The 56,529-nt window shown below is 68.2% G+C and carries 52 protein-coding genes, 1 tRNA gene and 2 pseudogenes (1 of these 55 only partly in view); 34 read left to right on the forward strand and 21 right to left on the reverse strand.

The genetic code is table 11. The annotated features are described in order from the left end of the window. The coding region (locus tag ABZ412_RS22590) for a S1 family peptidase (RefSeq protein WP_357283224.1) at nt 1-821 on the forward strand (821 nt) is incomplete at its 5' end. Between the two features lie 204 nt (nt 822-1,025). On the opposite strand, the gene ABZ412_RS22595 is transcribed toward ABZ412_RS22590, so the two are convergent. Further along, nucleotides 1,026-1,172 carry a hypothetical protein gene (locus tag ABZ412_RS22595; RefSeq protein WP_357283226.1) on the reverse strand — a complete coding sequence of 49 codons (147 nt, stop codon included), beginning with the start codon at nt 1,170-1,172 and terminating at the stop codon, nt 1,026-1,028. Nucleotides 1,173-1,748: 576 nt separating this feature from the next. Between ABZ412_RS22595 and ABZ412_RS22600 the strand changes: the two genes are divergently transcribed. The 3 genes from ABZ412_RS22600 to ABZ412_RS22610 all read left to right on the forward strand — a co-directional run bounded on the left by ABZ412_RS22600 (nt 1,749) and on the right by ABZ412_RS22610 (nt 3,932). Further along, on the forward strand, nt 1,749-2,588 hold the full coding sequence (locus ABZ412_RS22600; protein ID WP_357283228.1) for a MerR family transcriptional regulator: 840 nt from the start codon (nt 1,749-1,751) through the stop codon (nt 2,586-2,588). 2 nt (nt 2,589-2,590) lie between these two features. Continuing rightward, nucleotides 2,591-3,001 carry a hypothetical protein gene (locus tag ABZ412_RS22605; RefSeq protein ID WP_357283230.1) on the forward strand — a complete coding sequence of 137 codons (411 nt, stop codon included), beginning with the start codon at nt 2,591-2,593 and terminating at the stop codon, nt 2,999-3,001. A gap of 520 nt (nt 3,002-3,521) precedes the next feature. Next, complete coding sequence (locus ABZ412_RS22610; protein ID WP_357283231.1) at nt 3,522-3,932, forward strand: DUF4189 domain-containing protein; 411 nt, start codon at nt 3,522-3,524, stop codon at nt 3,930-3,932. Between the two features lie 264 nt (nt 3,933-4,196). Here ABZ412_RS22610 and ABZ412_RS22615 read toward each other — a convergent pair whose 3' ends face one another. From ABZ412_RS22615 to ABZ412_RS22625, 3 genes are all read right to left on the reverse strand, one after another. Next, nucleotides 4,197-4,412 (reverse strand): peptidase inhibitor family I36 protein, encoded by a 216-nt coding sequence (locus tag ABZ412_RS22615; RefSeq protein ID WP_357283681.1) that lies wholly within the window; start codon nt 4,410-4,412, stop codon nt 4,197-4,199. A 484-nt stretch (nt 4,413-4,896) separates the two neighbouring features. Further along, the gene (locus ABZ412_RS22620; protein WP_357283233.1) at nt 4,897-5,136 is read right to left on the reverse strand and encodes a hypothetical protein; all 240 of its coding nucleotides are present in this window, start codon (nt 5,134-5,136) and stop codon (nt 4,897-4,899) included. 820 nt (nt 5,137-5,956) lie between these two features. Then, nucleotides 5,957-7,474 carry a glycoside hydrolase family 43 protein gene (locus ABZ412_RS22625; protein WP_357283235.1) on the reverse strand — a complete coding sequence of 506 codons (1,518 nt, stop codon included), beginning with the start codon at nt 7,472-7,474 and terminating at the stop codon, nt 5,957-5,959. 341 nt (nt 7,475-7,815) lie between these two features. Between ABZ412_RS22625 and ABZ412_RS22630 the strand changes: the two genes are divergently transcribed. After that, nucleotides 7,816-8,112, forward strand: coding sequence for a hypothetical protein (locus tag ABZ412_RS22630; RefSeq protein ID WP_357283236.1), 297 nt, complete (start codon nt 7,816-7,818; stop codon nt 8,110-8,112). 179 nt (nt 8,113-8,291) lie between these two features. Here the strand turns inward: ABZ412_RS22630 and ABZ412_RS22635 are convergent, their stop codons facing one another. Further along, complete coding sequence (locus tag ABZ412_RS22635; RefSeq protein WP_357283238.1) at nt 8,292-8,666, reverse strand: cupin domain-containing protein; 375 nt, start codon at nt 8,664-8,666, stop codon at nt 8,292-8,294. A 74-nt stretch (nt 8,667-8,740) separates the two neighbouring features. Between ABZ412_RS22635 and ABZ412_RS22640 the strand changes: the two genes are divergently transcribed. After that, complete coding sequence (locus ABZ412_RS22640) at nt 8,741-9,187, forward strand: MarR family transcriptional regulator (protein WP_357283240.1); 447 nt, start codon at nt 8,741-8,743, stop codon at nt 9,185-9,187. Between the two features lie 138 nt (nt 9,188-9,325). On the opposite strand, the gene ABZ412_RS22645 is transcribed toward ABZ412_RS22640, so the two are convergent. From ABZ412_RS22645 to ABZ412_RS22660, 4 genes are all read right to left on the reverse strand, one after another. Next, nucleotides 9,326-12,598 (reverse strand): protein kinase, encoded by a 3,273-nt coding sequence (locus tag ABZ412_RS22645; RefSeq protein ID WP_357283242.1) that lies wholly within the window; start codon nt 12,596-12,598, stop codon nt 9,326-9,328. 250 nt (nt 12,599-12,848) lie between these two features. Beyond that, nucleotides 12,849-13,487: a hypothetical protein gene (locus tag ABZ412_RS22650; protein WP_357283243.1), complete on the reverse strand. Its 639-nt coding sequence runs from the start codon at nt 13,485-13,487 to the stop codon at nt 12,849-12,851. A gap of 99 nt (nt 13,488-13,586) precedes the next feature. Continuing rightward, a complete protein-coding gene (locus tag ABZ412_RS22655) occupies nt 13,587-13,769 on the reverse strand; it encodes a hypothetical protein (RefSeq protein WP_357283245.1) in 183 nt (60 codons plus the stop codon). 723 nt (nt 13,770-14,492) lie between these two features. Beyond that, entirely contained in the window at nt 14,493-14,900 is a 408-nt protein-coding gene (locus ABZ412_RS22660) for an SgcJ/EcaC family oxidoreductase (RefSeq protein ID WP_357283247.1), read from the reverse strand. A 198-nt stretch (nt 14,901-15,098) separates the two neighbouring features. Here ABZ412_RS22660 and ABZ412_RS22665 point away from each other — a divergent pair, with 198 nt between their 5' ends. Further along, nucleotides 15,099-15,860, forward strand: a complete 762-nt coding sequence (locus ABZ412_RS22665) for a dienelactone hydrolase family protein (protein WP_357283249.1) — start codon at nt 15,099-15,101, stop codon at nt 15,858-15,860. 69 nt (nt 15,861-15,929) lie between these two features. Here ABZ412_RS22665 and ABZ412_RS22670 read toward each other — a convergent pair whose 3' ends face one another. Next, nucleotides 15,930-16,169, reverse strand: a complete 240-nt coding sequence (locus tag ABZ412_RS22670) for a hypothetical protein (RefSeq protein ID WP_357283251.1) — start codon at nt 16,167-16,169, stop codon at nt 15,930-15,932. Between the two features lie 849 nt (nt 16,170-17,018). Between ABZ412_RS22670 and ABZ412_RS22675 the strand changes: the two genes are divergently transcribed. From ABZ412_RS22675 to ABZ412_RS22685, 3 genes are all read left to right on the forward strand, one after another. Further along, complete coding sequence (locus ABZ412_RS22675; protein WP_357283252.1) at nt 17,019-17,531, forward strand: nucleoside deaminase; 513 nt, start codon at nt 17,019-17,021, stop codon at nt 17,529-17,531. A 305-nt stretch (nt 17,532-17,836) separates the two neighbouring features. Then, nucleotides 17,837-18,520: a GNAT family protein gene (locus ABZ412_RS22680; RefSeq protein ID WP_357283254.1), complete on the forward strand. Its 684-nt coding sequence runs from the start codon at nt 17,837-17,839 to the stop codon at nt 18,518-18,520. Nucleotides 18,521-18,713: 193 nt separating this feature from the next. Beyond that, a complete protein-coding gene (locus ABZ412_RS22685; RefSeq protein ID WP_357283256.1) occupies nt 18,714-19,259 on the forward strand; it encodes a hypothetical protein in 546 nt (181 codons plus the stop codon). On the opposite strand, the gene ABZ412_RS22690 is transcribed toward ABZ412_RS22685, so the two are convergent. Continuing rightward, nucleotides 19,256-19,732, reverse strand: a complete 477-nt coding sequence (locus ABZ412_RS22690) for a hypothetical protein (protein WP_357283257.1) — start codon at nt 19,730-19,732, stop codon at nt 19,256-19,258. The genes ABZ412_RS22685 and ABZ412_RS22690 overlap by 4 nt on opposite strands. Nucleotides 19,733-19,881: 149 nt before the next feature. Here ABZ412_RS22690 and ABZ412_RS22695 point away from each other — a divergent pair, with 149 nt between their 5' ends. The 4 genes from ABZ412_RS22695 (at nt 19,882) to ABZ412_RS22710 (ending at nt 26,834) form a co-directional block, all read left to right on the forward strand. After that, a complete protein-coding gene (locus tag ABZ412_RS22695; RefSeq protein WP_357283259.1) occupies nt 19,882-23,748 on the forward strand; it encodes a BTAD domain-containing putative transcriptional regulator in 3,867 nt (1,288 codons plus the stop codon). 65 nt (nt 23,749-23,813) lie between these two features. Next, on the forward strand, nt 23,814-24,434 hold the full coding sequence (locus ABZ412_RS22700; protein ID WP_357283260.1) for a CHAP domain-containing protein: 621 nt from the start codon (nt 23,814-23,816) through the stop codon (nt 24,432-24,434). 155 nt (nt 24,435-24,589) lie between these two features. Beyond that, on the forward strand, nt 24,590-25,822 hold the full coding sequence (locus tag ABZ412_RS22705; RefSeq protein WP_357283262.1) for a hypothetical protein: 1,233 nt from the start codon (nt 24,590-24,592) through the stop codon (nt 25,820-25,822). Nucleotides 25,823-26,183: 361 nt separating this feature from the next. Beyond that, on the forward strand, nt 26,184-26,834 hold the full coding sequence (locus ABZ412_RS22710) for a DUF1906 domain-containing protein (protein ID WP_357283683.1): 651 nt from the start codon (nt 26,184-26,186) through the stop codon (nt 26,832-26,834). Between the two features lie 133 nt (nt 26,835-26,967). Here the strand turns inward: ABZ412_RS22710 and ABZ412_RS22715 are convergent, their stop codons facing one another. Both ABZ412_RS22715 and ABZ412_RS22720 read right to left on the reverse strand, forming a co-directional pair. Further along, a complete protein-coding gene (locus ABZ412_RS22715; RefSeq protein ID WP_357283263.1) occupies nt 26,968-27,333 on the reverse strand; it encodes a hypothetical protein in 366 nt (121 codons plus the stop codon). Nucleotides 27,334-27,439: 106 nt separating this feature from the next. Then, entirely contained in the window at nt 27,440-28,222 is a 783-nt protein-coding gene (locus tag ABZ412_RS22720; protein WP_357283265.1) for a hypothetical protein, read from the reverse strand. A gap of 265 nt (nt 28,223-28,487) precedes the next feature. On the opposite strand from ABZ412_RS22720, the pseudogene ABZ412_RS22725 reads away from it, so the two are divergent. Both ABZ412_RS22725 and ABZ412_RS22730 read left to right on the forward strand, forming a co-directional pair. Beyond that, nucleotides 28,488-29,699, forward strand: a pseudogene (locus ABZ412_RS22725) (mannosyltransferase); the annotation flags it as partial. Between the two features lie 145 nt (nt 29,700-29,844). After that, nucleotides 29,845-31,065 carry a mannosyltransferase gene (locus ABZ412_RS22730; RefSeq protein ID WP_357283266.1) on the forward strand — a complete coding sequence of 407 codons (1,221 nt, stop codon included), beginning with the start codon at nt 29,845-29,847 and terminating at the stop codon, nt 31,063-31,065. Here ABZ412_RS22730 and ABZ412_RS22735 read toward each other — a convergent pair. Continuing rightward, nucleotides 31,007-31,300 carry a 4a-hydroxytetrahydrobiopterin dehydratase gene (locus ABZ412_RS22735; protein WP_357283268.1) on the reverse strand — a complete coding sequence of 98 codons (294 nt, stop codon included), beginning with the start codon at nt 31,298-31,300 and terminating at the stop codon, nt 31,007-31,009. The two genes, ABZ412_RS22730 and ABZ412_RS22735, sit on opposite strands and share 59 nt — an antisense overlap. 21 nt (nt 31,301-31,321) lie before the next feature. Continuing rightward, a complete protein-coding gene (locus ABZ412_RS22740; RefSeq protein ID WP_357091493.1) occupies nt 31,322-31,498 on the reverse strand; it encodes a hypothetical protein in 177 nt (58 codons plus the stop codon). 168 nt (nt 31,499-31,666) lie between these two features. Here ABZ412_RS22740 and typA point away from each other — a divergent pair, with 168 nt between their 5' ends. From typA to ABZ412_RS22770, 6 genes are all read left to right on the forward strand, one after another. Next, nucleotides 31,667-33,562, forward strand: coding sequence for a translational GTPase TypA (typA, locus tag ABZ412_RS22745; RefSeq protein WP_357283269.1), 1,896 nt, complete (start codon nt 31,667-31,669; stop codon nt 33,560-33,562). A 261-nt stretch (nt 33,563-33,823) separates the two neighbouring features. Beyond that, nucleotides 33,824-35,584 carry an ABC transporter family substrate-binding protein gene (locus ABZ412_RS22750; protein WP_357283685.1) on the forward strand — a complete coding sequence of 587 codons (1,761 nt, stop codon included), beginning with the start codon at nt 33,824-33,826 and terminating at the stop codon, nt 35,582-35,584. A 2-nt stretch (nt 35,585-35,586) separates the two neighbouring features. Then, a complete protein-coding gene (gene mshB, locus ABZ412_RS22755; RefSeq protein ID WP_357283688.1) occupies nt 35,587-36,471 on the forward strand; it encodes an N-acetyl-1-D-myo-inositol-2-amino-2-deoxy-alpha-D-glucopyranoside deacetylase in 885 nt (294 codons plus the stop codon). Between the two features lie 12 nt (nt 36,472-36,483). Continuing rightward, the gene (locus ABZ412_RS22760; RefSeq protein WP_167333469.1) at nt 36,484-36,642 is read left to right on the forward strand and encodes a hypothetical protein; all 159 of its coding nucleotides are present in this window, start codon (nt 36,484-36,486) and stop codon (nt 36,640-36,642) included. After that, on the forward strand, nt 36,639-37,136 hold the full coding sequence (locus ABZ412_RS22765; RefSeq protein WP_357283271.1) for a hypothetical protein: 498 nt from the start codon (nt 36,639-36,641) through the stop codon (nt 37,134-37,136). The genes ABZ412_RS22760 and ABZ412_RS22765 overlap by 4 nt, the downstream gene beginning before the upstream one ends. Nucleotides 37,137-37,219: 83 nt before the next feature. After that, nucleotides 37,220-38,506, forward strand: a complete 1,287-nt coding sequence (locus tag ABZ412_RS22770) for an FAD-binding oxidoreductase (RefSeq protein ID WP_357283272.1) — start codon at nt 37,220-37,222, stop codon at nt 38,504-38,506. Nucleotides 38,507-38,512: 6 nt separating this feature from the next. On the opposite strand, the gene ABZ412_RS22775 is transcribed toward ABZ412_RS22770, so the two are convergent. From ABZ412_RS22775 to ABZ412_RS22785, 3 genes are all read right to left on the reverse strand, one after another. Further along, nucleotides 38,513-40,174 (reverse strand): PH domain-containing protein, encoded by a 1,662-nt coding sequence (locus ABZ412_RS22775; protein WP_357283274.1) that lies wholly within the window; start codon nt 40,172-40,174, stop codon nt 38,513-38,515. Continuing rightward, nucleotides 40,171-40,677, reverse strand: a complete 507-nt coding sequence (locus tag ABZ412_RS22780; RefSeq protein WP_357283276.1) for a PH domain-containing protein — start codon at nt 40,675-40,677, stop codon at nt 40,171-40,173. Before ABZ412_RS22780 ends, ABZ412_RS22775 begins: the two co-directional genes overlap by 4 nt. 95 nt (nt 40,678-40,772) lie before the next feature. After that, nucleotides 40,773-42,266: a hypothetical protein gene (locus ABZ412_RS22785; RefSeq protein ID WP_357283278.1), complete on the reverse strand. Its 1,494-nt coding sequence runs from the start codon at nt 42,264-42,266 to the stop codon at nt 40,773-40,775. Between the two features lie 174 nt (nt 42,267-42,440). Between ABZ412_RS22785 and cofG the strand changes: the two are divergent. The 7 genes and pseudogenes from cofG to ABZ412_RS22820 all read left to right on the forward strand — a co-directional run. After that, nucleotides 42,441-43,751: pseudogene (gene cofG, locus ABZ412_RS22790) on the forward strand (7,8-didemethyl-8-hydroxy-5-deazariboflavin synthase CofG); the annotation flags it as partial. Between the two features lie 148 nt (nt 43,752-43,899). Then, the gene (gene fdxA / locus ABZ412_RS22795; protein WP_040812194.1) at nt 43,900-44,223 is read left to right on the forward strand and encodes a ferredoxin; all 324 of its coding nucleotides are present in this window, start codon (nt 43,900-43,902) and stop codon (nt 44,221-44,223) included. Nucleotides 44,224-44,232: 9 nt separating this feature from the next. After that, complete coding sequence (dapC, locus tag ABZ412_RS22800) at nt 44,233-45,339, forward strand: succinyldiaminopimelate transaminase (protein ID WP_357283279.1); 1,107 nt, start codon at nt 44,233-44,235, stop codon at nt 45,337-45,339. A 70-nt stretch (nt 45,340-45,409) separates the two neighbouring features. Then, nucleotides 45,410-45,483, forward strand: a tRNA-Asp gene (locus ABZ412_RS22805). Nucleotides 45,484-45,836: 353 nt separating this feature from the next. Beyond that, complete coding sequence (locus ABZ412_RS22810) at nt 45,837-47,324, forward strand: GMC oxidoreductase (protein WP_357283281.1); 1,488 nt, start codon at nt 45,837-45,839, stop codon at nt 47,322-47,324. Between the two features lie 232 nt (nt 47,325-47,556). Then, nucleotides 47,557-49,191: an L-glutamate gamma-semialdehyde dehydrogenase gene (gene pruA, locus ABZ412_RS22815; RefSeq protein WP_357283282.1), complete on the forward strand. Its 1,635-nt coding sequence runs from the start codon at nt 47,557-47,559 to the stop codon at nt 49,189-49,191. After that, a complete protein-coding gene (locus ABZ412_RS22820) occupies nt 49,191-50,150 on the forward strand; it encodes a proline dehydrogenase family protein (protein ID WP_357283284.1) in 960 nt (319 codons plus the stop codon). The genes pruA and ABZ412_RS22820 overlap by 1 nt, the downstream gene beginning before the upstream one ends. 21 nt (nt 50,151-50,171) lie before the next feature. Here ABZ412_RS22820 and ABZ412_RS22825 read toward each other — a convergent pair whose 3' ends face one another. Then, a complete protein-coding gene (locus tag ABZ412_RS22825) occupies nt 50,172-51,035 on the reverse strand; it encodes an oxygenase MpaB family protein (protein WP_357283286.1) in 864 nt (287 codons plus the stop codon). A 148-nt stretch (nt 51,036-51,183) separates the two neighbouring features. Between ABZ412_RS22825 and ABZ412_RS22830 the strand changes: the two genes are divergently transcribed. After that, nucleotides 51,184-51,816: a TetR/AcrR family transcriptional regulator gene (locus tag ABZ412_RS22830; protein WP_357283287.1), complete on the forward strand. Its 633-nt coding sequence runs from the start codon at nt 51,184-51,186 to the stop codon at nt 51,814-51,816. A 13-nt stretch (nt 51,817-51,829) separates the two neighbouring features. On the opposite strand, the gene ABZ412_RS22835 is transcribed toward ABZ412_RS22830, so the two are convergent. After that, on the reverse strand, nt 51,830-52,684 hold the full coding sequence (locus tag ABZ412_RS22835; protein WP_357283289.1) for an oxygenase MpaB family protein: 855 nt from the start codon (nt 52,682-52,684) through the stop codon (nt 51,830-51,832). 157 nt (nt 52,685-52,841) lie between these two features. On the opposite strand from ABZ412_RS22835, the gene ABZ412_RS22840 reads away from it, so the two are divergent. The 3 genes from ABZ412_RS22840 (at nt 52,842) to ABZ412_RS22850 (ending at nt 55,069) form a co-directional block, all read left to right on the forward strand. Then, nucleotides 52,842-54,251 (forward strand): acyl-CoA synthetase, encoded by a 1,410-nt coding sequence (locus ABZ412_RS22840; protein ID WP_357283691.1) that lies wholly within the window; start codon nt 52,842-52,844, stop codon nt 54,249-54,251. A 34-nt stretch (nt 54,252-54,285) separates the two neighbouring features. Continuing rightward, a complete protein-coding gene (locus tag ABZ412_RS22845) occupies nt 54,286-54,657 on the forward strand; it encodes a PPOX class F420-dependent oxidoreductase (protein ID WP_357283290.1) in 372 nt (123 codons plus the stop codon). Nucleotides 54,658-54,757: 100 nt separating this feature from the next. Beyond that, a complete protein-coding gene (locus ABZ412_RS22850; protein WP_357283292.1) occupies nt 54,758-55,069 on the forward strand; it encodes a hypothetical protein in 312 nt (103 codons plus the stop codon). Between the two features lie 77 nt (nt 55,070-55,146). Here the strand turns inward: ABZ412_RS22850 and dapD are convergent, their stop codons facing one another. After that, nucleotides 55,147-56,109, reverse strand: coding sequence for a 2,3,4,5-tetrahydropyridine-2,6-dicarboxylate N-succinyltransferase (dapD, locus tag ABZ412_RS22855; RefSeq protein ID WP_357283294.1), 963 nt, complete (start codon nt 56,107-56,109; stop codon nt 55,147-55,149). A gap of 109 nt (nt 56,110-56,218) precedes the next feature. Here dapD and dapE point away from each other — a divergent pair, with 109 nt between their 5' ends. Further along, on the forward strand, nt 56,219-56,529 hold the start of the coding sequence (gene dapE, locus ABZ412_RS22860) for a succinyl-diaminopimelate desuccinylase (protein WP_357283295.1). Its footprint extends 796 nt past the window's final position; only the first 311 of its 1,107 coding nucleotides appear in the window; the start codon lies at nt 56,219-56,221; the stop codon falls past the right edge of the window.

Below are 56,529 nucleotides of genomic sequence, written 5' to 3' on the forward strand. Positions count from 1 at the left end.
GCAAGGTGACGATCAAGGTCAGCTTCACCGGCCTCGACGACGTCGCCGGACCCACCACCACCCAGCAGATCACCGTCGCCAACGGCACCACCACCCCCACGACCACCAAACCCAACACACCGCCGCCCGCGAACGCCGTCATGGGTGGCGACGTCTACGGCGCCGTGGACGCCTCCGGCGAGGCCTACATGTGCTCGCTCGGCTTCAACGGCACCGACGCCTCCGGCCACACGGTGAACATCACCGCCGGACACTGCGACCCCAACGACCCTGCCGCCGCGGGCACTCCAGACGCCTCGACCGCACACACCGTGGTCGGCAACGCTCCCGGCGATCGCTTCGGCACCTTCGCCAAGACAGTCAAGGGGCCACTCGACCACGCGGTGATCAAGATCGACGACAACTCCGCCAAGCGCTTCCAGAACAACTACGTTCGCGTCCCCGGAAAGGCCCCGCTCGCGATCACCGGCGTCGCCACCCCCATGGTCGGTCAGCCGGTCTGCTTCTCCGGCAGTATTACCGGCTACCACTGCGGCAAGGTCAAATCGACCGATGCCGCCGCCGCCAACTACGGAGACGTCAACCGTGGCAAAACCACCTCGAGCATCTGCGCGCTGAGCGGCGACAGCGGCGGCGTCCTGGTCACCGGCACCATGGCCCTGGGCATCGCGAGCCAGAACAACGGAATGCGGGACCAGCAGATGTGCGATGAGTTCAACGCCGATCCGGCCATCAGTGATTTCGACAAACCCACTCTGATCACCACACCGATCGTGTCCATTCTCAAGAACAACCCCGGCCTGAAGGTCCGCACCAACTAGGTCGCGCCTCATCAGTCATGGTCGGTGTTCTCGGGACTCACGAACCGAACTCTCCGCCGGGCCAAAGGGCGCGAAGCCAGGATATGGACGCCGACCAGCCCGAAAACGATTGATCCCCGCCCGGGTACCCGGGCGGGGATCAATCATTCTGCGCTCGTTGCTGTTCGACCGCAGGCTAGCCTAAGCCGTTCTTGTGCGTCAGATTCAACCGAGCGGTCCATATAAGTCGTCATCGTCTCCGGCGAGAACGATGTTATAGGTGGCCTTGAGGACCTCCGCCTTCCCGCCCACGGCGTTGTAGACGGTTTGCGGGTTGACCCCGGTCGCTTGTGCCAGACCGGAAATGGTCATCGTCGGAACCGCGCGGCTGTACGTGTTCGACCTGCTGGGTTTCGGGGACCGGGACCTACGACCGCTGACCTACCTGCACCGCCGCGACCCCCTCGAACAGCTGCCGCTGCCGCATGCTCTCGCCGTCCTACCGCGGGATCCCGGCCTCGCGAAGTGCGGCCGGGCAGCAGTAGGCCGGTGGATGCAGAGGTTATTCGGTTCCGGAACGCGAGTCGAGGGTTGAGCAGGGTGTTTGACGTGCAGATGTTTGACGGCGTAGCGGTGGAATTCCGAAGCGGAGTAGCGTCACCGTCGAAGAACAAGTAGCCGCGGTCGAACCGCCACGCGCACAGACTCATTGAGCCCCGCCTGGATGATCCGGGCGGGGCTCAGCTGTGCCTGGGCTGTCTGCCGTGGCCGGTTCGGTCAGCGCGGTATGCGGCATGTCAGGACGTTTGATCCTGGTCGAACCACTGGCGGCGAACACGTATCAGGATCCCGCCCCCTGCAGCAATCCTCAACTCTGCCAACATGACACTTCGAGCATTTACTAGAACAGTATTGACTAGCGAAGTAGATCTCGCGCATGCTTGACTCATGCGAACGACCGATACCGACCTCACCGTCGAGCAGGTCGCCGCGCGGGCCGGTGTCCCGACGAGCACCGTGCGCATGTATCAGTCGAAGGGGTTGCTGCATGCACCACGCCGGGTCGGCCGCACCGCGCGCTACGACAGCTCACACCTGCACCGTCTCGAATTGGTGCAGCGTCTGCAGGACCGCGGCTTCTCACTCGCCTCGATCGCCGAACTGTTGACCGCGCGTGAGCAGGGGGCGACAGTCGCCGATCTGCTCGCACTGCCCGGCGGGCCCGAAGATTGGGTACCACTCCGTTTGGGCGATATCCGACTGATGATCAAGCCCAAAGCCCTGCGGCCCACCCTGCTGCGCAAGGCAACTCAGCTCGGATTGATCCGATGGCGACGCGGCCGACCGCAGACGCGACGCTGGGCACTCACCAGCGGCCTGCGAGTCGCCGAACTGGACATACCGCCGAGCGAGGTGCTCGACCAGATCGTCCGATTGCGTGCACACACTGATCAGATCGCAGCCGACTTCGGCGACATCTTCGAGCGCACGCTGTGGCCCCGCATCCAAGCCGACAGCACCGAGACCGACCAACTCGACCGAATCCGAGCCCTCCTACAGGAACTGACCGGCCTAGCCGAAGGAGTAGTGGTCAGCGCCTTACGAGAATCGGTCCGCCACCTCGCCGAACAATTCGTCGAACGACACGAACTACTGCCCGCAAACGGCGAACGCCCCGCATGGCTGGACCGCTCGATACCGATTCTCAACGAGCGCCTGCTCGAAACCGGCGACGACGACATCGAAACGGTAGACCAGTTCCTGGCCGCCGATCGGACCCAGGAGTAGTGATGAACTCACACTTCAACTCCCCTGTCACGAACACTGACCAAGAACGGGGCGAACGAGCACCACAGGATCAGGTGGGCACGCGAGTAGGCACCCGAAAAACGGTCTTGACCTGGATCCGGTACTGCTGGGACGTGATCCTGGGTGTCGTGTCGGGGTTCGCATTGGTCTGCTTCTTCACCCTGGCGCTGGTCAGCGTCCTGTATTTCTGGGCCCTAGCGGTGGGATCGATTCTCGCGCTGGCTATTTGGGCAGTGACCGCGATCGTCAGCACAGTACGCATGCACTTTCGAGGCTGGAACTCCGCCAGGATTCGATTCCTGGCCGGGTTCGGGATCATCCCCTGCTACATCGGCATAACGATGATCATCCCCGCATGCCTCGACGGCTGGGGCAATCCCTTCATCGGCTGATCTCGCCAGCAGCGGCAGTTCGATAACGACCGTGAAAGACAAGCACGGATCCCAAACCAGTCACAGCCGGGCCGATACCGCCGAGCAGAGAGGGCTCAGCGGTCAGCGCACCGCATTCGGCAGTCGCGGACGTTCCGCCAGCCTCGGATCGGCGCGGCCAGTTGATCTTCCGATGCCCCGCGCTGGCCGGTTCGGTCAGCGCGGTATGGCGGCAGAAGGGTGTGTTCGGCAAGGCGACCTCGTCGAGGGATGACCGAATCCGCCGCAGCCACGGCTCTCGCCCGGGCCACACGTCGTCATAGTTGACCGCGTCCGTCGCTGCGCGAGGCGATGGCCACCGACGAGGGCGCTCCCGCAGCCAACGGCGACTAGATCGGTTTCAGCAGATCCGTCACGAACACCGCAGTTCGTGACGGTCTTTGCCGTGCCCCCAAGACTTGGGGCGATCACGAGTCCATGCGCTGCGGTATCTTCCATGCGATCGCCGCACCCTGGTCGGCGCGCAGAGGAAGCATGCCACTTGTTCAACAAATCCTTTGCGGCCGCCGCCCTCTCGGTGAGCGCCGCTGCCGTTCTCGCGGCACCGACTGCCGCCGCCGACCCGGTCAATTGGGGCGCCGTTTCCCTCAGCGTGTGGGGCAACGTCTTCGCGTTTTCGGTCAACCACCCGACGGAAGCCGACGCTATTCGAGCCGCCGACCGAGCGTGCAAGGGTCAAGGCATCATCGACTGCCGGATGATGGTGACGTTCGCGAACGGCTGCGGTGCAGTCGTGACGAGTCCGCTCGCGATCGTCGCAGGGTTCCCGATCGTGGGCTTCGGTAAGGGGGCGACCCCGGCGGAGGCATACGCAGACGCCACCCGCAACCTCCCCACCGGCACTGGAAGCGTCGGCTCGTTCAATCGCGAACATGCCTGCACCCAGCCTTGATCCAGTTCCAGCACGGTCCTCGGCAGTAGCGGATGTTCTGCACCGCAACGGGATCCGGCCGCCGGCGCCCCGCGCTGGCCGGTTCGGTCAGCGCGGTATGCGCCATGACAGTGCGTTCAGTCCTGGGCGCGATATGCGAGGCAAGGACGCGGTGTGCAGGTTCGGCTTTTTGGGTGAACCGCAGCCCGGCTTCCGGGCGGAAGGTAGCGGGCCGGCGACAGCGGGCGGATCTGGAAGCCCGGCCGCCGCCGTTGTTCGGTCTCTCTATCCGGATGTGCTCGTGTCCTCGAAGTAGAACCAGTCGTCGCCGTACTCCGTAGAGGACGATTGCTCCTTGTCGGCAGCCCGCACCGTCACGGAGGAGATCTTGTCGTTGAACCCGTCACCGACATAGGGGGTGTCGGCGGTGAATTCCTTGCTGTCGCCTTGGAAGTTGGCGTCGGTGTAGGCGGTGACGACGTAGCCGTCGGCGACCTTCAGCGAGCTGACGGTGTCATTGCCGGCCTGATCCTTTCTTTCAGGCGGCTGATGTTGTACTCGCCGACCTCGAGTGTGCCACTCCTACCTCCGTAGTCGCGATCGACGAACAACTGAGCTTTTCCAGCACTGGGGGGCATGTCAAAACCCTTCCGTCACGACCGAATCGGTACTGAAGGAACCGTGTAGACATGATCACATGGACGGCCGACAGCTGAAGGCCTCATCCGCATAGAACAACCCAAGATCCCGTAACGCGCCATAAGGTCCGACCCGATACCGGTTTCTCCGGGTGTGTCGCAGCCGGAGTGGGAACTTCTCGCACTACCGGGCAGTTGAGAGCGGCTCCTGGGCAACAAGTGTCGACCGGCTCTGTCTCGTCCGAACCTCGGCAGTAGCGGATGTCTCTGCACGCTGTCGGTCTCGCCGTCGGCCGCACCGCTTTCGGTAACCTTCAGTGGGATTGGGCGGAACGTACAGCGGCAGGTCAAGCGTTGTCGTCCGGTGCGCGGCGTCCGAGGAGGAAGTATGCGACGGGGAGGGCGCCTATCGAGTTCACCAGCACGATCGAGGTTGCCCATACGCGTTTGGAGCCGCGGATCTGCTCGGGCGGCCGTTGGAGCAGATCCAGCAGGGCCGCGACCTTCGCGATACCGTCGATCACGCCCGCGCCCACGATCAGCCCGCGAGTGCGCACGTTCAGATCATGCCACTGCTTTCGGATCATCTCCGATTCTCCTTCTTCGGCTCAGGTGTCGATTTGAATGCATACGGTCGCCGGTCAGCGTGCCGTTCGGAGTGTCTGCAGGGCCGAGCTGGTTTCGGCGTACATCACCCCATGCCACCAAGAGTCCAAGGGGCTGGGGTCGGGCCAGACTACCGAGTTCCGTACGCGGCCGATGGCGGGCTGGGCGGTAGTGTCGCTCATGCGATTCTCCTGATGTGCACGAACATTCCGGAAGGGGCAGCGACTACGCTGGCGCTGCCTGATCCAAGATCGCCCGCCACGCTGGCTCACCACAGGGGCCGAAGGTCAGCTGTGGGGACCCCGAAGGGCACATCACCGTTGCCACAACCGAACCGTCGGCGTGCTGCTGCCGGTCGTATGGACCTACGCTCCGTTACCGGCCTCGAACCGCGTGGCATGAGCAAAGCCGCTGTGCTGGTCCAAGTTTCGACGGCCCCCCACTGGTTTCCCGGTGATGCGCGCCCCGCCGAGCAGCCGCACATCCAGGATGGTGACATCGGGTCGCAACACCGGCACCTCGGCCAGAGCGGTGACGACATCACCAGCTCCACGAGGTTGAGGCGGTATGCCCATGCCCCCTACATCGGGCCCTGCCGCTGTCACGGTGTAATCGGCAGAAGCGGATGTTCTGCACCGCAACGGGATCCGGCGGCCGGCGCCCCGGGCTGGCCGGTTCGGTCAGCGCGGTATGCGGTAGTAGCGTGCGTTTGCTTGCCGTCGTCATCGGTGTGATCGCCAGTGCGCTGTGGATCATCGGTCCATCGATCGATGTGCAAGGCTTGGCCACTGACCTTGTGGGTCAGCGATGTTCGCCTTCGTAGGTGAACCAGTCGAATGCGACGGTTCCGGTCGCGGCGTAGATGCCGGCGACGCGTCCGGTGAAGGCGGCTGCGGTGTCGGCTGTGAGGTAGCGGCCGTCCACGTCGGCGATTTCGGTGGTGTCGGGGCCTTGTCCGTATCCGAATCTGACGGTGTCGCAGGACATCGCGTGCGGGTCGAATCCGTTGGTGAGGACCGGGGTGGTGGTGATCCACAGGACGGTCGGGCCTGCCGGCACCCGCCGTTCCCATGTCTGTTCGACCTGGGCGAGGCGTACCCGTGCCCGCACGAGGTAGTCGCCGGTGTCGTGGTCGGGCTGGATTTCGATGTCGTAGTGGTGGAGTTCGTCGTAGCGGATGCTCAGGCCGCCGATGCCGTCGGCTGCGTCGATCGATGCGGCGTAGCGGGATCGGATGTGCTGCTGGCGTCGGCCGAGGAAATGCGGGTGCGAAGCGTCCATCGCCGGGCCGAGGGTGTCGGGGGTCGAGCCTTGCAGCACCAGCCACCCGAGGCGGGTATCGAGGGAGGCCCAGTCGCGTTTCGCATCGCGCACCGACACCCACTCGACGCCGAGGGGTTCGTCGAAGTCGGTGTGGGCCTTGGTGCCCGGAAGGTCGGGGGTCAGTGTGATGGGGTCGATCACCGGCCACCCGTCGACCCAATGCAGGGTCGACTGGAAGCTCTCGCGGCCCATCGCTGCGAAAGCCTGGGTCAGACCGGCAGGGCGGGTGCCGAGGAAGACGACACGCCAGCCGTCGTCGGTGCGGACCAGGTCCGCGTGGCCGGTGTTCTGGACGGGGTGGTTGGTGCTGCGGTGGCTGTAGATCGGGTTGGCCGGGCAGCCGTGGAACGGGCCTTCGGGGTGGTCGGCGCGGGCGATGCTGATGCTGTGGCCGCGTCCGGTGCCGCCCTCGGCGATCAGCAGGTACCAGGTCCCGTCGACGTCGTAGAGGTGTGGGGCTTCGGGGAATTTCAGGCCGGTTCCCGACCACAGTGAGCGGGGTTTTTCGAGCGCGTGGCCGGTGGTGGTATCCATCCGCACTTGTTGAATCCCGTGGTGTGTGCCGGATTGTTCGCCTTCGAGGGTGAGTCCGGAAAAGGTGATGTAGCAGGTACCGTCCGCGTCCCAGGCGATGTCGTGGTCGATGCCTTCCACGCCGTGGAGCTCGATCCCGTCGCTCCATGGCCCTTCCGCGCGGTCGGCGGTGAACAGCAGCGGCCCGCGGCCGAAGGCGTCGGCGACCACGAGCCAGAAGCGGTCGTCGTGGAAACGGATGGTCGGCGCCCAGACGCCGCCGGCGGTGGGCACGTCTTCGAGGGCGAGTTGGCCGGGGCGGGTGGCCACGTGCCCGATCGGGGTCCAGTGCTCGGCGTCGGTGCTGGAGAACAGGGGCACGCCCGGGAAGTACTCGAAGGATGAACAGGCCAGGTAGTAGGTCCGCCCGGCGCGGCAGATGCTGGGGTCGGGATAGAAACCTGGCACAGCGGGGTTGAGCATGGTCGTTCCTGTCTCAGTGTGGTTCGGCCACAGCGGGAAGGTGCGGGCCTGGCGCGGCGGAGGTGCCGAACGAGACCGGATCCAATGCCGCTGAAGCGAAGACCTGTTCCATGACCGCGAAAGCATACTGACTGTTTAGTCGGCATGCAGCTCGCGTCGGTTGATGGCTGGTCCAGATGATCTGCAGCAGGCGTTCGCTCATCGGCGTGAGCGCGCATTCCGCGTGGCTCAGACCGGCCGAACCGGCAGAAACCCCGGGGGTAGTCTGACGCGTGGGTGTCGATCCCCCGTCTCACAGCATCATCAACCTGCGAAACCAGGCACTGGAGAAGGAGAGTTCGATGACAGCGGCACATAGCCAACACGGCCAGCACGACCACGTCCACGGCCCGGACTGCGGCCACACCGCGTTCGCGCATGGTGACCATGTGGACTACGCGCACGATGGGCACCTTCACCGCGAACACGACGGCCACTACGACGAATGCGAACCGCAGGGTCACACCGAACACAGCGGCCACCCCCACGAACACGGCGACGGCTGCGGCCACGACGCGGTCCAGCACGGTGACCACGTGGATTACATCCACGACGGTCACCGCCACGCCCCGCATGAAGGCCACTATGACGAGCACTGAGCGGGATCCCGAGGACTGCACCGCATAAGACCGACGCCGCTACCCCCTGGGGGCAACCCTCGCCGGTGGCTGTCCCCGGCGGCGGCGCACGGAAATCGGCTACAGCGTGCGTCTGGTCGGCTGTGGAGGAAGGCGTCGGTGACCGGTCCGGCGATGTAGCGGCGTCCGGCGGTGGTGGGTTACTGCGCCCAGGGTGGGCTGACGCGGTCACCGCCGGGGGCCTGGGCGTAGGCGCCGACAGGGAGGATGGCCACGGCCTCGAAGGGCCCGTCGCCGGGGACGGAGACCTTGAAAACGGTGTCCGCCGGGATCACCAGGGCGTCGCCGGCGCGGAAATCGCATGTCTGGCCGTCCATCTCGACGCGGGCGGCTCCGGCGAGGGCGACGAAGATCTCCTCACGGGACACGGCGTGCGCGTGACCGGGGTTGCCGGGGTGCATGGTGAAGCGCCAGACGCTGTTCTCTTCGGAGCCGCGGCTGGGTGCGGCCAGGCCGGTCGCGGTCATGAGAGGAGCTTCGAAGGTGGGGGCGTCGGCGGATTTGATGAGTGGCATGATGCCTCCTGGATGTTCAACCAAGGTGTTCAACTGCAGTTGAATATATTGGTTCGCGAAAGGAGCGTCAACACATGGATTTCGGCGTACTACTGGGCCAGGCCTATCAATCGTTCGTGCAGCAGCTGCACGCCCACCTCGCCGAGCACGGTCATGTGATCCTCGGCGCTTCCTACGGGTACGTCCTGCGCGCGCTGGCCGAATCCCCCTGCACTGCAAGCCAACTGGGCGAGCAGCTCGGCATCACCGCCCAAGGTGCGGCCAAGGTTGTCGACGAGATGGTCCGGCACGGGTACGTGGAGCGCCGACCGGACCCGATCGACAAGCGCGCCAAACGGCTACACCTCTCCCCGAGAGGGGACGACATGCTTCGCATCGTCCGCGAGTTCCACACCGACTACGAGCGCCGGCTCGCCGGACGCATCGGCGCCGAACAGGTGGCCACCACCCGCGCCGTGCTCGGCGAAATCATGAGCGAAGCACTGGATTTCGGGCGGGCCAAGACCTTCCGCCCGTTGTGACCTCGGCACGGCGTCCCCATGAGAGGTCTGCGGCCGAATCGGCATGAGCGCGCACTTCGGCTCACTAGAGCTAGCGCCAGGGGCGGGACTGGCCGCAGTAGGATCGGTGGACACTACGCGATGTCCCTCACCCCCCGATTACTCGGCGGTGTCATGGGTTTGGGCTGCGGCCCATACCGCGATCTGGGAGCGCGAGGTGAAGCCCAGTTTGGTGAGAATGTGTTCGATATGGCCCTGCACGGTGCGCGGCGAGACGACGAGGCGATCGGCGATCGCCTTGCTGGTCAGTCCCTCGGCGACGAGCTCGGCGACCTGGCGTTCGCGCGGGCTGAGAAGCTCGGGCGAATGATCGGCCGACGAGGTGACTCGGGGTCGCTCGCCGAGTGCGAAAGCGACTGCGGCGTCGAGACTCATCGAGGCGCCTTCCTGCCGTGCCGCGTCGAACGCGCCGGCACCGACGATTCGGCGGCTGCGCTGCTCGCATTCGTCCTGGTAGGGGCCATGGCGGCCAAGGATGGTGGAGCTGCCGGCCAGGCGTCCCAGCGCATCGGCCGCGCCCATGAGGACGGCCGCGCGCTGAGCATCGAGCTGCTCGGCGGCGATCCAGGCCAGCGTCGCGAGACAGCCGGTGGCGACCAGCGGATCGGAGGCCTTGCGGGCCAATCGAATTCCCTTCGCGAGCGAGCGCGTGGCACGGTCGGGATCACCGGCGCGCCACGCGGCGAATCCAGCCGACCACAGTGTCCACGACCGATAGATCGTTTCACCGGCGGATTCGGTGAGGTCGAGCGCCTTGCCCAGACAGTCGAGGGCTCGGGAGGTATCGCCTTGCAGCGCATAGGCCCATCCCAGCGAGACCCGGGCGTCCAACTGCATGGTGCTGTCACCGCACAGCTCGTAGGTGCGCAGCGCGTGATTCAGATCGGCGACCGGGCCGGACAGATCACCCACTCCACTGGTGAGAACGTAATCCGCCTGGATATGCGTGAGCAGCGCCGGAACCATAGGGTCGGTCGCCTGCTCCGCCAGCCCTGCCAGCTCCGTGACATGGCCGGCGGCGGCCGTCAGGTCACCCTGAAGCCCGGCCATCAAGGTGGCGGCGTGGAGCGCCTTGGCCCGGTCGATCGGCCGGCCTCCGGGAACGCGGGCGAGAACCCGTTCGTACCATTGGCGACCCTCACCGAGCCGTCCCCGCAACATCCAGAACATGTACAGCGGATTGGCGATTCGCAGTCCGCTCTCATAGGCCTCGGTCAGGCTGAACTCCAGCGCTTTCGAAATGTTCGGCAGCTCGCGCTCGAGCCGTTCGACCCAGTCCAGCTGGTGCGGCCCTATCCAGTCGACATCGGCCGCCTGCACCAGTTGCTCGCACCATTCCAGATGCTGCCGGCGCAGGAGCGGATACTCTCCGGACTCCTCGGCCTTCTGCTGACCGAATTCGCGGACTGTCTCGAGCATCTGGAACCGCACCGAGCCGGCCACTTCCTTGCGGACGAGGATCGATTTGTCCACCAGGCCCGACAACGTATCGAGCAAATCCGGCTCGGTCATGTCAGCCGAACACACCTGTAGCACCGCGTCGAGCTCGAACCCGCCGGTGAACACCGATAGTCGACTCCACAGCCGCTGCTCGTCCGGTGTGCACAGGTCATGGCTCCAGTCCATGCAGTACTGCATGGTCTGCTGCCGTCTGGGTGCGCTGCGGCTACCCCGGGTCAGGAAGGCGTAGCGGTCGTCCAGCCGGGCCAGGAGTTGTTCGACGGACATGGTCCGCAGGCGTGCCGCGGCCAGTTCGATGGCCAGAGGTAGGCCGTCCAGCCGGGCACAGATCTTGGCGGTGTACGCCCTGTTGTGATCGCTCAGCTCGAACCTGGGCACCGCCGCGGCCGCTCGTTCCGCGAAGAGCGTCACCGCGGTGTCGCCCGCCACGGTCCGGACCGCCGGATCGGCGGCCAACTCGGGTATATCCAGCGGCGGCAGCCGGTATACCGCTTCGCCCTCGATATCCAGGGCTTCACGGCTGGTGGCCAGGATCCGCACGCCCGGGCAGGCTCGGATGAGTGCTTCGGCCAGCTGTGCGACCGGCTCGACCATGTGCTCGCAGTCGTCCAGTACCAGGAGCAGATCATGGGGTGCCAGTAACTCGATCAGCGTGTCGAGTGTCGATCCACCGCCGTGGTCGGACACACCGAAGATGGCAGCCACGACGTTCGGCAGCGATTCGTTGGCACGCAGGTCGCCCAGTTCGATCAGCCAGACCCCGCCCTCGAATTTCCGCCGCAGGGTGTGAGCGACTCGCAAGGCGAGCCGTGACTTGCCCACACCCCCGATCCCGGTCAACGTCACCAGACGTGAGTCGGACAACAGGTTCCTGACATCGGACTGCGGGGTCCTCCGATCCACGAAGCTGGTCATCTCCAGGGGGAGATTCCCCGTCCCCGCCCGCAAGCGGTCGCCGCGGAAATGCGTGACCGCGTGCGGCTTCGCTTCGGCCGAAGTCGCGGCGGGTTCCGGCTCGGCGGGCAGCACCATCGTGTCGACCGGGAATCCGTGGTCGTTTTGCAGCCGGCGCAGCCGCTCACCCAACTCCGCCGCGGTCGGCCGGTCGTGCGGGTCACGAGCCATCGCCGCCTCGATGACCGCGCACATATCGTCGGGAATGCCGGATTCGCGCAAGTCCGGGATCGGCTGAGTGGTGATCCGCACGAATTGAGCCACCATTTGTTCGCCACTGCGGCGCTCGAACGCGGCGTGCCCGGTGAGTGCCGAGAACAGCGTGGCGCCCAGTCCGTACACATCCGAGGCGGGAGTCTGTGCCCGGCCTTCGAGAACCTCGGGTGCGGTGAAGGCGGGCGAGCCGGTGATCGCGCCGGACGTCGTCTCGTATCCGCCGGCGAAGTGAGCGATCCCGAAGTCCGTCAGCGCCGGCTCGCCGTAGTCGGTCAGCAGGATATTGGCCGGTTTGACATCACGATGCAGAACACCCATTCGGTGGGCCGACTCCAACGCCCCCGCTGTCTTCACCCCGAGGTGCAGGACCTCGGCCACCGGCAACGGACCGTCGCGTCGGATGCGTGCGTCGAGGGAGCCCCGGGAATGGTAGGGCATCACCAGATACGGGCGCCCGGTCCCGGTCTCCCCGATCTCGAGCATCCCGACGACATTGGGATGGCCGGTCAGCCGGCCCATCGCGTGCTGCTCGCGCAGGAAGCGCTCGCGATTCTCCGGAAGTTCACCGGTGAGAACTTTGACCGCCACCGTGCGGCCGGCGGCGATCTGACTGCACCGGTACACCGCACCGAAACCGCCCCGGCCGATCTCCTCGGCGTCTGTGAACCCGGCCGCGTTCAACTCCGTGATGACACCGACACCGACATCACGCTGCGTCTCGAGGGGGTCGCCGTCAACCATCCGTCGCTCGGAACCGCGGCACGTCAGTCAGAATATCGCCGCCCGTCGCCTCCGGCCACGCCGATCGCGCCCGCCCGTCGGACAGCTCGGGTGAAGCCGCCGCGACATCCGTCGAAAGCAGCACCGGGGAACATGTGGTCGGCGGTCGAACCGCTTCGCGCGCAGAGTGATCGAGCCCCGCCCGGTGATCCGGACGGGGCTCGATCGTGCCCGGCCGTCTGCCGTGGCCGGTTCGAAGGCGAGTCCTGCGCTACTTGCTGGACCCGAAGCCGCCGAGCAGCGCGCCGAGGCCGGCGAGAACGCCGTCCGCGCTGCCGGTGTTGGCCGTGCCGCCCGGGGTCTTGGAAATGGTGATCGAGGGCCCCTTGGTGTCGAAGGTGTGGTAGCCGAGGCTCGACAGGTAGTTGAAGCCGGTGTCGAGCGCACCGTTCTGCTTCGTGCAGTCGGCGCCGACCTTGTACTGGGCGCTGAACGTGGGCGATTGGGCGCCACCGTGCTTCACGACCATCTTGTAGCTGGTGGCGGTGAAATCAGCCGAGATGACCTCGTCGTCGACCATGAGGTTGATGTTCTCGACCGCGTGGTCACCGCTGTTGTCGGTCATCTTCGCCGATTTCGCGACGTAGGTCAGGCACTGCGGGTGGTAGTCCGCGACATAGTCGATCGTCTCGTCGGCGGAGCCCTTCTGCTCGAACTTGGTGCTGATGGTGATCGTCTCGCCGACCGTCGGGGTCGTGTTGCTCACCGTCCGGGTGTAGTGGCTCGTGCCGTCGTCCCAGGTGATCGTCGCGGGGGCCGCACCGGCCGCGCCGGAACCCAGCAGCGTGCCCGCGCCGAGGGCGATGGTGGCGGCCGCACCGACGGCGATGCGGGTGGTTGCGTGCGTCATGCTGATGTCCTTTGTCGTTGAATGGATGACATGCCGACCCCTGCGGCGAGGTCGCCAGGAACCGCATTCCGGGCAGAAACCGAAGCAGAACAAGGAATTTCAGGCCTTCGGCCCCATCGCGGCAGCCAGGTCCGCGGGTAGCGCGGGCGTCGGCGGGGCGGGTTCGGCCTGTCCGAGGATCGCGCAGGGCGCGGCCAGGAGGAAGGCCGCGGTGCCGATCATCGCGGCTCGCCGAATATGGGTACTACGCATGGAGGTCTTTCGGATGAGGTATTCCGGCATGGCAAGGGCGTCAGGGCCGAGCCGGGTGTCATGACCTGCCCGGCTACCACCGCCGCCGCCCACCGAAAACAATGGGATTATCCGGGCTCGGGGGCGCACGCATATCAGGATCCGTTCATATCGGGAAATGCTTCGACCCACGAAAGGCACAATTGTGTCTTTATAGTTGCCGCGACCTATGCCTACAGCTCATAGGGTGGTTCCGGCTCGGGGGAGTGTCGAACCGGAACCGTCCCTCGGCTGCGGTCAGTTCGGCTTGTGCGTACCGGCCGAGCCGCTGCTCATCAGCTTCTTCAGCTCCGCGAGGATGGCGTCCAGTCCAAAGTTGCCCAGGGAACCCATTTCTCGTCTCCTTCTATCGGGTGTTCTTCGTGAGCGAGCTATGCTCACGCCGGAGACGTTAGTCAGGACCGGATTTCAAGAGAAATCACATTTTCGGATCCACTCACAACCGTCAATTGTTGTTCTTTGCGAGTAAAGCCCACTGCTCGGGCGGCAGGTTATTGACAATAAAACCTGATGGATAGTTCGGAAAATGTTGTTTCAGCTTCTTTTCGGAGCTCCCTAGGTATTCATGCCGCCAAGCAGTACGAAGCCGATGAGTTGTCGAGGCGAGCGAGAGTGCCTCGCCGGCGAAACCGCCACGTGCACAGACTGATCGAGCCCCGCCCGGTGATCCGGGCGAGGCTCAGTCCTGTGGTTCTCCGTGGCGGGCGGGGTCGGTCAGTGGTCGGCGACCGGGGTGTTCTGGCAGAAAGTGAGCAGCCAGCGGCCGTCCTCCTTGGTCATGCCGTACAGCGGCGAGCCCTGGGCCTGGAGTTCGTCGGCATGGTTGAAGTACTGCTGGCGGACCTTGACCGCGGCCACGTCGGGGCGGATGAAGCGGATGAAGAACGGCTCGTAGGTGGCGTAGCCGTCCTTGGTGGCGCCGGGGAGTACGGCGCGGGTGAACTCGGAGATCTCGGTGAGGCCGTTGAGGAATTTGCCGCCGCCGGTGGTCCAGATGGCGTCGGGGTGGAACAGGGCGAGGAAGGCGTCGGCGTCCTCGGCGCGCTGTGCCTCGGCCACCGCGGCCACGACGGCGTGGATGGCGGTGATGTCTTCGGTCCGATCGAGTTCCGTGGTTGTCATGTGGCAATCTTCGAACCCCAACCCCGCTCGAGGTCAATGACCGAGATCGGTGGGTTCGGTTACAGTGTGAGGCGATGACTACCGGGACTGGCTTGCGCCGCACACGGATTGGCTACCCGGTGCTCCGCTGAGCGCCGTCCGGGCTCCGCCATCGTCGTGTTGATCACAGAACATCAACTACGACAAAAGGATTCGACGATGACTCGCACGCTCGGTATGTCGGTCGACGTGCACACACCCGATGGTGTCGCCGACGCGTATCTCACCTACCCGGACGATGGCGCCGCCCATCCGGGAGTGCTGGTGATTCAGGACGGTTTCGGACTGCGGCCCAGCCTGCGGGCGCTGGCCGATCGGATCGCCGCCCACGGCTACACCGTCCTGCTGCCCAACGCCTACTACCGGCACGGGCGCGCACCGGTGATCGAGCTGCCCGACCTCATCGACCCGGTGCAGCGGCCCGAGATCTTCCAGCAGCTCTTCCCCATGATCCGCGAGCTGACACCGGACGTCCTGCGTTCGGATGTCGGCGCCTACCTCGCGTGGCTGGCGGCGTCGCCGCAGGTCACCGAGGGGAAGGTCGGCGTCACCGGCTACTGCATGGGTGCGCGGCTGGCGGTCGTGTCCGCCGCCATGTTCCCGGACAGGATCGCGGCGGTGGCCGGGTTCCACGGTGGTCCACTCGTCACCGACACCCCGGACAGCCCGCACTTGATGGTCGGAAACATCACCGGGGAACTGTATTTCGCCCACGCGGGCGAGGATCACCACATGACCCCGGAGCACATCGCCCAGTTCGACAAGGCGCTGGACGCCGCCGGCGTCCGCCACCGCACCGAGGTCTACGCGGGCGCCCAGCACGGCTACACCCAGGCCGACACCGCGGCCTACGACTCCGAAGCCTCCGAACGGCACTACCGCGAACTGCTGGCCCTGTTCGACCGCACTCTGATCCCGTAGCGGAGGAACCCGATCAGCTGAGCCCCGGCCCGGTGTCCGGGTCTGGGGTTCGGCTCCTGGTGGCCCGGTTCAGCGGTGGCCGCCCACGCCACCTTCGTCGTGACCGTTGCCCATATCGCCCTCGTTGTTGTGATCGTCGGGGAAGTTCGTGCAATACGGATTGTTCACATCGGGGTACGGGCAGAGCTCTGTGTCGGGGCCCGTGCCCGCGGTGCCGGGATCGTCGGGATCGGCGGCGGCTATGCCCGCGCCGAACGCAACCGCGAGAATGGCCGTGGCCAGCCCCAATGCCGCGCGCTTGGATCTCATGGGATGCCTCCTCGTGCCGAGTGCCCACAGTGAACGCACCCTTCGGAAGCTAGCCCAAAGTTCGCCGGATTGGCGTGGATGTTGCAGCACTGTGCTTCAAGCAGCCCGGGTCAGCGTCGACGCCGCGGCGTTCAGCGGGCGATGAGTCGCCCGGTCAGGCAGGGAAACAGGCGGTACTCGCCGATCGATCCCGGAGCCCGCGCCGGTAACGATCGCGACCCGCTTCAGCACGTGCTCGGGGTGAGCTCACCGGCGAAGCGGGCGGACGGGTAGTTCAAGGCCGCGGGCACTTCGGCGAAGGCCGACAAGGTGTGCGTCGGGACGCTCGAACGAACGCGCTGCACGGTCGCTCCATCGGCGCAGTACCCGGCGACCAGTGCGTCCGACCCCGTCGACCGTGACGACCTCGTCGGCGGTACCGCGATCGCTGAACCGACACCAGGATCATCGCGATTCCCGAATACGGTTGGACGCCAGCGTCTTCCGGGCGATGTATCACCGGCCCGGCAGCGTCTTACGCAGTCCGCGCACGGTGATCTCCGGGTCCGCAGGACGTAGCCGTTCGCGCGCCCGGCCAGTTCCGCCGGAGCAAATCGAACGAATCCGGTACCGGTGCAACAGGATCGGAAGCCGCCGGAGCTGCCGCGTCACTCGTGAACACGCGAATCGCCATGGCCGTCGAGACGAGCCGGGACGACAGAGCCATTCCCGAGTTCGATCGCATCCCCTCGAATCGTTCGATGAGTTCGCGAGCGAGGACGACTCCGGGCCCCCTCCGGTATCCGGCGCGGGGGCTCGGACCTCGCGGGCGGAGCGACGCGCGCCGACCCGGTGGGTGATGATGGTGCGATGAACCCCGGTCCGCAGGAGAGCGTCCCGACCGACCTGGATACCCGTCTTCTCGCGGCCGCTATCGCCATTGCCGGGCGGGCGCGGGAACGGGGCAATCACCCATTCGGGGCGTTGCTCACCGGGCCCGACGGGGCGGTGTTGCTGGAAGCCGAGAACACGGTGGTGACCGGACGGGACGCGACCGGGCACGCGGAGACGAATCTGGTGCGGGCGGCCAGTGCGGCTTATGATGCCGAGTTTCTGCGTGGCTGTACGGTTTACACCAGTTGCGAGCCCTGTGTCATGTGTGCCGGGGCGATCTATTGGGCGAATATCGGGCGGGTGGTTTATGCACTCGGGGAAGACCAGCTTCTGGGGCTGACCGGGGCGAATCGGGAGAACCCGACGATGGCGCTGTCGTGCCGGGCGGTATTCGCGGCGGGGCAGCGGGGGATCGCCGTGGTGGGGCCGGTCGAGCTCGCGGAGGCGTGGGCCGTGCACGGCGGGTTCTGGCGCGGAACGACGGCGTAGTAATACCTTCCAGCGCATAGGTATTCGACGTTTCCGGAGGTCGCGGCGGGGTCGCCGGATGGTAGCGGACGGTCGGCTCGGAATCGGCTGAATGACACCTGTGAAAATAGCGGCGCGACGCGCGGATAAGCGCTCGAAATTTACATGCCGCCTGCGGCGCGGTGCGCTGGTGTTCCGCTATCGTTCATCCCACTATCCGATGCTGCTACTGGCGCGCCAGGGCTGGTTCGTCGATTCCGGAGTGGGTGGCCGGGGCGGCCAATGCCTGACGCGACCCCCGACCGTCTCCGAAAGATCGAGGGAACGTGCCCGTACCCGTTACTCTGACCGGCCGTCTGGTACGGCTGGAACCCCTTGCGCCGCAGCATGCGTCGGGTCTCGCGGAGGCCGCGGCGGGAAATCGCGACGACTATGCGTTCACTCCTGTCCCGCACGGTGTGGACGAGGCGTTGGAATACATCGCCCAGGCACTGGCCGGGCATGCCGCGGGCACCTCGGTGGCCTTCGCCATCGTCGCCATGGCCGGCGGCCGGATACTGGGCTCGACCCGGTTCACCCGCTTCGACTATTGGCAGGGTCCGGTGGTGTGGCCGCTGGTCCACGGTGCGCCCAGTGACGATCCGCTGCTGGCGGTGCCCGACGCCGCCGAGATCGGCAACACCTGGCTGTCCCGGGAGGCCCGCGGCGCGGGCATCAACCTGGAGTCCAAACTGCTGTTACTCCAACACGCCTTCGAGGTGTGGCGGGTGCGGCGCATCGCCATGCGCGCCGACGTCCGGAACCTGCGCTCCCGCATGGCGATCGAACGGCTCGGCGCCACCAGCGACGGGGTCCGGCGGGCGCATTCGCGCGGGCTGGACGGCGAGGTGCGCAGCACCGCGTTCTATTCGATCCTGGAGGACGAGTGGCCCAATGTCCGGGCCATCATCGAGGGTGAACTGGCGGCGCTGCCCGCGCAGGGGACGCGCGGTCGTCTGGTCGGCGCGTAGACCGGAGAAGCGCCCGCGAACCCCGATCGGACCGGCCGAAAGACCGGTCGGTCCGATCGATGGCCGGCGACTATAATTCCGGGTGTTGCACCGGTCGGGCGTCGAGGAGAGATCTGTCCGAGTCTGGTCACTCGACGAGCCGGCACCACCTCGGATGACCATGCCAGCAACCCTTCTCCCGAAGGAGCGGCGCATGCCCGACCCCATGCGCACGAAAGTCTGCCTCTCCGACAGCGTGTCCGGATCCCCGGTCCTGAGCCTGTTCCTCGTCCCCGAACCCCGCGTGCCCGGAGCCGGAGTCCTGCACCTGGTCGAGCAGGCGCCGCTCGCCGCCGGACCCCGCTGGTCGCCCGACCCGATCCCGAGCCCCAACCCCCACCTCGTCGAGTGGTTGCACGCGCACGGCGCACCCAGCATCCGAACCCGATTCCTGGCCTTCACCGCCGGACAGCACGACCCGCACCGGATGCACGTGGTCCTGCACGATCACTTCATCGCCGATCCGGAGCCCCCCATGGGGCTGGACGCGGACGATCCCGACGAGCTGGCCCGGCTCGAACTGCTCCCCGAACACTGGCTCGGCCCGCGGCGCATCGACGACTTCCACAACTACGCCGTCCGGTCCGCCATGCTCGCCGTCTACCGGCATTTCGGCGTCGACCGGCGCATCCCGCTCATGTACCACGGATACGCCGAACCCGAGGACGGCTGGTTCGAGATCCCGGCCGCGGAGGCCTAGTCGAACGGGACCACGGTCAGCAGCCACCACGGCCGCTGCGGCGACCGGAACTCGAAGGTCTGTACGTACATCCGCCGCTCCTTGCGGGTCAGCGGATCATTCATCAGCACCGTGCGCTCGTAGGGCGCGGCCGGGACGACCCCGCTGTCCCACAGTCGATCCCAGTCGGGGGAGCGGCGGGCCAGATTGACGATCTCCTCGACCCGGTCCGGCCGCAGCTCGGGGGCGGCGGCACGGAACGCCGACACCATCACCTGCGCCTCGGCCTCCCAGTCGCCCAGCCGATAGCGGGCCATGGGTTCGAGCAGGATCGCGGTCATCAGATTCGCGCCCGGGCCGGTGCCGGGGAACAATTTCTTGAACGCGTCGTTGGCTGCGACCACGTCGTAGCCGCCGTCGTGCAGGCAGGCCGGATGCGGGAGGCTGTGTAGCACCGCGAGATCGGCGTCGGGCGGCGGAGAGGGGTCGAACACCCTAGGCAGTGTGCGGGATAGCTCTTCGGAATGACTTCGTATCGAGTTAAGCCGGATCACAAGACTGGGTACTGTCGCAGAATTTCTGCCATATTGAGAGCATCCTGTTTGGTTTTATTCGAAGTGGGTACGGGGGTCGGACACCGGCTATGGCGCTGATACGGATCGGGGTGCTGGGCCCGCTGCACATCAGCATCGATGGCCAGCGCGTGCCCCCGGGCGCGCCCATGCAGTGCGCGGTACTGGGCCGGCTGGTCGCCGCCGGCGGCCGCGTGGTGCCCACCGAACGGCTCATCGACGACCTCTGGCACGGCGACCCGCCCGCCAAAGCCGTTGCCGCGCTCCAGGTGTACATCCACAACCTGCGCCGCGTCTTCGAACCCGACCGGCCCCGCCGCGCCCACTCGCGCGTCATCGTGTCCGAATCCCACGGCTACGCGCTCAACCTGGAACCCAACCAGGTCGACTCCTGGCTCTTCGAACAACTCCTGCACGGCCACGAGGCCGCCATGCGCGATCCCGCCGGACGACCCGAACCCCTCGAACAGGTGCGGGTGCTCGACTCCGCGCTCGCCTGCTGGCACGGCGGCGCCTTCGAATCCTTCCCCGGCATGACCTGGGCGACCCAGGAGACCGCGCGGCTGCAGGCGCTCAAGATGACCGCGGCCGAACTGCGCGCCCAGGCGGCGCTCGAGATGAACCGGCCCGCCGAAGTGGTGCTGGCGCTGCGGCCCATCCTGGAGGAGCACCCCGGCCGCGAGGAGACCGCCCGGCTGCTGGCCCTCGCCCAATACCGACTGGGACAGTCGCTGGACGCGCTCGCCACGGTGCGCCGCAGCCGCGAATTCCTCACCCTCGAATTCGGGGTCGACCCCGGACCCGCGCTGCGCGACCTGGAAACCGCCATCCTCACCCACTCGGTGGACGCCGAGACCGCACCGCCCGCCGTGGTGGTCCGGCCCGCCGAACCCGAACCCCTGCCCGCCCCGGAACCCCTGCCGGACAGCGGATATGCCGCCCAGCGCGACGCCGTGCTGGCCGCCGCCGAAGCCGCCGCCGAAGGGCATGTGCGGCTGGTCTGGCTGTCCGGCGAGGCCGGGGCCGGAAAGACCACCCTCGCCACCACTATCACCACGCACCTGAGTGAACGCGGCTGGACCACCGTCTTCGGCCGCTGCCCCGAGGTCGACTCCGCGCCGCCCGCCTGGTCCTGGGCCGAAGTGCTCACCGGACTCGACGCCGCCGACCCCGAAACCTTCACCGCCGCCGACGCTTTCACCCTGGCCCGCCGGGTGGTCCGGTCCTGCCGGGAACGGTCCGCCGGAACACCCGTCGCCATCGTGCTCGAGGACGTGCACGGCGCGGACACCGCCACCCTGCAGGTACTGCGGCAGGTGGTGAACTGGCTGCGCGACAGCCCGATCCTCATCATCGCCACCCTGCGCGGCACCGAGGCCGGACCCGGCGTCCGCGACACAGCCGCCGCCCTGGCCCTGTTCACCGCCGACCGCATCGAACTCGACGGACTCGACATGGCCGGGACCCGCCGCGCCGCGGCCGCCGCCGGACTCACCGCCCTCGACGACCGCACCGTCGAACTGCTGCGCCGCCGCACCGGCGGCAACCCGCTGTTCGTGCGCGAACTCGCCAAACTCGTTGCCACCCAGGGCATCACCGACGCGCTGCCGGACAGCGTGCGCGACCTGCTCGGGCGCCGGATCGCCCAGCTGCCGCCGGACGTGGTGGACCTGCTGCGCCACCTGTCGGTCTGGGGCGACAGCGATATCGCCACCCTCGCGGGCTCCACCCGGCAGTCCCACGACACCGTCATCGACCTCGTCGCCACCGGCGAAACCGCGCGGCTGCTGCGCACCGACCGGGCCGGGCGCGTGACCTTCGACCACGCGCTCGTCCGCGAAACCGTCTACTACGACCTGCCCGCGCTGCGCCGCACCCGAATGCACTGGGCAGCTTTCGAATACCTGCGCCACGACCCCGAGACCGAGGCGTCGAACCAGCCCTACGCCTCCGATGCGGGAAGACCGTCCGCTGACCATCGAACCGACGGCGCGGGCTTCCCCGTCGCGGCGGACCGGGCGCTGTCCGCGCTCCGCGGGGCCGACGAAGTGGTCGCCGCCCTGCTCGGAATGCCGCGGTACGCCAACGGATCTCGCATCGACCGCACGCTGGCGGCGCTGCGCGGAGCGAATGAGGTCGCCGCGACCACCCGCAACGACCCCGATCCGCACGCGCCGAAACCCGATCCCGCCGCGCTCTCGGCCGCTTCGCTGCGCATGGCGGGACTGTTCCAGGCCGGCATCAGGCACGCCGCCGGCGGCACGTACCGATCGTCCATGGCGGCCCTGAGTACCTCGGGGGTCGGCGGGTACGTGGCCGAGTTTCCCTTCACCGGAGCGCATTCCGCTGCTGAGGAGATCGAAGTGCCGCACGGCCGGGATATCGATGAGCTGGCCCATCACGCCGCGCTCGGCGCCGACGGCGAGACCGCGACGGTGGCGCTGCCCTACGTGCGGGCGGCGGCGCGGCGGTGTGTGGAACGGCGGATGCGGGCCGATGCCGTACGGCGGTGGCGGTCGGTGCTGGCCCTGCACGATCTGGCGGGGCACACCGGGGAGGGTGCGGCGCAGCGGGATCGGCTGGCGGTGCTGGAGGCGCGGTGCGAGCTGGTGGTGGCGCTGGCCTACGACGGGCAGCACATCGCGGCGCGGGCGGCGCGGGCGCAGGCGCTGGATCTGGCCCAATCAGTCGGTGGGACAGCAATTCTCGCGCACGCCGTCACCTGCTGGCCGACGCCGCTGATCTGGTCGGTGCACGACTGGCACACGCCGGATCCGGGGCTGCGGGGGCCGTTGCGGGCCGCGTCGGCCGATCCGGTGCAGCCGGTGCGGACCCGAATCATGTTGCAGGTCACCGCTGTTTTCGATCGCGCGGTCGAGGATCCGGCCGCCGCCTGCGTGCTGGCGGCCACCGCGATGGCGCTGGCCGAGCCGCTCGGCGATCCGGATCTGCTGTGCACGGTGCTCAACGCGCAGGCGTTCGCGGCCTTCGCGGCGGGCGGCTTCCTGCGTGCCCACGACCTGCGGCGCTACGCCACCCACCTGCTGCGCATCTCCACCGAGGCCGAGCTCACCGAATTCCGCGCGCTCGCACACTATCTGCTGTTCCGCGCCACCCTCGCCGACGCCGACCTGGTGGCCGCGGCCGAACACGCCGCCCAGGCGGGGGCCTACGCCACCGACGGGCAGCTGCGGCACCTGCTCGACGCCATCGCGCCCTTCGGCATGGTGCTGGAGTTGTTGCGCGGCAACACCGATGAGGTGCTGCGCCTGCTCGCCGAGGGCGGCGCGGACGTCGACGACCTGGTGGCGCACTCGCTGGAGGGCGCGGCCGAACCGACCCGCGACACCAACGCACTGCACGTCGGCATCGCCGTGTCCATCGGCTGGCTGCGCGGCGACATGTCGGAGTACCTGAACGACCTGCGCGAACGCACCGCGCTCAAACCCGAGCTGTTCGTCCACGGCTACGCGCTCGCGCTCGTGGACGCGGGCCGCCCCGAGGAGGCCCGCCGCACCCTCGCCGCCGCGCCACCCCTCGCCCCGCAGTTCTGGTCCACCTTCACTGCGGTGAAGGCCCGCCTGGCCATCGCCCTCGACGAACCCGCCGAGGCGCGCGACATCTACGCGAAGCTGCTGCCGTACGCGGGCACCGTCTGCGGGCTGGAATCGGGCGCCTCGGCCATGGGTCCGATGGACTTCGTGCTCGCCGAACTGGCCACCTACCTCGGCGACCACACGCGCGCCGCCGGACACCGGTCCGCCGGGACGGAACTCCAGGCCCGGCTGCGCACCCAGCTGGGCGAGCTCGCGCCCGCGGGCCTGGGCCTGATGCGGGCCGGGCGGCTGGGCGCGATCGGCCACGGCCGCCTCGAACCGTCCGCCGAATCGGCCGTGCGGGCGGGTGAGGGAACCTCCCACCGGTGTGAGACGTCCTAACCTTCGAGGCCGATCACCGGCCGCAGGGGGAGGGCGACATGACGAAGCGGGTGCGCGGCCGCCGGATGCTGGTGGCCGTCCTGGTACTGGCCGTGGTCGGCGGCCTCGTGGCCGGGGGAGTGGCCGGGGTGCGCTGGTGGCAGCACGGACACCCCGGGACGAATCCGTTCACCGGTCCGCGCAACCTGGCTGGCGGCCTGGTGCACAATTATTTTCCGGCCGTCGATTCCACCGGCTTGACCGCCGCGCAGAACCGCGTGGTGGATGTGCTGCGGCAACAATTCGAGGAACAGGACGGACGCGACAAATACTCCGAGGGTATTGCCGAACCGTGGTGCGCCGACTTCGTGAGCTGGGTGATGCGTGCCGCCGGGCAACCGCTGCACAATCCGAATTCCGGATCCTGGCGTATACCCGGCGTTTACACGTTGGAGGAGTACTACCGGGGTCAGCGCCGTTTCGAGGAGGCGAACGCGGGTTATCTACCGCGTGTCGGAGACGTTGTCCTGTACTCCGATTCCAGTGTGTTCCATCAGCACACGAATATTGTGATCGCGGTGGATTCGGATACCATCACCACGGTGGGTGGCAATGAAGCCGGAGAATCCGGTGGCGTCGCCATCCATGAATTCCGCCCATCCGGCACAACGGGGCTGGTCGGTTTCGGGCGATTGGGAACACGCTGATTCCACATTCTGGAAACACGCGGGGCGGGGTGTACAACCGAGCGCATCTTCCGCCTACGATGGTTTCGGCGGCGCCCGGCAGCGTCGCCGATTGATCCCTGTCCTGCTGCCCCCTCATCGGCAGGACAGGGGTCCCCGCCCGACGAAAGAGCTGGATGACGTTGCCCGACGCACCGACCTGGATCGATTACGCCGAATTCGGCGAACGTTTCGTGGCGGCGGCGGTGACGGAATCCCGGATCGAATCCGCGGTCTCCAGTGTGGCCGGGCGGGGAATCACCATCGGGCCCTTCGGAATCGGGCCCGCCGGACTGGCCCGCTTCGTGGCCAAGGGCAGCATCGGCAAGCCCACCATCATCCGGCGCGCCCCCCACGTGCACTTCGACGTCATGCTCCCGGTCACCCTGCGGGTCGACGTCACCCTCGGCGGACAGCGGCTACGGCTGGAGGCGGTCGTGGAGATCGACCTCACCATGCACGCGCGCACCGCCGCCCCGCTGCTCATCGTCATCGACATCCCCCCGGTCACCGGCCGCGACGTCAGCTTCGTCATGCGCGCGCAAGCCATCGGCACCGCCTGGGAAGTCCTGCTCAACCCGATCGCGCAGCTGGTGCAGCGCGAGGTCGCCAACCGGATCAACGCGATCCTGGCCGACCCGGACTCGCAGCGCGGCCGCACCTTCGACGTGCAGGCCATCCTGGACGGCACCCGCTCGCCCTACAGGGGCCGCCCCACCCATGAATGGATCGGCTACGACGAGTTCGGGCACCGATTCTTCGACCTGATCGTCACCGCGGACCGGGTCCGGCAGGTGGTGGAGTCGATGGCCGGAAAACCCATCGAGGTCGGGCCGCTGCGCACCGGTCCCGGCAACAAGGCCGAGGTCTGGGTGCAGGGCAGCGTGCGCCTGCCCAAGGTGGCCGCCGCCGCGCCGGTCGCCCCGGCGGCCCCGCCCGCGCCGCGGATCGCCGAATTGCCCAGGGCCGCCGCCGAATCCGCCGCGGCCGCGCAGGCCGCCGAAGCCGCTGCCGCCGAAGTCCACGATCCCGCGCTGGTGCGCTTCGACCTCACCATTCCGGTCAGCCTGGACATCAGCGTCGACGTGCTGAAGACCAACCGCTACCGGGCCGAGGTGAACGTGCCCGTGGCCCTCACCGCGCGCGCCGCCGAACCGTTGCTGATCGTCATCGACGCCGCCCCGCCCCGGGCTCGCGACATCGATCTGGAGATGATCGCCGAGGGCTGGCGGGCCGCCGCCCTGGGCAAGCTCGCGGGTATGCGCAAGCAGATCGCCGCGCAGGTGGCGATGGTCGTGCGGACCGAGGTCGCGGACGTATCGCGCCGGACCATCGATGTGGGCGCGCAGCTGAACAAGACCCGCGTCTGACGGCTGCCGGCGGCCACGAAAATTCATAGCTATTTGTTCGCTGTCGGCCGGTCGTTGCCTGGTTTTCCATCGATGTGACATATGGTGCCGATGTGCTCGATGAGTCTGGCGATTCCAATGTGAATATGGTGAAATGAGGACACGTTCAGGGGCTCCCGGCGCACGGATGATCTTGTTGTCATCGGGGAAGGTGCGCCGGGCACGCCGCAGGTGGACCGAATAGGTCCAGAGCCAGACTCCTCCAGCACTCGATCGGAATGTTCGACCAGTGCGCGAAGGAGCCGTGATGAGTTCTGCCCCTGTCAACCGACGGAATTTCCTCTCCGGGGCGACGGCCCTGGCCGCCGGGATCACCGCTGGAATGGCCCTCCCACCCGCCACCGCCGCCGCCAAGGAATCCCTCGGCACCCTGCTCGACTACGCGGGCGGCGTCCCCGCAGCCCAATCCATCAGCGACGACGGCCATATGGGCGTCATCCGCTACGTCTCCGACCGGCGGCCCGGCGCGGAATGGATGGAAGGCAAACCGCTGCTGGCCCGCGAGGTCGACGCCCTGCGCGCCGCGGGCCTGTCGGTGGTGTCCTGCTACCAGTTCGGCAAGGGCCCGACCGCCGACTGGCGCGGCGGCTACCCGGCCGGATTGAAGCACGCCGCACGGGGATTGGTGCTGCACAAGGCCGCGGGCGGCCCGGACAGCGCGCCCATCTACGCCTCCATCGACGACAACCCCAGCGACGAGGAGTTCGAGTCGATGATCGAGCCCTACCTGCGCGGGTGGGAAACCGTCATCGGGCACGGGCGTACCGGCGTGTACGCCAACTCGCCGACCATCGACAACATTCGCGACGTCGGGCTGGGTTCGTTCTTCTGGCAGCACAACTGGGGCACCCCGAAGGGCTACGTCCACCCCGCCGCCACCCTGCACCAGTTCGAGATCGACGAGCGCGAAGTGGGCGGCATCTCCGTGGACGTCAACTCCGTCCTGGCACCGCAGTACGGCCAGTGGTGGTGACACCCCACTCTCGCGGCTCTCGTGTCCCGCTGCCGGTGGCAGCGGGACACGAAGGCGAACAGGAAGTGGGCCACGAACGCGGTGTCCGCGTAGTGGCCCGACTTCACGTGGTCGACGAAGTTGGCAACGGTCTCTAGGTCTGGCAGTGGCAGGTGGGGTCCCGCACCAGATCGGGCTCTTCGGGGACGACCCGGAGCATCAGGTGGGGATCGTTGTGTTCCTCGTCGGAGCCATTGGCGAAGGCCTGCCCGTTGCCGTTCCAGGAGAACAGCGAGAAGCGGGACAGGCCGGAGAAGGCGGATCCCAGGCTGCCGAAGGACGCCGAGGAGATGAGAGAGCCGAACGAGCCCACCGACCCGATCGACAGCACCGAGCCCACGCTGCCGATGGACAGGATCGAATAGGCCGAGCCGATCGACAGGATCGATCCCTCCGAGCGAATCGAGAGGATCGATCGGCGCGAATGCAGTCCCCGCAGAGGGTTGGAAACAGCGGCCATAGTTAGCGGTCTACCACAGGAATCCGCTCCTGCAAACGATTTCGCCCCCGCCGCTCCCTGGCTTTCGCTCGGGAGGGACGGGGGCGAATTCTCGGGTGCACCGAGACTAGACCGTGAAGAAGCCGATGGTCGGCAGGAAGGAGCAGGTGATCGGCTGCGCCTCCGGGTCGGACTGGGTGGTCAGCGAACCCGAGACGATGGCGACCACGCGACCGGCGCCGGTGTTGGCGATGGCCGACAGGGTGGCCGGGCCGTCCGGGTTGATCTTGGCGTCGTCGGTCAGGTTCATGGTGCCGGTGGCGCGGGTGTCCAGGTTCAGCCACTGCACCGTCATCGGGATGGGCTGCGGGTCGGTGGGCCGCTTGGTGCCCAGCGCGGTGAACACGAAACCGGCCTGGCCCTGCGCGGGTCCCGGCGGGGGCAGCTGCGCGGGACCGGCGACGGCCAGCGCGGTGCCCACCGAGTCGGCGGACGAGGAGATGCAGCCCTTGCCGATGGTCGGCCACAGGAACTGCGAGATGGCCGGGCCGTCCTCCGGAATGTCCGGGCCGCCACCGCCACTGCCGTCGAGGAACTTGATGACCGCGAGCAGCGTGGTCTTCACCTGCGGCGGCAGATTGCTGTTCTCCAGCAACTGCTTGGCCTGGGCGAGGATGGTGTTCTTCGGACCGGCATCGGCGATATCGGCGGGCCCGGCGGCCGCGCCCACGATGGCGGGGATCAGCGAGGCCAGGGCGTCGACCGGAACCCCTTCGGGGATCATCGGAATCGACACCGCGCTCAGGGCGGGCGCGGGCTTCGCCTCTGCCGCAGTCGGCACGGCGACGGTGGCGCAGGCCGCCAGGGCCAGCGCGGAGACTGTGAACCGCGTTCCTCGGGTGCGAAGCACTGGTGTAGCCGTCCTTACCTCGGGTACAACTAGCGGCGATGGAGCCCCATCGCTCCGCGCCACTCTAGGGACCGGGCTGCCGTGTTGTACAGCCAGCGTGTGATCTTGGCGAACTTGATCAGCTGACGCTATCGAACGACCGACCAGAATGCGTGTTACGAATGGGGCTGGTGATGCAAATGTTACGCAGTGCGTCCGATGCGCGGCGCATTTCGGGCTACGACTAGGCTGGCCGCGGCCGTAGACCGCCCGAGCTGAAAGACGTGCCGTGAAACGACACTTCCATATGGCCGCCGCGGCACTGGGTATTTCGGTGCTGGCCCGTCTGCTGTGGGTCCTGCTATTGCCCAATGGCATGAACTTCGTGGACCTCCACGTCTATGTCGACGGCTCGGCGAATCTCGGCAGCGGGCACCTCTACGAGTACACCGATGCCAGTAAGACGCCGGACTTCCCGCTGCCGTTCACCTATCCGCCGTTCGCGGCGCTGGTGTTCTACCCCCTGCATTTTCTGCCCTTCGGCGTGGTCGCCATCGGGTGGCTGCTGGCCACGGTGGGGGCGCTGTTCGGGGTGGTGTGGTTCGCGCTGGAGATGATCCTGGGGTCCGAGGCCATGCGCGAACAGCGTTGGCGCACAGCCGCGGTCGCGTGGACGGCGGTCGGGTTGTGGCTCGAGCCGGTGCGCACCACGTTCGACTACGGCCAGGTCAATGTGTTCCTGGTGCTGCTGGCCATGCTCGCGGTGCGCAGCTCGCGGTGGTGGGTGTCGGGCACGCTGGTCGGCGTGGCGGCGGGCATCAAACTGACCCCGGCGGTCACCGGGCTGTACTTCGCGGCCCGCAAGCGCTGGTTCACCGCGCTGTGGTCGGCGGTGGTCTTCTTCGGCACCATCGGCCTGACCTACCTGCTGACGCCGGGGGAGACCAACAAGTACTTCCGGGAGCTGCTCGGCGACGCCAAGCGGATCGGCCCGGTGGGTTCGTCGACCAATCAGTCGCTGCGCGGAGCGCTCAGCCGCCTGCTCGGCCACGACGTGGTGTCGGGCCCGGTGTGGATCGCCGCGGCGCTGGTGACCGCGGTGCTCGCGTTCTTCGCCTGGCGCGCACTGCGTTCCGACGACCGGCTCGGCACGCTGATCATCGTGCAGCTGTTCGGGCTGATGGTGTCGCCGATCTCGTGGTCGCATCACTGGATCTGGCTGGTGCCGGTGATCCTGTGGCTGATCTACGGCCCGCTGCGCGATGCCCCCGGGGCGCGGGTGCTGGCGGGGTACTGGCTCGTGGTGACGTTGATCGGCGTGCCATGGGTGCTCGGGTTCTTCCAGGATTCGATCTGGACCATCTCGCGGCCGGGCATCCTGTCCTGGCTGGGCGCGGTGGATGTGATCGGCGTGCTGGCGCTGTTCGCCTGGATCATCTGGGCTGGTCGCCTCGCGAGTCGTAGCCAGGCCGACGCTGAAGTGAAAGTCGCGGTGTGAAATTCGCAATAGGCGGGTCCCGGTGCCCACGTTTCTTGGGTGCGCGAGATATTCGTTACTACGGCTACGCTTATCCGCGCGCCGTCAGGCGAGATCGCCAGCCGTGAACTCCGGTCGGTGACCAATCCGACCCGAAAGTCCGTCTGTGAATCGACGTTTCCAGCTGGCTGCCGTCGCCCTCGGCATCTCGGTGCTGGCTCGTGTGGCCTGGGCGCTGTTCTGGCCCAGCAACCTGATCCTCGTGGACCTGCACGTCTATGTCGAAGGCGCCGCGAATCTCTTCGGCGGGAACCTCTACGAATGGACCGATTCCAGTCGGTCACCACAATTTCCGCTGCCGTTCACGTATCCGCCGTTTGCGGCGCTGCTGTTGTATCCATTGCATTTCCTGCCCTTCGGCGTGGTCGCCGTGGGCTGGTTGCTGGCCACCGTCGGGGCACTGTTCGGCATCATCTGGATCGCGCTGGAGATGATCCTCGGCCCGGAAGCCATGCAGCAACAGCGCTGGCGCACGTCCGCGGTGGCGTGGACCGCGGGCGGCATGTGGCTGGAACCGGTGCGGTCCACCCTCGACTACGGCCAGGTCAACGTGTTTCTGGTGTTCATGGCGATGGCCGCGGCGCGCAGCACCCGGTGGTGGCTGGCGGGCGCGTGGGTCGGTCTGGGCGCGGGCATCAAGCTGACCCCGGCGGTGACCGGGCTGTACTTCGTGGCCCGCAAGCAGTGGCTCGCGATCGCCGCCTCGGTGGGCGCGTTCGCCGGGACCATCGGGCTGACCTACCTGCTCACGCCCAACGAGACCAAGAAGTACTTCGGCGAGCTGGTCGGCGACCCGCACCGCATCGGGCCGGTCGGTTCGGTGGTCAACCAGTCGCTGCGCGGCGCGCTCAGCCGCCTGGCCGGGCACGATATCGGCGGCGGGCTGCTGTGGAAGGCGGCGGTGCTGGCCACGGCCGTGCTGGCCTTCTTCGCTTGGCGCGCACTGCGTTCCGACGACCGGCTGGGCACCCTGCTCATCGTGCAGCTGTTCGGCATGATGGCCGCGCCCATCTCCTGGTCGCACCACTGGATCTGCCTGGTCCCGCTGGTGCTGTGGCTGCGCTTCGGCCCGCTGCGCGACGCACCGGGCGCGGGCCTGATGCGCGCGTTCTGGCTGTTCAACACGATCGTCGGCATCCCGTGGCTGCTGGGCACGGTGCAGACGAACATGTGGGAGATCTCCCGGCCCTGGTACCTGGCCTGGGCGGGTACGGCCAACGCGGCCGGGGTGCTGGTGCTGTTCGGCTGGATGATCGCGGTGAAGCGGCTCAGCCCTGCTCCCGCAGTCGATCGATCTCCCGTGCGAGAGCCATATCCAGTGGCGTGAGGCCGCCGGCGGAATGGGTCGAGAGCGTGAAGGTGACCCGCCGCCAGCGGATGTCGATGTCGGGATGGTGGTCGGCGGCCTCGGCCGCGGCCGCCACCCGGCGGACCAGCTCGATTCCGGCCAGGAACGAGCCGGCCTGTACGGTGCGGCTGATGCTGTCGCCCGTTCGGGTCCATTCGGGCAGGTCGGTGAGGGCCTTGGCGATCTCGTCGTCGGAGAGCAACACAGGACTCATAAGTCCTGGTCTACTCCGATTTCAGGCGGCGCGTGCGGCTTTGAGGCACTTCTTGAGTTCCTTGCCGCAGCAGCCCGCGGCTTCCGCCTTCTTCATCTTCATGATGACCACAGGGCATTTCATGCACCGCGTTTTCTTGCGGCAGCATTTCTTCTTCGGCTTGAGACGCGAGACGTCCTTTGCCTTGACCTTGCCCATGTTGGTTAGCTTAACCTAACCTCTGGCCGTTGAACAGGTGACCCACGTCGCCCGGTAATGTGTAGCTCGCCGCATGCCCGGTGGAGTTCGCCATGTCTCGTCGTAGGCAGCCCCACGCATGAGACCCATCCGGGTCGGCAACAGACTTTTCACCAGGAGGAATCAAACGTGTCGTCTGTCGAGTTCCGCAACGTCGCCATCGTGGCGCACGTCGACCACGGCAAGACAACACTGGTCGACGCCATGCTCCGGCAATCCGGTGCGTTCGCCGAACGCGCCGAACTCGTCGACCGAGTGATGGACTCCGGTGACCTCGAGCGCGAGAAGGGCATCACCATTCTCGCCAAGAACACCGCTGTTCACCGGCATAATGCCGACGGATCGGTCACCGTCATCAATGTCATCGACACCCCCGGCCACGCCGACTTCGGTGGTGAGGTCGAGCGCGGCCTGTCCATGGTGGACGGCGTCGTGCTGCTCGTCGACGCGTCCGAGGGCCCGCTGCCGCAGACCCGCTTCGTGCTGCGCAAGGCCCTCGCCGCCTCGCTGCCCGTGATCCTGGTGGTCAACAAGACCGACCGCCCGGACGCCCGCATCGAAGAGGTCGTCGAGGAATCCCACGACCTGCTGCTGGACCTGGCCTCCGACCTCGACGACGAGGCCTCGGAAGCCGCCGAGCTGGCCCTCGACCTGCCGGTGCTCTACGCCTCCGGCCGCGCGGGCGTCGCCTCCACCAGCCGCCCCGAGAACGGCCAGGTGCCGGACGCGGAGAACCTCGACGAGCTGTTCGAGGTCCTCATGAAGTACGTCCCCGCTCCGAAGGGCGACGCGACCAAGCCGCTGCAGGCCCACGTCACCAACCTCGACGCTTCCCCGTTCCTGGGCCGCATCGGCCTGGTGCGCATCCACAACGGCACCCTGAAGAAGGGCCAGACCGTCGCGTGGATGAACGGTGACGGCGTCAAGTCGGTCCGGATCACCGAGCTGCTCAAGACCGTCGGCGTCGAGCGTCAGCCCGGCGAGGAGGCCGTGGCCGGTGACATCGTCGCCATCGCGGGCATCCCGGACATCATGATCGGCGACACCCTCGCCGACCCGGAGAACGCGGTCGCGCTGCCGCGCATCACCGTCGACGAGCCGGCGATCTCGGTCACCATCGGCACCAACACCTCGCCGCTGGTCGGCCGGGTGCAGGGCCACAAGCTGACCGCCCGCATGGTGAAGCAGCGCCTGGATCAGGAGCTGGTCGGCAACGTGTCGCTGCGTGTGCTCGACATCGGCCGCCCGGACGCCTGGGAGGTCCAGGGCCGTGGTGAGCTCGCGCTCGCCATCCTGGTCGAGCAGATGCGCCGCGAGGGCTTCGAGCTCACCGTCGGCAAGCCGCAGGTGGTCACCAAGGTCGTCGACGGCAAGACCCACGAGCCGTTCGAAGAGCTGACCATCGACTGCCCCGACGAGTACCTCGGCGCCGTCACCCAGCTGCTGGCCGCCCGCAAGGGCAAGATGGTCCAGATGAGCAACCACTCCGCCGGGTGGGTGCGCATGGAGTTCATCGTGCCGTCGCGCGGCCTGATCGGTTTCCGTACCGACTTCCTCACCGAGACCCGCGGCACCGGTATCGCCAACGCCGTGTTCGACGGTTACGCGCCGTGGGCCGGCGAGATCCGCGCCCGCCACACCGGTTCGCTGGTCTCCGACCGCAACGGCTCGGTCACCCCGTTCGCCATGATCCAGCTGGCCGACCGCGGTCAGTTCTTCGTGGAGCCGGGCGCCGACACCTACGAGGGCCACGTGGTCGGCATCAACCCGCGTGCCGAGGACCTCGACATCAACGTCACCCGCGAGAAGAAGCTGACCAATATGCGGTCCGCCACCGGTGACGTGCTCGAGACCCTGGCCAAGCCGCTGCAGCTGGATCTCGAGTCGGCCATGGAGTTCTGCACCGACGACGAGTGCGTCGAGGTCACCCCGGAGATTGTGCGCGTGCGCAAGGTGACGCTGAGCGCCACCGACCGCCAGCGCGAGATCTCCCGCCGCAAGGCCCGCGACCGCGCCGCGCAGTAACAGCAAACACGCCACGCCCGAGGCCGATGGCAAGCCAGCACACTGGCTTGCCGTCGGCCTCGGCTGCGCTGTGGTGATGTGCCGACCACGAACCGAGGGCCTCACCGGCCTGGTCAGGCCCGCCTCGGTGTTCGCGGCCCGCTCCGGTCTGAATTGACGGAGCGGGGGGAGCGAAGCGGAGGAGCGAAGACCGGGGTTACGAGGCCCGCGAACCGCCCGGAGCGAAGCGGAGGGCCGATTGGATATAGAGTGCCGAACGTGATGACGGGGGCCCGGAGGCGCGCATCGGTGCGCGCGGTGCTGTTGATGGTGGCGACCCTGCTGGCGGTCGCGACCGGCTGCACCGCGAATCCGCCGCCGCCCATCGAGTCCACGGACTCTCCCAAGACGCAGCCCGCCAAGCCCGGCAAGAATTCGGTCGTGGTTGCGGTGGACGACATCGGGATCGGGTTCAATCCGCATCTGCGGTCGCAGCAGTCGCCCGCGACGGCGGCGGTGGCGTCCATGGTGTTGCCGAGCCCGTTCAAGGCCGCGCCGACGCCGGGGGTGCCGGGTGCGACCGACTGGATTCTGAATCCGGCGCTCATGGTGTCGGCGGACGTGAGCTCGCAGGAGCCGTTCACGATCAGCTACCAGATCAAGAACGAGGCGTCCTGGTCCGATGGTGCGCCGATCGCGGCCGAGGACTTCAAATACCTGTGGCAGCAGATGATCACGCAGCCGGGCACGGTGGATCCGGCGGGGTATCGGCTGATCTCCGATGTCAGTTCCGCGGCGGGCGGCAAGACCGTGAATGTCACGATGACGCAGCCGTATCCGGCTTGGCGGCAGCTGTTCACGGATCTGCTGCCGCAGCATCTGGTGAAGGACAGCGGTTTCGAGCAGGGCCTGGTCGACACCATCCGGATCTCGGGCGGTCAGTTCCGGATCAAGCAGGCCGATCGCGGCCGCGAGGAGATCCTGCTGGAACGCAATGACCGGTACTGGGGTCAGCCCGCGGTGCCGGATCAGATCCTGTTGCGGCGCGGCGGAACTCCCGCGCAGGTGGCGGAGTCGCTGCGGGTCGGGGACGCGCAGATGGCGCTGGTGCACGGCGGGGTGGCGTTGCAGGCGCAGCTGGCGGCGATCCCCTCGGTGCGCACCGCGGTGATGGCGCAGTCGCGGGAGATGTCGCTGGTGCTCAACGGGCGCAGCGGGGATCTCGCCGATGTGCGGGTCCGGCGCGCGGTGCTGGCGCTGCTGGATCCGGTGCTGCTGGCCACGGTCGGCGCGCAGACCGGCAGCTGGGTGGAACCGGTTCGGGCGCAGGTGCTTTCGCCGTCGGATCCTGGGTACGCAGCCACGCAGCCGCCGCGGCCGCCGGTGGAGGAGGCGTTCGCGTTGCTCGCGGAGGCCGGTTTCGCGCGGGCCGCGGAGGCGCCCGCGGTGCCGTCGGCGACGTCGCCCGCGCCGCAACCGCGTCCGCTGGCCAAGAACGGCAAATCCCTGACGGTGCGGATCGGCGCGGTGGACGGCGACACCACCTCGCTGGCGGTGGCCAATACCGCGGCCGACCAATTGCGCAGTGCCGGAATCGATGTCATTGTCCGCAGCGTCACCGCGGCGACGCTGTACGGCAAGGAACTGACCGACGCCGGGATCGACGCGGTGGTCGGCTGGGAGCGCACCGGCCAGGATCCGGCCACCGTGCTGGCCTCCCGGTACGGGTGCGCGCCGGTGGCCCCGCCGGGCGACAACGGCGACACCACGGTCGCGGACGGCGCGAAGAAGTCGCCGTCGAATCTGTCCGGGGTCTGTGACGCGGCTTTGCAGCCCGCTATCGACGCCGCGCTGCGCGGCCTGGATCCCGGCAAGGTGATCGCCGAGGCCGAGCCCCGGCTGTGGGAGATGTCGACCGTGCTGCCGATCGTGCAGGACACCCAGGTGGCCGCGGCGGGCCCGCGGGTGGACGGGGCCTCGCTGAGCGGCGCCATCCAGACCGGCATCTTCGCGGATGCCGCCAATTGGCGGAGGTTGCCGTGACCATCGATTCCGCGCGCCACGGCCTGCTGCTGGTGCACGCGCACCCCGACGACGAATCCATCACCACCGGCGGCACCATCGCCCACTACCGCTGCCGCGGCGTCCCGGTCACCGTGGTGACCTGCACGCTCGGTGAGGAGGGCGAGGTCATCGGCGAGGAGTACGCGCAGCTGGTGGCCGGGTCGGCCGATCAGCTGGGCGGCTACCGGATCGCCGAATTGACCAGGGCCCTGGACGCGTTGGACGCGGGCACGCCGCATTTCCTGGGTGGCGCGGGCCGCTGGCGGGACTCCGGCATGGCCGGGTCACCGTCGGCGCGCGATCCGCGGGCCTTCGTGAATTCCGGGACCGCCGCCACCGACGCGCTGGTGCGGGTGCTGCTGGAGCTGCGTCCGCGGGTGGTGATCGGCTACGACCCGCGCGGCGGGTACGGGCATCCCGATCACATTCGCGCGCACGAGATCACCATGGCGGCCGTGGACGCGGCCTCGGACTGGGGCTGGACGGTCCCGAAGGTGTATTGGACGGTCACCGACGCCGCGGTGCTGGCCATGCACACCGAGGCGTTGAAGCGCCGCACCGTGGATCAGCTGCCGGGTGCGCTGCCACACGGCTGGCGGCTGCCGCACGACGGCGAATTGGCTTGTGTCCCGGCGGAATCGGTCACCACCGCGGTGGACGTGTCCGATGTGCTGACGGCCAAGCGGGCGGCGCTGCGGGCGCACGCCACCCAGGTGACGGTGGCGCCCTCGGGCCGGGAGTTCGCGCTCTCGAACGATGTCGCCCAGCCGGTGCTGCCGGAGGAGCATTACATTCTGGTGCGGGGTGAGCGCGGCCCACTCGGCCCCGACGGTCGGGAACATGATCTCTTCGGCGGGCTGGAATGAGAGACTGAGGCTATGTACAACTGGGACCTCCAGAACGCCATCGCGGCGTTCGTCGAGAGCCAGCGGCCCTACTTCGAGTGGCAGCACGAGCTGTACCTGTCGGTGCTGTACGGCTTCGTGGACATGCAGAGTCACCTGCTGACGCTGCTCGGTTTCCCGCCGGTGCCGTGACGGCCGCCGTCGGAGCCCGCACGGGTGACGCGGTGGCGGGCCCGGGCCCGGGCCGCGTCGTGCTGAACGCGGTGATCGCCGGGCTGCTGCTGATCGACGCCGTGATCACGCTCGGCCTGGAGGTGCTGTTCCTGCCCCTCTACGCCGGGCAGGCGACCATTCCCGAGCCCGCTCCCGTGCTGGCGGCCGGCTCGCTGGCCTCGAGCATGACCTCGGGCGCGATCCCGGTGCCGGTGGCCGCCCTGGCGGCCGCGGTGGTGAACGTGCTGCTGGTGATGGGCATGGGCGTGGCGACCGATCGGATCGGTGTGATGGCGCTGCCGATCCTGGTGTGGGCGTTGGGCTTCCTGATCTGCGCGGGTTTCAGCCCGAGCGGCTACGCGCTGCTCATGGGCGACTGGCCCACCATGCTGCTGCTGATCTGCGGTCTGCTGCCCGCGGGCATGTACCTCTACTACCGCGCCACCGCGCGTCTGGCGTCGCCCGGAGCCTGAGTCTCCAGGACGCTGTCACACTTCGTCGTCGTGTCTCGTCCTTCTTGCGGAATCGCGTTCGCGAGAGAGACGAGGGGAAGACGATGGGATTCGACGAACTGCGCAACACCGTCCGGGGCCGGGTCCTGGAGGCCGGTGACGCGGACTTCGATCAGGTCGCGCGGCCGTGGAGCCTGGCGGTGACGCAGCCGGTCGCGGCGGTCGCCGAGGCCGCCGACGCCGAGGACGTGGCCGCCGTGGTGACGTACGCGCGCGCCGCGGGCCGTCCGGTGGTGACCCAGCCGACCGGGCACGGCGCGGCGGGCGGCGTCGAGACCGCCATCCTGCTGCGCACGGGCGCACTGGATCGCCTGGAGCTCGATCCGGCGGCCCGGGTGGCGCGGGTCGGCGCGGGCGTGCAGTGGGGCCGGGTGCAGGCGGCCGCCGCCGAGCACGGGCTCACCGGTCTGGCGGGCAGCAATCCGGTGGTCGGGGTGACCGGCTACACGCTGGGCGGCGGCGCCGGCTGGTTCGGCCGCAAGTACGGGTGGGCGTCGAACGCGGTGCGCGCCTTCGAGATCGTGGACGCCGACGGCCGCCCCGCCCGGGTGACCGCCGACAGCGATCCGGACCTGTTCTGGGCGTTGTCCGGCGGCGGTGGCGATTTCGCGGTGGTGACCGGGCTCGAATTCGAGCTGTTCCCCGCGCCCGAACTGTACGGCGGCCGGGTGATGTGGCCCGCCGAGCGGCTGCCCGAGGTGTGGGACGCCTTCCGGGCGTTGACCGCGCACGCGCCGGACGAGCTGTCGGTGTGGTTCCAGCGCTTCCAGTTCCCGCAGTCGCCGGAGCTGGTGGCCCTCGATGTCGCCTACCTCGGTGACGCCGGCACGGGCCGGGACCTGGTGTCGGCGCTGGATCGGATCGGCGGCGCGGTCTCCGATTCGCGGGCGCCCATGACGGTCGCGGAGATCGGGACCATCACCTCCGAGCCGACAGATCCCAGCCCGGCCATCGGCCGCACCGAGCTGCTGCCCGAGCTGACGGCGGAGGCGGAGAAGATCCTGCTGGGCGAATCCGTTGCGCCACTGGCCAATATCCAGGTGCGCGGCCTCGGCGGCGCGTTCGCCGGACCCGCCGCGGGCGCGCGCGGTGCGCTGTCCGACGGGTACCTGGTGTACCTGCTGGGCATCGGACTGCCGCAGCTGCGGGACGCGGTGCACGCCAAGGTGGACACGCTGGTCGCGCAGCTGGGGGATCAGGTCACCGGGCGCAAGCCCTTCACCTTCCTGTCCCCGGCGTTCGACACGGCGACCCTGGACCGCCTGCGGGCCGTCAAGCGAGAGCGCGACCCGCACACCGTGATTCGCGCCAACTACCCGGTCCAGGGCTGAGCCGGATCACCGCCGAGCCGGGAGACCCAGCTGTCCCGGCGTGACCGCCTCGATCAGCTCCCACGCCCGCTCCAGCGGCAGATCGATGACGTGATACCGCTTCTTGCCCGCCGCCGACGCCGCCACCACGGTGGCGACGCCCGCGCGGCGCTGGAAGAAGGTCTGGCGCACGGTCCAGCCGATGACGCCGGGGGCTTCCAGGCAGTCGCGGTCGCGGTCCAGGCAGCCGCTGCGGGTGATGAGCCAGGCTGGCTTGCCGTCCGTGGCGGGGAGGACGGCGTGGCCGAGTCCGCGGTACCGGTCCCACGCGAGGGCTACGGCGAGCGGCACGGCTACGGCGAGCGCGATCCAGACCCACGGCGGAACATGGCCTCCCGCAAGGGAGATCACCAGGAGGACCGCGGCGGCCGCCGCGAGCGGCCCCAGCGCCCGGGTGTAGCGGCGGCGACGGGCGGCGGGTCCGTGGGGGAGCAGCGGCACGGTGACGAGCGCGGGGGCATCGGCGGCGCCCACCGCCGACACGGCGGAGATCGGTTGTGTGGCAGACGATGTCGTGTTGGTCGTTCCGGCCCGGACGGCGCCGAGCAGGTGGGCGAGCGTCCGGTGCACGGCGGCGCGCGGAGCCTGCGGCAGGATCTTCTGCCGCGGGCTGGTGCCGGTCATGATGGCCTCGAGCTCGGCGGCCCCGGCCAGGCGCAGCAGCAGCGGCTCGTTCACCGTCGCGCCGCGCAGGCGGGCCAGGTCGAGGGTGGTCTGGCGGGTGGTGAGCAGGCCGTGCCGGATGGTGAGGGTCTTGCCGTCGTCGTGGACCTGGAGCCCGAACCAGGTCAGCAGGTAGCGGGCGCAGGCGGCCACGCTGACCACGACCACGAGCAGCACGATCAGCAGTGCGATGACGCCCGCGATGACGCCCGCGCTGCGGTGGCCGACATCCTGGACGGTGCCGGACTTCAGGAAGATCTGCGCGAAGCCGTACTGGAAGGCCAGACCGACGACCGGGGCGATGATGGCGAAGCCGGTCAGTGAGAGTGGGGCGTACCGCACCCACTCGGCCTGCCAGTGCGCGATCTCCACGGCGTCACCGGCCACGGCCGGGGCGGCGGCTTCGGGCGTGATCGACTGCGGGGCAGCCGATTCCGTGCCCGCCCGGGTGTGTGCCAGCAGTGTGGTCCGCAGGGCCGGCACCAGTTTCGCGTCCAGGGAGTCCAGCTTGAACTGCTCCCGTTTGTCCGTGTGCTGCCCGGTGCCGATGGACAGCACGGCCAGTCCGAGCGCCCGGTGCAGCAGGTCGGCCTCCACGTCCACCGAGCGGACCCGGTTGCGCGGGACGGAGAGTCGTTTGCGCTGGATCAGGCCGGTGCGGAGTTCCACATTGTCGGGGGTGATGCGGTAGGTGGTGGTGAACCAGCGGGTGAGCGCGAAGGCCACGATCACGCCGACCACGGTGAGGCTCCAGAGCGGGCTGTCGGCGCGGGCGCCCGCGACCAGCGTGGCGATCAGCACCGGGATGAAGCGGATGAGTTCGGTGACCGGGTGCACCAGCAGCATGCGCTTGTCGAGCCGCTGCCAGCCCGCGCCGGCCGGTTCGAGTCTCGCGGGCAGCGGTGAAAGCTGTTCTGTAGGATAGGAATCGGAGAAGTCGTCCGGCTGGTGGGGCGGCTTGCTCACGTGGCGTCCCCGCGGTGCTGGGCGGCGATCGCGGTCAGCTGGGTGACGGTGTCCCGCGCGTCGGCCAATGCCAGTGCGCTGATGTGCACGGCCCCCGCCGAGGAGGCGGTGGTGACGGTGACGGTGGCCAGCCCGAGCAGTCGCTCGAGCGGCCCGCGATAGGTGTCGACCGTCTGCACCCGGGTGATCGGCGCGACCCGGCTCTCCTGGGTGAACCAGCCGGTCCGGGTGTAGACGGCCTCGTCGGTGATCTCCCACCGGTGCACCGCGTACCGCCACAGCGGAATCACCACGATGCTGAAAACCGCTGCCAGCAGCACGATTCCGAGCACCAGGCCCTGGAGTCCACGCCGGTGCGTGTCGAACAACGCCCAGACCCCCACGCCGAGGACCGGCACCACCCAGGACAGGGCGGCACTCAGCGCCCACAGCAGTTTGGCGCGGGGGCTGGGCCGCCGGGCCGGGTCGGCCAGCAGGCCGCCGGGAGCGAGGGGCTGGGACATGGTGCCCATGCTTGCATGAATCGGGCCGCGGAGGCGGTTGTTGCGAGTGAGTACCGGACGCTCGGTTCTTTCGCCTCCGCCGCCGCGGCAGACGCCTACTTGGGTGTGACGCGGTACAGCCCGGTCGTGGTGCCCTGGTACTGGATTCGGCCGGGCGCGATGGTGCCGACCATTTCCAGGGTGTCGTTGATCGTGGTCGCGCCGACGAACTGCTCGGAGTCGACCTTGCCGGTATCGGCGTCGATCACCGCGAAGCTGTAGTTGTCGGTGACGCCCGCGCTGCCGCTGCCCAGACCCGCGCTGCCGCTGCCGAGCGCGGAACTGCCGCTGCCGAGCGCGCTGCTGCCGCTGCCGAGCAGCGAGTGCCGGGTGAAGGTGTAGATCTTGCCGTCCGCCACGGACAGTCGCGGCACCGCCGAGGACGGCACGGTGTTGGTCCACACCACGGTGCAGCCGGAGCCGGTGACGTCGATGCGGGTCATACCGCCCGAGATCGGCGCGCTGGCGGGCTGGCTGGTGCCCGCGTTGGGCGGCAGCGCCGGGTACGGGTAGCCGTAGGTGCTGGCCACGAACACGCTGTTGCCGGATCCGATGGGGGAGTTCTCGGTGCCGTCGATGGCGGGCACCGAGCAGACGGGCGTGCCGGTGGCCGTGTTGTAGACGAGCAGGTTCTCCTTGGTGGCGGCGTTGTCGGTGATGGCCAGGTATTCGGTGCCGTCGCCGGGGCCGAAGAAGGTCGGGGTGGCGCCGGTGCCCCAGCTCAGCTGGCCGGGTTTGCGGGCGGGGCCGCGGTCGTAGGCCTGCCGCCAGACGATCCGCGGGTTGCCGCCGCCGTCCACATCGAGCAGGTAGAGGGCGTGGTCGGTGGCGACGGCCATGCCCTGGGGTCCGGTGGCGATGCTGTTGGCCACGTTCTCGCCCGGCGCGAGCACGATGGAGCGCGCACTGCCGTCGAGGTTGACGAATCCGGCGGCCGCGCCGTCGGTGGCGAACCAGACTCGGCCCTGGTAGTCGGGGGAGACGGAGCTGACCGCGTCGCAGTCGCCGCCCCCGCAATGCCCGGTGACCGCCTGTGTCACATCGGTTTTGGACGCGATGGACAGCGACCATTTGCCGTCGGAGCCGCGCTGGTGCCCGATGCGCAGCAGATTGCCGGAGCCGTCGACGGTGACCATCCGGTCCTGGTTGTCGAGGTAGGCGTAGACGCCGCCGAGCAGGCTGCCCTTGGTGAGGTCGAGCTTGGCGAGGGTGTTGCCGTTGCTCGGATCCAGCAGCAGCACCTCGGGCGCGCGGTCGGTGATCTTGGTGCACAGCGCCTGCGGGAGGCCGTCCGCGCCCTGCAGAATGGTCGGGCAGGCCGCGCCCTGTTCATGGAAGTCGGCGTTCACCCCGCCGGTGCCGACGCCCGGCAGCGGGGTGGTGTCGGAGGCTTCCGAATCGCCGTGCATGGTCGCGGTGCCGACCGGTCCCAGATAGGGATTGGCCGGTGGGAGCGGCCCGAAGGCCGATGCGGTGCTGGTGGCGATGGTGAGCAGGGCGGTGGCGCCGAGGCCGGCGACGACGGCGGCACGTCGGATTTGCGCGAGCACGAAGATCTCTCCCTTTTCTGCTGGGAAGTAGTCGCCCGCGAGGCTATGGGATCGTTTCCGAGATTTGAATAGATGTACTCGAGGATGCAAGTAATTGCATTGGAATAACCTCGGCGGGCTCGCGGGTTGCCCCGTTCCATGGCACCCGAGTCGGATCAGCGGGATGGATGGCGCATGATCGTGGACGTGACGGATCTACCCACCCCGAGCCTGCCCAGCGCGCCGCGGGAGCAGGTGACGCCCGATGCCGAGGCCATGCGGGCCGCACTGGGACGGGCCCGGGACGGCGCGACGCTCGACCTGGACGCGGCCGTGGTGCTGCTGCGGGCGCGCGGCGCGGACCTGGTCGAGCTGTGCGAATCGGCGGCGCGGGTGCGCGACGCCGGGCTGCGGGCATCCGGGTACGCGGGCGAGACCCTGCCGATCACTTACTCGCGCAAAGTGTTCATCCCCATTACCCACCTGTGCCGCGACCGCTGCCACTACTGCACCTTCGTCACCGTGCCCGGCAAGCTGCGCGCCCAGGGCAAGGGCATGTACATGGAGCCCGAGGAGATCCTCGACGTCGCCCGGCAGGGCGCCGAACTCGGTTGCAAGGAAGCGCTTTTCACGCTCGGTGACCGTCCCGAGGACCGCTGGCCCGAGGCCCGGCAGTGGCTCGACGAACGCGGCTACGCCTCCACCCTGGACTACATCCGCGCCATGGCGATCCGGGTGCTCGAGGAGACCGGGCTGCTGCCGCACCTGAACCCCGGCGTGATGAGCCATGAGGAACTGGCGTGGCTCAAGCCGGTGTCGCCGTCCATGGGCATGATGCTGGAGACCACCTCCACCCGGCTGTTCACCGAACCCGGTCAGGCACACTACGGCTCGCCGGACAAGGATCCGGCGGTGCGGCTGCGGGCGCTGACCGACGCCGGTCGCCTCTCGGTGCCGTTCACCACCGGCATCCTGGTGGGCATCGGCGAGACCATCGTCGAGCGGGCCGAGTCCATTCTCGCGATTCACCAGCTGCACAAGGCTTTCGGGCACGTGCAGGAGGTCATCGTGCAGAACTTCCTGGCCAAGCACGACACCGCCATGCGGCACAGCCCCGACGCCGGGATGGAGGAGTTCCGCGCCGCCATCGCGGTGACCCGCCTGGTGATGGGGCCGGGTATGCGCATCCAGGCCCCGCCGAACCTGGTGTCGCTCGAAGAATGCCGGGCGCTGCTGGGGGCGGGCATCGACGACTGGGGCGGGGTCTCGCCGCTGACCCCGGACCACGTGAACCCGGAACGCCCGTGGCCGAACCTGGACACCCTGGCGCGGATCACCGCCGACTGCGGCTACGTGCTCACCGAGCGCGTCACCGCCCATCCGGAATACGTGCTGGCCGGCGAGCCCTGGATCGATCCGCGCATCGCGGGCCACGTGGCCGCGCTGACCGATCCGGTGACCGGCCTGGCCGCCGACGTGCGGCCGAAGGGCCTGCCGTGGCAGGACTGGGACGACCTCCCGCGGCCCAGCCTGGGGCCCGAGGTGACCGCGCGAAGTTAGGGCAGGCTGTGCAAGAGTAATGTTGGCTGGCCGGGATAGGGTTTCGCCGGGGGGAGGTATCCCCCTCAGGTGTGGACAGACTAGGAGAGCGGCAGTGCCGTACATCATCGCTGAACCGTGCGTTGACGTGAAGGACAAGGCGTGCATCGAGGAATGCCCCGTGGACTGCATCTACGAGGGCGGACGCATGCTGTACATCCAACCCGACGAGTGCGTGGACTGTGGTGCGTGTGAGCCGGTCTGCCCGGTGGAGGCCATCTTCTACGAAGACGACACCCCGGATCAGTGGGCCGGTTACGTGAACGCCAACGTCGACTTCTTCGACGACCTGGGTTCCCCGGGCGGCGCCACCAAGGTCGGCAAGGTCGACTACGACCCGCCGTTCATCGCCGCGCTGCCGCCGATGGCGAGCGAGTAGGACCGAGATTTGACCGCGCGTGGCCGGGTCAGCGCACTGCTACCCGATTTTCCCTGGGACACCATCGCTTCGGTGAAGGCGAAGGCCGCTTCGCATCCGGACGGCATCGTCGACCTGTCGGTCGGAACCCCGGTCGATCCGGTGGATCCGCTGATCCGCGAGGCGCTTTCGTCGGTGGCGGAGGTTCCCGGGTACCCGACCACACACGGCACGCCCGAATTGCGTGAGGCCGTCGTGGCGGCCCTGAAGCGGCGATTCGGGATCACGGGGGTGGACCCGGCGGCGGTGCTGCCGGCCATCGGCACCAAGGAGCTCATCGCCGGGCTGCCGCGGCTGCTGGGGCTGGGTGCCGCGGATCTGGTGGTCATCCCCGAGGTCGCGTACCCGACCTACGAGGTGGGCGCGCTGCTCGCCGGTACCCGGTACCTGCGCGCCGACAGCACGGTGGCGCTGGGCCCCGAGCGGCCCGCGCTGATCTTCCTGAACTCGCCGTCCAACCCGACCGGCAAGGTGCTCGGCGTCGACCATCTGCGCAAGGTGGTGCGGTTCGCCCGCGAGCGCGGCGCGATCGTGGCCTCCGACGAGTGCTACCTGGGCCTGGCCTGGGAGGGTCGCGCGGTCTCGATCCTCGATCCCGAGGTGTGTGACGGTGATCACACCGGCCTGCTGGCCATCCACTCGCTGTCCAAGACCTCGAACCTGGCCAGCTACCGCGCGGGTTTCGTGACCGGTGACCCGGAGCTGGTGGCGGAGCTGCTGGAGGTGCGCAAGCACTCCGGCATGATGCTGCCCTTCCCGATCCAGGCGGCCATGACCGCGGCGCTCGGCGATGACGCGCACGAGGTCGAGCAAAAGGACCGCTACCGTGCCCGCCGGGTGGTGCTGCGAGATGCGCTGCTGCGCGCGGGATTCCGGATCGACGATTCCGAGGCGGGCCTGTACCTGTGGTCGACGCGCGACGAGCCGTGCCGCACCACCCTGGATTGGCTGGCCGCGCGCGGCATCCTGGCGGCCCCGGGCGAGTTCTACGGACCGCGCGGGAATCAGCATGTGCGCATTGCCCTCACGGCCACCGACGAGCGCATCGCGACCGCGGCTGACCGTCTGACCAGCTGATTTTCGGTTACCCGGGCTCGCGTGATACCGTCTACGACGTCGCCAGGCCGGATGGCCGAGCGATTCGTAAGGCCCTGTGGCGCAGTTGGTTAGCGCGCCGCCCTGTCACGGCGGAGGTCGCGGGTTCGAGTCCCGTCAGGGTCGCAAGTACACAGCCTCCCCACCGATTTCGGTGGGGAGGCTTTTTGCTGCCCGCCCCGCTTGGCGCGTCCCCGGTTGCTCTCGGTTAGCGAGATATGTTGTCAGCTCTCGTTTTGTGAAAACTGACACACGTTCACTCCAGAACATCTATAACAAGTTCTCATCGCAACTCGATGAGGAGTATTTCAGTGCGTGGATTGTCTTATGAAACCCCCGGCAAGAGTGTCTATGGCAGCAATGTCAGCCGACGAGGGTTCCTAGCTGCAACGGGGGTTGTTCTCGGGGCGGCCGCGCTACTAGGGAAGCTCCCAGCGGCCCAGGCCTTACCCGCCGGGTCCATCAATGACGGCGACCAGATGCCGGTCCTGGTAATTGGAACAGGTTATGGCGGCGCGGTGGCGGCCCTGCGGCTCGCGCAGGCCGGGCAGAACGTGGTCATGGTCGAGAAGGGCATGTCCTGGAGCCAGCCCGGCTCCGACGGCAAGGTCTTCTGCACCATGCTCAAGCCGGACGGCCGCTCGTTCTGGCTGCGCACCGAGACCGACCAGCCCGTCAACCACTTCATGGGCGCGCCCTACAACAAGTCCATCTCCCGGTACACCGGCGTGCTGGATTCCGAGCAGTTCAGCGGGATTCGCATCTACCAGGGCCGCGGCGTCGGCGGCGGCTCGCTGGTCAACGGCGGTATGGCGGTGACGCCGCAGCAGAGCTGGTTCCCGACCATCCTGCCCTCGGTGGACCCGGGCGAGATGTACAGCACCTACTACCCGCGCGCCAATGCCGGGCTGAAGGTGAACAACATCGACTCGAACTGGTTCGAGAGCGCCGACTGCTACCAGTTCGCGCGCGTCGGGCGTAAGCAGGCCGAGCGGTCCGGCTTCAACTGGACCTTCGTCCCCAACGTCTACGACTTCAACTACATGAAGCAGGAGCAGGCCAACACCGCGCCGCGCTCCGCCCTCAACGCCGAGGTCATCTACGGCAACAACTACGGCAAGAACTCCCTCGACAAGACCTATCTCGCGGACGCCTCGGCCACCGGCAAGGTGACCATCGTCCCGCAGCACGTGGTCACCACCGTGTCCCCGGCCAACGGCGGCGGGTTCTCGGTCGTGATGAACCAGATCGACACCAGCGGCAACACCGTGAAGTCGAAAACGGTTACGGCGCAGAAGGTCTTCTTCGCGGCCGGTAGCGTGGGCACCAGCAAACTGCTGGTCACCCAGAAGGCCACCGGCAAGCTGCCCAACCTGCCCGACTCGGTCGGCGCGGGCTGGGGCAACAACGGCAATGTCATGGTGGCCCGGCAGAACCAGGCCTGGGACGCCACCGGCAGCCTGCAGTCCTGCATCCCCTGCCTGGGCATCGACAACCTGGCCGACACCGGTGGCCCGGCCTTCGCCGAGGTATCGCCGTTCCCGGCCGGGATCGAGACCTTCGCCAGCCTGTACCTGGCCATCACCAAGAACCCGAACCGCGCCAAGTTCACCTACAACTCGGGCAGCGGCGGCGTCGACCTGAACTGGCAGACCGCCTGGAACCAGCCCGGCATCGACGCGGCCAAGCGGATCTTCGACAAGATCAACAAGAAGGAAGGCACCATCTACCGGACCGACCTGTTCGGTACCTACAAGACCTGGGGCGACGACTTCGCGTATCACCCGCTGGGCGGCTGCGTGCTCAATGTGGCCACCGACAACTACGGGCGCCTCTCGTCCTACCCGGGCCTCTACGTCATCGACGGCTCGCTGATCCCCGGCTTCACCACCGTCAACCCCTTCGTCACGATTACGGCGTTGGCGGAACGCAACATTGAGAAGATCATCGCCGAGGACTTCCACTGAGTCGAAAGATGACATCTGATCTCGAACCGTGGGGGTAACTCCCCGGGTACGGCCAGAATCGGTTCGGTTCCTACCGCAGCCCCGGGGCGGTATCGGCGGACGGCACCCAGTCGGCCGCAGAAGTCCCGGGGAGGCGGGGGAGTGGACTTTCACTGACGTAAAAATTCCTCTGTAGCGGCCGCCGGGGCGTGTTCTGTCCGGCCGGGCGGGGACGATCGCGATAGTGTTGGATATGGACGCTGTCACGGTTGTCCCCGCTCCCGTCAATGAACCGGTGCACACCTACGCCCCCGGCAGCCGCGAACGCGAGCTGCTGGCCGGGCGGCTGGCCGAACTCTCCGCCGAAGCCGTTGAAGTGCCGCTGGTGATCGGCGGCAAACATCAGCCCGGCGCGGGTGAACGCCGCGAAATCGTGATGCCGCACCGGCGCCGGCACGTACTGGGGACCTACGCCAACACCACCCACGACGAAGCCCGGGCCGCCATCGCCGCGGCGACCGCGGCCGCCCCCGGCTGGCGGGCCATGCCCTTCGAGGAGCGGGCCGCCATCCTGCTCCGCGCCGCCGACCTGCTGTCCGGACCCTGGCGTGAGACCATCGCCGCCGCCACCATGCTCGGACAGTCGAAATCGGTGCAGCAGGCCGAGATCGACGCACCGTGCGAACTGGTCGACTTCTGGCGGTTCAATGTGGCCTTCGCGCGGGCGATCCTGCGGGAACAGCCGCAATCCTCACCGGGCGTGTGGAATCGGATGGACTACCGGCCCCTCGAAGGGTTCGTGTACGCCATCACGCCCTTCAACTTCACCGCCATCGCCGGGAACCTGCCCACCGCGCCCGCGCTCATGGGCAATACGGTCGTGTGGAAACCCTCTCAGACACAGACGCTTTCGGCCTACTACACCATGAAATTGCTGGAGGAGGCCGGCCTGCCGCCGGGTGTCATCAATATGCTGACCGGTGACGGCGCGCAGCTGTCGGAGGCCGTGCTGGCCGATCCGCGGCTGGCGGGCATCCACTTCACCGGATCGACGCGCACCTTCCAATACCTGTGGCAGACGGTGGGCTCGAATATCGGCCGATACCACGGCTATCCGCGGCTGGTGGGCGAGACCGGCGGCAAGGACTTCATCCTCGCGCACCCCTCCGCCGATCCGGACGCGCTGCGCGTGGCCATGATTCGCGGCGCCTACGAATATCAGGGCCAGAAGTGCTCGGCCGCCTCGCGCGCCTACATTCCGAAATCGGTGTGGCGGCGGATGGGCTCGGACTTCCTGGCCGAGGTGGAGTCGCTGACCTACGGGGATGTCGCCGACCTCTCGAATTTCGGCGGGGCCGTGATCGACGACCGCTCCTACGCCAAGTGCGTGGCCGCCATCGGGCGCGCCCGCGAGCAGGGCGTGTCGATTCCGGCGGGCGGCGGCTACGACGACAGCGAGGGCTGGTTCGTGCGGCCGACCGTGCTGCTCAGCGACGACCCGGGCGACGAATCCTTCGAGACCGAGTACTTCGGCCCGATCCTGTCGGTCTACGTCTACGACGACGGCGCGCCCGACGCCTTCGAGGAGATCATGGACGTGGTGGACGGGACCTCCCCGTACGCCCTCACCGGCGCCATCTTCGCCCGCGACCGCCAGGCCGTCGAATCCGCCACCGGCACACTGCGATTCGCGGCCGGGAACTTCTACATCAATGACAAGCCCACCGGCGCGGTGGTCGGCCAGCAGCCCTTCGGCGGCGCCCGGGCCTCGGGCACCGACGACAAGGCCGGCTCCCACCTCAACCTGTTGCGCTGGGTCGCGCCCCGCACCCTGAAGGAGACGTTCGTCCCGCCCACCGAGTACCGCTACCCCCACATGGAGGCGTGATGAACCCACTGCGCCCGGCGATCCTGGCGGCCGCCGGGTCGTCCCGGATCAAGGACGTCATCACGAAGGTGCCGGCGACCGCCGCCGTGGTGCGGCGGTTCGTCGCGGGGGAGACCCGCGCGGACATGGTGCCGGTCGCGCGGGCGCTGCTGGAGAGCGGGCGCTCGGTCAGCATCGATTTCCTGGGCGAGTACACCACCGACCGCTCCCAGGCGGATGCCGCTGTGGCGGAATACTTCTCGCTCATCGACGACCTGGCCGAGGCGGACCGGACGGCCGCCGGGGTGCTCACCGACATCCCGCGGGTGGAGGTCTCGCTCAAGCTGTCGGCGCTGGGCCAGTCCCTGGGGCAGGACGGTCCGGCCATCGCCGCGGAGAACCTGCACAAGCTGTGCGCGAAGGCCGTCGAACGCCACGTCTGGGTGACCGTCGACGCCGAGGACCACACCACGACCGCCGACACCCTCGCAGCGGTCCGCAATGCCCGCACCGAATTCCCGTGGCTGGCGGTAGCGTTGCAGACCTACCTGCGTCAGGCCGAGCACAATGCCCGCGACCTGGCCGCCGACGGCACCCGAATCCGCCTGTGCAAGGGCGCCTATCAGGAACCCGGCACCGTCGCCTACCAGCGCCGCGCCGAGGTGGACGCCTCCTACCTGCGCTGCCTCGAGGTGCTGTTGCGCAACGCCTGGTACCCCATGATCGCCTCACACGACCCGGCCATGATCTCCGCAGCGCTCGCGCTCGCCACCGAAAACCACCGCAAACCAGGCGATTTCGAGTTCCAGATGCTCTACGGCATCCGCGACGCCGAACAGCGCCGCCTGGCCGACGACGGCCACTCGCTGCGGGTCTACATCCCCTACGGCACCCAGTGGTACGGCTACCTCATGCGCCGTCTCGCCGAACGCCCGGCCAATCTCGGCTTCTTCCTGCGCGCGTTGGCCGAGCGCGGCTGAGGCCCTCCGACTTCGTCGGGCTCAGAGCAGCGGACGGCCGAAGCGGCGGCGCAGGCGCATGTCCGCCAGAAAGAAGTTGTAGGGGAACAGCCGCAGCATCGTGGGCATGCGGGTCCAGACCGCGGAGATCACGCGCAGGAAGCCGGTGAAGACGCGCTCGTCGCGGGCGCTCCAGGTCATGGACATCTCGTCGCGCAGGTGCTGGGGGAGCAGCGCGGTGACGATGAAGCGGTGCAGGCCGCCCAGGGCGAACTGCACCGGCCACGACACCATCTTCAGATCGGTGAGGTCGTTGAAGTACTTGCGGGTGGGTCCGTCGATGGACTTGGTCGCGAGGTTCTCGTCCCAGTAGGCGTAGAAGTCCTCGCGGGTGGCGGGCCACATCTCCGGGCGCATCTGCAGCGTGGTGCCCAGGCGGGCGCAGTACTGGTAGAAGGCTTCGGCCAGTTCGGGATCCATCGGGCCGCGCATGCGGTGGTACAGGTCGTCGACACCCCAGTACAGGCAGGCCGCCACCCACAGCTGGAGCTTGGGGTCGAAGGCGTTGTACTTGACGGGTCCGCCGGGCTTGGAGTGGACGCTGCGGTGCGCGCCGTTCACGGCCTCGCGGTAGGTGGTGCGGTCCAGGTCGTTGCCGAGCAGGGCGACCGAGAGGTAGGTGAGGGTGGTGCGCAGCCGCTTGACCGGGTGCAGGGTCACCTTGCCGCTGTCGACGTCGCTTTCCATGACGCCGTAGGCGACCGGCTTGAGCGAGAGCTGCATGACGACGTTGGCGGCGCCGCCGAGGAACGCCGCGACGCCGTCGATGTGCTCACGGATGTCCGCGGGGGTCAACGGCTGATAGGCCGGGGGAAACTCGTCGAACTTGCGCAGCGGGGCGGTCATCGTTGACTCGACTCCTCGGTCGTCACTCCTCGCCGGGTGAGGAGAGTGTGAGAAATTTCGCCACTCACCTTCTCATCGTGGGGTGCCGGTGTCAATGTGCGAAGATTAGTGCCTCACCGTTTCTTTGCGACCGGAAAGGGCCCGGACCATGGCCAAACTGGCCAAACTGCTGCCGCTCGTCCGCGGATCCGGCCCCGAGGACCGCAATCAGGCCAAGGTCCTCGACGCCGCCCTGCTCGCCTTCCTGGACTTCGGTATCAAACGCACCAGCATGGTCGAGGTCGCCCGGCGTGGCGGACTCTCGCTGGCCACCCTCTACCGGCGCTTCGCCGGGAAGAACGATCTCATCCAGGCCGTCGGGCTGCGGCAGGCCCGCCAATTCATCGACGACGTGGACGCCGCCGTGCAGGGTCCGATCGAGGCCGACGCCAGCGCCGAAGAACAGATCGTCGCGTTGTTCGTGGCCTTCACCGAGGGGCTGCGCCGCAACCAGCTTCTGGATCGGCTGCTGAAGACCGAACCCGAGATCGTGCTGCCCTACCTGACCGTGCGGGGCGCGCCCGTGATCGAGCTGGGCCGCGACTACCTGGCCGAATTCATCGCCCGGTTGCAGGCGGAAGGCAAACTGCCGCAGTACGATCCGCTGCCGCTGGCGGAGTTCACCGCCCGAGCCGCGCTGTCGCTGGCCTTGACCCCGCAGACCGTCATCCCGCTCGACGATCCGGCGGCCCTGCGGCAGTTCGCCCGCGACCACGTCATCCCGAGCTTCCGAATCCTCTGACCGGCAGGCGTTCTCACACCAGCCGCAGGCCCAGTCTGCGGCGCAGTCGCATATCGGTGAGATAGACATTGAGCGGGAAGGCGCGCAGCGTGGGCGGCACCACGGATTCGACCACGCCCGCGGTGCGCAGCATCGCGGCCAGCGCCCGGTCCTGACGCGGCGTCCAGGTCATACCCATCTCGTCCCGGAGGTGTTGCGGCAGCAGGCCGGTCACGAAGAAGCGGTGCACGCCGGCGAACGGCGGGCGCAGCGGGCGGGGCAGCATCTTCAGGTCGATGAGATCGTCGAAGTAGGCCTTGATCTTCGGGTCGATGCGCGTCCTGGCGAGATTCTCGGCCCAATACCGGTCGAAGGCGGCGCGGTCGGCGGGCCACATCTCCGGCCGCACCTGCAGGGTGGTGCCCAGCCGGGCGGCGTGGTGATAGAAGGCGTCGGCGGCGTAGTCGTCCATCGGGCCGTGCATGCGTTCGTAGAGGTCGCGCGCGCCCCAGTACAGGCAGGCCGCCACCCAGAGTTGGAGTCTCGGATCGAAGGCGTTGTACTTCACGGTGCTGTCCGGGCGGGACCGGACGTACTTGTGCACGGCGTCCACGGCCTGACGGTAGGCGGCGCGGTCCTCCTCGGTGCCCAGCAGCGCGACGGCCAGGTAGGTCAGGGTGGTGCGCAGCCGCTTGAACGGGTGGATCATGACGTTCCCGGACTCCACCGGGCTCTCCACCACGCCGTAGCCGACCGGGGGATTGGAGAGCTGCATGATCACGTTCGCGGCCGCGCCGAAGAAACCGGCCGCGCCGTCGAGGTAGCGGCGGACATCGATCTCCGGTGCGGGCGCGGCGGATTCGACGGGGTGGGGCAGCGGCCTGGTCATCGTTGACCACATCCTCGGGTGAGAAGGTTGTACAGAAACTGTCTTACCCACTCGGGTGGTCTGTCAACCGGCGCGACGGCTTCGCAAGCGAACCGTTGCGCGCTGCGGCAGCGGGTCGGCGGACCGCGACCTCGGGTAGCGTGAGCCCGTGTCGCCGCTGTTGCTGAGTTCGCTGAATCCGGCCGCCATCGCCGCCGGAGCCGATATCCCCGATGCCGTCACCATCGACGGGGAGACCCTGTCGCGTAGTGATCTGCTCGGCGCGGCCACCTCGGTCGCCGAACGCGTCGCCCAGGCCCGCCGGGTCGCGGTGCTGGCCGAGCCGACCGTCGCCACCGTGCTCGCGGTGGTCGGCTGCCTGATCGCCGGGGTCACCGTGGTCCCGGTCCCGCCGGACGCGGGCAGCGCGGAACTGGCCCACATCCTGCGCGACTCGGAGGCCCAGGCCTGGCTGGGCAAGGCCCCCGAAGGCTCCGAGCTGCCGGTGATCCCGGTCCGCAAGCACGCCCGATCCTGGCATCGGTACGCCGAACCCGCCGGGACCGCAACGGCTTTCGTGCTCTACACCTCCGGCACCACGGGCGCGCCCAAGGGCGTGATGCTGAGCCGCGGCGCCATCGCCGCCGGGCTGGACGCCCTGATCCAGGCGTGGGGCTGGACCTCGAACGACATTCTGGTGCACGGCCTCCCGCTGTTCCACGTGCACGGCCTGATCCTCGGCCTGCTCGGCCCGCTGCGGGCGGGCAGCCCGCTGGTCCACACCGGCAAGCCCACCCCGCGCGCCTACGCCGACGCGCGCGGCACCATGTACTTCGGCGTCCCCACCGTGTGGTCGCGGATCGTCGAGGAGCCGGACGCCGCACGGGAATTGGCGAAAGCGCGCATCCTGATCTCCGGCAGCGCCCCGCTGCCCGTGCCGGTGTTCGAGCGGCTGGCCGACCTCACCGGGCACGCCCCGATCGAGCGCTACGGCATGAGCGAAACCATGATCACCCTCTCCACCCGGCCCGACGGCGAACGCCGCCCCGGCTGGGTGGGCACCCCGGTCGCCGGGGTGGAGACCCGGCTGCGTGACGAGTCCGGCGCGCCGGTGCCGCATGACGGGGAAAGCGTTGGCGGACTTCAGGTTCGGGGACCCATGCTGTTCGACGGCTATCTGGGCAAGCCGGAGGTGACCGCCGAGAACTTCACCGCCGACGGCTGGTTCAAGACCGGTGACGTGGCCGTCATCGACGCCGAGGGCTTCCACCGCATCGTGGGCCGGGAATCGGTGGACCTGATCAAATCCGGCGGCTACCGGATCGGCGCCGGTGAGATCGAGACCTCCCTGCTGGGGCATCCCGCGGTGGCCGAGACCGCCGTCATCGGCGTCCCGGACGAGGACCTCGGGCAGCGCATCGTCGCGTACGTGGTGCCGCGGGACAGCGCCGACGAAGCCCTCGCCGACGAGCTCATCGCCCATGTGGCGGGGGAACTCTCGGTGCACAAGCGGCCCCGCGAGGTGCGCCTGGTGGACGCGCTGCCGCGCAATGCCATGGGCAAGGTGCAGAAGAAGCTCTTGTCTTGACCTGAAGCGCGGTCGAGGTTCTAGCGTGATCGCCATGACCGTATCCCTGTCGCCCGCCCAGATCGACTACCTGAACAGTCAGCGGCTCGGACGGCTCGCCACCGTCCGGCCCGACGGCTCCCCGCAGAACAATCCGGTCGGCTACCGCTACAACGCGGCGCTCGGCACCATCGACATCGGCGGCCACCAGATGGGCGCCAGCCAGAAGTTCCGGAATCTGTCGAAGGAGGACCGGATCGCCTTCGTCGTCGACGACGTGCCCTCCGTCGACCCGTGGACCGTGCGCTGCCTCGAAATCCGCGGCACCGCACAGGCTCTGCGTGATGTCGAACCGTTCTACCCCGGCCTGTCCCCGGAGATCATCCGCATCATCCCGGAGCGCGTCATCGCCTTCGGCATCGACTGACACCGAGGTTCTGCTGCCGAGGGTTTCGGGGTCTGGCCGCGGCTCGGGGCCGCCCCTAGCGTCCTGGAGGTTGTTTCCCGTCATCCAGGAAGGCCGAACGATGCCCACCGCACTGCGCACCACCATGGCCGCCACCGCCGTCCTCGCCGGACTGCTGGCCCCCGCCGCCGCGGCGACCGCCGCGCCACTGCCGCTCACCCCGATGCCGCAACCCGCCGAGCCCGTCGCCGGGCCCACCGGCACCGGATCGGTGAACACCGGGCCCACCGGCACCGGATCGTTCGATCCGTCGGCGGCCGGTTCCTCGAACCTGATCAAGGCTCTCCAGACCGGCTCGGGCCAGTGCAACAACACCAGCCCGATCCCGCCGCTCGACGGACAGCCCGCTCCGTGGTGCGCCCTGTACAAGTGAGCGCAGCCCGCGGCTGAGCCCGAAAATGACGAAAACCCCTGCGGCCCGAGCCGACAGGGGTTTTCGTTTGTTACATCTCAGTCGTTGGCGTGCAGGGCCGCGTTCAGTTCGATGCCGGTGCCCTTGCGCGGGCGAACCTCGACCGCGCCGGTCAGCGAGTTGCGGATGAACAGCAGGTTCGACTTGCCGGACAGCTCACCGGCCTTCACGATCTGGCCGTCGGGCAGCGCCACCTTGGTGCCCGCGGTGACGTAGAGGCCCGCCTCCACCACGCAGTCGTCGCCGAGCGAGATGCCCAGGCCCGAGTTGGCGCCCAGCAGGCAGCGCTCGCCCAGCGAGATGACCTGCTTGCCGCCGCCGGACAGGGTGCCCATGATGGACGCGCCGCCGCCGACGTCGGAGCCGTCGCCGACCACCACACCGGCCGAGATCCGGCCCTCCACCATGGAATTGCCGAGCGTGCCGGCATTGAAGTTGACGAAGCCCTCGTGCATGACGGTGGTGCCCGAGGCCAGGTGCGCGCCCAGGCGTACGCGGTCGGCGTCGGCGATACGGACACCCGAGGGCAGCACGTAGTCCACCAGGCGCGGGAACTTGTCGACGCCGTACACGGTGACCTGGCCGCGGGCCCGCAGCTTCAGGCGGGTCAGCTCGAACTCCTCGGTCGAGCACGGACCGTGGTTGGTCCACACCACGTTCGCGAGCAGCCCGAAGATGCCGTCGAGGTTCGCGCCGTGCGGGCGGACCAGGCGATGCGAGAGCAGGTGCAGACGCAGGTAGGCGTCGTGGGTGTCGATCGGCGCGGCGGCCAGGTCGGCGATGACGGTGCGGACCACCACGGTCTCGACCCGCCGGTCCTCGTCGACACCGGCCGAGGCGGCGAACTTGGCGTACTCGGGATCGGAGGCGTCCAGCCGCACCGTGCCCACCTCGTCGGCGGAGAATTCACCGAGTGTCGGGTACGGGTACCAGGTGTCGAGGACCGTCCCGTTGACGGTGATGGTGGCGAGGCCGACTGCTGCTGCTCCCTGAGTACTCACGTCCCCACACGTTACCGGGCTGCGAATTCATACCGCATGCGGTGCCGATTTGTGCCAACGCAGCGACCGTGCGAAGAACTGCGGTTATTCCTCCTTTAGGGTGGATCGAGTGACCATCGATCTGAGAGCCGACCCGATTTCACTCACCGCCGCGCTCGTGGATATTCCGAGCGTCTCTCGGAACGAGAAGGTCATCGCCGACATCGTCGAAAAGGCCATGCGCGAGCAGACCACCGGATTCGAGATCCTGCGCCACGGCAATACCGTGCTGGCGCGGACCAATCGGGGCCTGCCCAGCCGGGTGATCCTGGCGGGGCACCTGGACACCGTGCCGATCGCCGACAATGTGCCAGGCCACTTCGAGACCACCGCCGACGGCGAACGGCAGCTGTGGGGTTGCGGCACCGTCGATATGAAGTC

Source organism: Nocardia sp. NPDC005746 (assembly GCF_040630785.1).
Classification (GTDB): domain Bacteria; phylum Actinomycetota; class Actinomycetes; order Mycobacteriales; family Mycobacteriaceae; genus Nocardia.

What these genes read in the sequence shown, in the direction of transcription:
- ABZ412_RS22595 (WP_357283226.1), bottom strand. Translation starts at nt 1,172, where the DNA reads ATGACCATTTCCGGTCTGGCACAAGCGACCGGGGTCAACCCGCAAACC.
- ABZ412_RS22600 (WP_357283228.1), top strand. Translation starts at nt 1,749, where the DNA reads ATGCGAACGACCGATACCGACCTCACCGTCGAGCAGGTCGCCGCGCGG.
- ABZ412_RS22605 (WP_357283230.1), top strand. Translation starts at nt 2,591, where the DNA reads ATGAACTCACACTTCAACTCCCCTGTCACGAACACTGACCAAGAACGG.
- ABZ412_RS22620 (WP_357283233.1), bottom strand. Translation starts at nt 5,136, where the DNA reads ATGATCCGAAAGCAGTGGCATGATCTGAACGTGCGCACTCGCGGGCTG.
- ABZ412_RS22625 (WP_357283235.1), bottom strand. Translation starts at nt 7,474, where the DNA reads ATGCTCAACCCCGCTGTGCCAGGTTTCTATCCCGACCCCAGCATCTGC.
- ABZ412_RS22630 (WP_357283236.1), top strand. Translation starts at nt 7,816, where the DNA reads ATGACAGCGGCACATAGCCAACACGGCCAGCACGACCACGTCCACGGC.
- ABZ412_RS22635 (WP_357283238.1), bottom strand. Translation starts at nt 8,666, where the DNA reads ATGCCACTCATCAAATCCGCCGACGCCCCCACCTTCGAAGCTCCTCTC.
- ABZ412_RS22640 (WP_357283240.1), top strand. Translation starts at nt 8,741, where the DNA reads ATGGATTTCGGCGTACTACTGGGCCAGGCCTATCAATCGTTCGTGCAG.
- ABZ412_RS22645 (WP_357283242.1), bottom strand. Translation starts at nt 12,598, where the DNA reads ATGGTTGACGGCGACCCCCTCGAGACGCAGCGTGATGTCGGTGTCGGT.
- ABZ412_RS22650 (WP_357283243.1), bottom strand. Translation starts at nt 13,487, where the DNA reads ATGACGCACGCAACCACCCGCATCGCCGTCGGTGCGGCCGCCACCATC.
- ABZ412_RS22655 (WP_357283245.1), bottom strand. Translation starts at nt 13,769, where the DNA reads ATGCCGGAATACCTCATCCGAAAGACCTCCATGCGTAGTACCCATATT.
- ABZ412_RS22660 (WP_357283247.1), bottom strand. Translation starts at nt 14,900, where the DNA reads ATGACAACCACGGAACTCGATCGGACCGAAGACATCACCGCCATCCAC.
- ABZ412_RS22665 (WP_357283249.1), top strand. Translation starts at nt 15,099, where the DNA reads ATGACTCGCACGCTCGGTATGTCGGTCGACGTGCACACACCCGATGGT.
- ABZ412_RS22670 (WP_357283251.1), bottom strand. Translation starts at nt 16,169, where the DNA reads ATGAGATCCAAGCGCGCGGCATTGGGGCTGGCCACGGCCATTCTCGCG.
- ABZ412_RS22675 (WP_357283252.1), top strand. Translation starts at nt 17,019, where the DNA reads ATGAACCCCGGTCCGCAGGAGAGCGTCCCGACCGACCTGGATACCCGT.
- ABZ412_RS22685 (WP_357283256.1), top strand. Translation starts at nt 18,714, where the DNA reads ATGCCCGACCCCATGCGCACGAAAGTCTGCCTCTCCGACAGCGTGTCC.
- ABZ412_RS22695 (WP_357283259.1), top strand. Translation starts at nt 19,882, where the DNA reads ATGGCGCTGATACGGATCGGGGTGCTGGGCCCGCTGCACATCAGCATC.
- ABZ412_RS22700 (WP_357283260.1), top strand. Translation starts at nt 23,814, where the DNA reads ATGCTGGTGGCCGTCCTGGTACTGGCCGTGGTCGGCGGCCTCGTGGCC.
- ABZ412_RS22705 (WP_357283262.1), top strand. Translation starts at nt 24,590, where the DNA reads ATGACGTTGCCCGACGCACCGACCTGGATCGATTACGCCGAATTCGGC.
- ABZ412_RS22710 (WP_357283683.1), top strand. Translation starts at nt 26,184, where the DNA reads ATGGCCCTCCCACCCGCCACCGCCGCCGCCAAGGAATCCCTCGGCACC.
- ABZ412_RS22715 (WP_357283263.1), bottom strand. Translation starts at nt 27,333, where the DNA reads ATGGCCGCTGTTTCCAACCCTCTGCGGGGACTGCATTCGCGCCGATCG.
- ABZ412_RS22735 (WP_357283268.1), bottom strand. Translation starts at nt 31,300, where the DNA reads ATGAGTCCTGTGTTGCTCTCCGACGACGAGATCGCCAAGGCCCTCACC.
- ABZ412_RS22740 (WP_357091493.1), bottom strand. Translation starts at nt 31,498, where the DNA reads ATGGGCAAGGTCAAGGCAAAGGACGTCTCGCGTCTCAAGCCGAAGAAG.
- ABZ412_RS22750 (WP_357283685.1), top strand. Translation starts at nt 33,824, where the DNA reads ATGACGGGGGCCCGGAGGCGCGCATCGGTGCGCGCGGTGCTGTTGATG.
- ABZ412_RS22760 (WP_167333469.1), top strand. Translation starts at nt 36,484, where the DNA reads ATGTACAACTGGGACCTCCAGAACGCCATCGCGGCGTTCGTCGAGAGC.
- ABZ412_RS22770 (WP_357283272.1), top strand. Translation starts at nt 37,220, where the DNA reads ATGGGATTCGACGAACTGCGCAACACCGTCCGGGGCCGGGTCCTGGAG.
- ABZ412_RS22780 (WP_357283276.1), bottom strand. Translation starts at nt 40,677, where the DNA reads ATGTCCCAGCCCCTCGCTCCCGGCGGCCTGCTGGCCGACCCGGCCCGG.
- ABZ412_RS22810 (WP_357283281.1), top strand. Translation starts at nt 45,837, where the DNA reads ATGCCGGTCCTGGTAATTGGAACAGGTTATGGCGGCGCGGTGGCGGCC.
- pruA (WP_357283282.1), top strand. Translation starts at nt 47,557, where the DNA reads ATGGACGCTGTCACGGTTGTCCCCGCTCCCGTCAATGAACCGGTGCAC.
- ABZ412_RS22820 (WP_357283284.1), top strand. Translation starts at nt 49,191, where the DNA reads ATGAACCCACTGCGCCCGGCGATCCTGGCGGCCGCCGGGTCGTCCCGG.
- ABZ412_RS22825 (WP_357283286.1), bottom strand. Translation starts at nt 51,035, where the DNA reads ATGACCGCCCCGCTGCGCAAGTTCGACGAGTTTCCCCCGGCCTATCAG.
- ABZ412_RS22830 (WP_357283287.1), top strand. Translation starts at nt 51,184, where the DNA reads ATGGCCAAACTGGCCAAACTGCTGCCGCTCGTCCGCGGATCCGGCCCC.
- ABZ412_RS22835 (WP_357283289.1), bottom strand. Translation starts at nt 52,684, where the DNA reads ATGACCAGGCCGCTGCCCCACCCCGTCGAATCCGCCGCGCCCGCACCG.
- ABZ412_RS22845 (WP_357283290.1), top strand. Translation starts at nt 54,286, where the DNA reads ATGACCGTATCCCTGTCGCCCGCCCAGATCGACTACCTGAACAGTCAG.
- ABZ412_RS22850 (WP_357283292.1), top strand. Translation starts at nt 54,758, where the DNA reads ATGCCCACCGCACTGCGCACCACCATGGCCGCCACCGCCGTCCTCGCC.